Here is a 54,690-nt window from a genome sequence, read left to right as displayed (position 1 = left end):
CGGCGGCCCTTGATGGCTTGGCAGCTGCTGGCTTTGGTGTTGGTGTTGCTGGCGGTGGCCTGGGCCCCGTCTGCGCCCTGGTTGATGGCGGCGATGCTGGCAGTGGGCTTGCTCGGCACGGCGATGACCCAGGGCCTGATCGCCTACGCCGCCAGCGCGGCACCACCTGATGCCCAGGGCCGGGTGGTGGGCGGCGCGCAAAGCGGGGTCTTTATTGGCCTGCTGCTGGCGCGTGTGCTGGCGGGAGCCGTGGGCGATGCCTGGGGTTGGCGCAGCGTCTATATGGCCTCGGCAGCGCTGATGCTGGCGATGGCCTTGCCGCTGTGGTGGCGGTTGCCGGTGCTGGCGCACCGGCCCTCCAGCCTGGGCTATGGCCAGCTGGTGGCGTCGATGGGTAGCCTGCTGCGGCGCGACCGGGTCTTGCAGGTGCGCGGCGTGCTGGCCTTGCTGATGTTTGCCGCGTTCAGCATTTTCTGGAGCAGCCTGGTGCTGCCGCTGCGCGCAGCGCCCTTTGGTTTTTCGCACAGCGCCATCGGTCTGTTTGGCCTGGTGGGCGCCGCTGGAGCCTTGGCCGCCACCGTGGCGGGGCGCTGGGTGGACAGGGGCCAGGCACAGCGCGCATCGCTGTGGGCCTTGCTGGCGCTGCTGCTGGCCTGGCTGCCCTTGGGCGGTTTGGGCGGGCTGCCCGATCCGCGCTGGGCGATAGCCGCTCTGGTGCTGGGCATTGTGCTGCTGGACCTGGGCGGTCAGGCCTTGCATGTCAGCAACCAGGGTCTGATCTTTGCGCGCAGCAGCGATGCGCATAGCAGAGTGGTGGCGGTCTACATGCTGTTCTATGCAGTAGGCAGCGGGCTGGGGGCCATCAGCGCCACCAGCGTCTATGCCTATGCAGGTTGGCTGGGCGTTTGCGCGCTGGGTGCGGTAGTCAGCGGTGCAGCGTTGCTGTTTTGGTGGGCCACCCGCGATTGGATGTGCGCGGGCGTCTAATGGGGTTCAGCGCTGGCCGTGCAGCAAGGTCTGCAGCGCCCGCTGCGTGGCTTCGCAGTCGCCAAAATGGGTGCTGACCCATTCGCGGTGGTAGTAGGTGGGAAGGTAGCGCTCGCCAGCGTCGCACAGCAGGCTGAGCAGCGAGCCGGTTTCGCCCCGCTGGCGCATGCCATCGGCCAGGCGCAGCATGGCCACCATGTTGGTGCCGGTAGAAGGCCCCACCTTGCGGCCGAGCACATCGCCCAGCAGCTGCATCGAGGTGACCGATTCGCGGTTGCTGACGACCTCCATATGGTCCACCACGCCCCGGACAAAGCTGGGCTCGACGCGCGGGCGGCCAATGCCCTCGATGCGTGAGCCAGGCGCCGTCAGGCTGGCGTCGCCGCTGCGCCAGTAGGCATGGAACACGCTGCCTTCCGGGTCCGCCACGCAGACCTGGCTGTTGTAGCGCATATAGCGCACAAAGCGGCCAATGGTGGCGCTGGTGCCCCCGGTGCCTGCGCCCACCACGATCCAACGCGGGACGGGGTGGCGCTCCATGCGCATCTGCTGGAACATGCTCTGCGCGATGTTGTTGTTGCCACGCCAGTCGGTGGCGCGTTCGGCATAGGTGAACTGGTCCATGTAGTGGCCGCCGGTGCTCTGGGCCAGCGCACGGGCGGCATCATAGACTTCGCCGGCATGGCCGACAAAGTGGCAGCGTCCGCCCAAAAATTCAATCTGCGCAATCTTCTCGGGCGAGGTGGACTGCGGCATCACTGCGACAAAAGGCAGGCCCAGCAGGCGCGCAAAATAGGCCTCGCTCACGGCCGTGGAGCCGCTGGAGGCCTCGACAATCGTTGTGCCCTCTTGCACCCAGCCATTGCACAGCGCGTAGAGAAACAGCGAGCGCGCCAGCCGGTGCTTGAGGCTGCCGGTGGGGTGGGTAGATTCATCCTTGAGGTAGAGGTCAATCCCCGCCTGCGCGTAGCAGGGCAGGTTCAGGGGAATCAGGTGGGTGTCGGCACTGCGCTGGTAATCAGCGTCGATCTTGGCAATGGCCTGGTCACGCCAGCCGTGGTGGTTGAGGGCCTGGGGAGCGCTGGTGGTGGGGGTGTCGTGGAGCTGCATGGCTATGGATTATGACGCTATGACAAAAAATGGCTATCCAGGCAGAGCTGCCTGCACTGCCATGGCAAGCGCAATGGCTGCTTCCGTCGTTCAGACGCTTGCAGGCTGTGCGCGCCCCAGAGCGGCCAGCACCGCAGGCGCAATGCGCCGGTGCATAGGCGCCACCGGCAGCATGTACAGATGGCCAAGCAGGTTGCGGACATGCACCACCGTCGTGATGGTGATGGCGACCTGGTCCTGCCGGCCGGCCACAGGCGCCCGGTGCACGCTGAGCACCACGTTCAAATGCTTGTCGCTGTCGCCGATCAGCGCTTCATCGGCACTGTTCTCCAGCACCGTAAATACGCCCACGCGCTCGCCCGGCTGGTAGGCACTGGCGGGGCGCTGCGGGTCGATCTCGGAGAGGGTGCCCAGGTCCTTGAGCCCCACCAGCTGGCCCACCCGGTTGCGGGCCTGCATGCACCACTCAATCCAGCGCGGCGTGCGTGCGACGGCGGCCAGAAAATAGGCCAGCGCGGGCGCGCCGGTTTCTGCGGTGTGGATGCACCAGGCATCCTGAAAATGCGCGCCGGCCAGGCGTTGCGCGATGCGGCTGCCCGCAGGCGGCCGGGTCTCTTGCGGTTGGGTTGGCATGGTGTGGACAAGCGCTCATTAGTGGCCAGTGGCCAGGCGCGCGCTGGCGGCCTGCAGCCATTGGTCCAGCGCATCGGGCGCATCGCAGGCGATGGCCTGGCGGGCAGGCATGCTGCGCAGCCAGGTGATCTGGCGCTTGGCCAGCTGGCGCGTGGCAGCAATGCCCTTGTCGCGCATCTCTGCCCACAAGGCGGGCGGTACATCGCTTTCGGTTTGCACGGCAATGCCTTGCTGGGCACAGCTGTCGAGCATCTCCCACATCTGGCGGTAGCCCACGCAGCGCATCGATGGCAGGTTCAGATCCAGATCACCGCGCGCACGCAGCTGCAGCACCTCGGCCAAAAAGCCCTGGGCCAGCATCTGGTCGTAGCGCAGCGCGATGCGCGCATGCAGCCAGGCGCGGTCGCTGGGCTCCAGGCTGAAGAGCTGAAAACCGGGTGCCAGCTGCAGCAATGGCGAGGGCCGCTTTTGCTGCGCATGGAAATACGACAGCGGCTGGCCACTGGCCCGCCAGACCTCCAGCGCGCGCTGCACCCGCTGGCTGTCACCCGGCGCCAGGCGCTGCGCGGTGACCGGATCGACCTGCGCCAGCAGCCCATGCATATGCGGCCAGCCATGGATGGCCGCCTCGGCATCGAGCTGGGCGCGCACCGCCGGGTCGGCGGCGGGCATGTCGTCAATGCCATCCATCAGCGCCTTGAAATACAGCATGGTGCCGCCCACCAGCAAGCTGATGCCGCCCCGCGCATGGATTTGCGCCACCAGCGCCAGCGCGTCTTGCACAAACTCGGCGGCGCTGTAGGCATCCAAGGGGTCGCGGATATCGAGCAGGTGGTGCGCAATGCCGGCCTGCTCTTGCAGGCTGGGCTTGGCCGAGCCAATGTCCATACCCCGGTAGATCAGGGCCGAATCTACGCTGATGATCTCAACGGGCCGCACCGCGCCCAGTTGCTGCGCCAGCGCAATGGCAGCGCCGGTCTTGCCGGAGGCGGTGGGGCCTGCCAGGCCCAGGCACAAGGGAGGGGTTGCAGCGGATGGCACGGTAAACAGGCGGTGAGCTTGCCAGCGATGGCCGCCAGACAGACATGGCGACCGGCGCAGGCAGCTATCAATAAAGGAGTGATGGCTGCCCGCCAGTGTAGGCCCAAAGCGAAACCAAGGCGCCTGACCGGAGTTTGTGGATGGGTCTTGGCGTCAATGCGCCAGGTTGGCAACGTAAATGGGCTGGCGCGCATGGCGCCGCGCCTCTTCTTCGCTGGCCGGCTCGTCGGGGCCCACGCACACCACCAGCAGCATGCCGGGCAGGTCCACATCGGCATACAGCGCGCGGCGCAGCTCGCTGCGTTGTTCTTCATTCAGCCGAGGGGCCTGCACCAGCAGCAGATGGATGCGCAGCTCGGGCATGCTCGAATCTGGCTTGCTTAGCAGCCAGGCCTGGCTGATGGGTTTGAACAGCGCCAGCTCGCCGCGCAGATCGGCCAGCTCGAACTCGCTCAGGTCGTTCACGCGGGTGCCCTGGAACACGGGCGCCTGCTGCAGGCTGTCGAAAAAACTTTGCTGCTGCTGTTCAGCCTCGCGGACGCGGTCACGCCAGAGGCGCAAGGCGGCGGCGTCGTAGCCGCTTTGCCTGGCCTGCGCCTCCAGCATGCCCACCATCGCTCGCGTGGCATAGGGGCGGTAACTGGGCGCGGTCTGCCATAGCGCCTCCAGGCATTTCTGCTGCAAGGCGGCATCGCTGGTTGGCAGGCAGGCCGCCAGTCCGGCCAGTGCGCCGGGGTGTTGTGCATCGCGGGCCAGCACCTGTTCGTAGAGAAGGCGCACGGGGGCCTGGCGGTCTAGCATGTGCTCGATCCGTGCGCGTTCAATCAGCTCCGCATTGCTGGGGTAGGCCGCATTGGCGCGCAGGCGCTGGGCATGCTGCTGCCAGCGCGCCATGCGTGCATGGTGCTGCTTCCAGGTGCTGGCGTTGTCCTTGCACCAGCGGGCATCAAACTGCTGCATCCATTCCGCAGCCTTGGGGCCCAGTAGGCTGACGGCACCTTTGGTGGACCAGCTGGGCAGGCCGGGGCGCTCAGCACTGAGGGCCTCCACGCGGTCACGCAAGGCTGGGTGGGTGTCGTCCACATCGCTGATCCGGGCGAGCGCCTGGCGCAGAGCCTCTTGGGCAAATGCCGGTTCGGGCTTGAGGCGCAGCATGGCCTGCATCGCGCTGAAGGGGCCCTGGGGCAGCGGATGCTGGGCCGCACTGCGCCAATGCTGGCCCCAGAAGGCATTGCTCAGCCAGGCGGCCTTGATCTCGATCTCGATCAGCGTGGCTGTCGCAACGTCGGCGCCCAGCAGCTGGGCGGCGATGCGGTCGGCCTCGTACTCGTCCTGCCGGGCCATTGCAAAGGTCTTGGCAGCAAAACGCGGAAAGTACCAGTTCAGGAACGAACGTGTGGCTGCGGCCATAGGGCTGTCATCCTCGCGCATGCTGTAGTAGAGCTTGAGCCAGGCGCGGCGTGAGCGGTAAACCCAGGCGCTCAGGCGGTTGTGGTTCTCGCGCAGATGGCCGTATTCATGGGCCAGCACGGCCATCACCCTGGCCTTGTCCAGCGCCATCAGCAGTGGCAGGCCAACCATCAGGTAGTTGACCGAGCCGCCCAGCATGCCAAAGCGCGGCCGCTGCCAGATAGCGGCATTGAAATCATCTTGCAGGTAGACCGCATCGACGGCTGGGCCCTTGACCTTGCGGCGAATGCGATCCAGCGCTTTGAACAGCTCCGGGGCCTCGGCCTCGGTGATGGCAATGCCCTCGGGCTCCGCGGCTGGGCCACTCCAGAGGGCTTTGAAGCTGGTCCACATCAGGCCCAGAGCAAACACCAGGGCCAGCACATAGCCGCCGCGAAAGTGGCCGCGCACAGCCTGGGTCACGACAAAAGCGAGGATGGCCAGACTCAGGACCAGACAGCCCACCACCCACAGGTAGCCCAGCAGCGCAAACCGGATGACGCTGCGCCGGTAGGCAGCGCTGTCATTGGCGCTTTCGATTTCGCTCTCGCGCACCAGGTGGATAAAGTCCGCTTGCTCCATGGCCCGCCCCTCATGCCTTGTTGTTGTGTGTGTCGTTGTAATGTTCTGGCGCGCAGCAAAAAGCCCCCAGCGCGCTGAACGCTGGGGGCATTGTGCAGTTTGTACTGGCTGGGCGGTATGCCCGGGCGTTTTTACAACACGCCTTGGGCCAGCATGGCGTCGGCCACCTTCACAAAGCCGGCGATGTTGGCGCCGTCGATGTAGCTCATGGTGCCGTCGTCGCGCTGGCCGTACTTGACGCAAGCGGAGTGGATGCCTTCCATGATTTCGAACAGGCGCTGGTCGACTTCGGCAGCAGGCCAGCTCAGGCGCAGCGCGTTCTGGCTCATCTCCAGGCCGGAGGTGGCGACGCCGCCGGCGTTCGATGCCTTGCCGGGTGCGTAGAGCACGCCAGCCTTTTCAAAGGCCTTGGCCGCTTCGATGGTGCAAGGCATGTTGGCGCCTTCGGCCACGCAGAGCACGCCGTTCTTGATCAGGGTCTGGGCATCGGCCAGTTCCAGCTCGTTCTGGGTGGCGCAGGGCAGGGCCACATCGGCCTTGATGAACCAGGGGGTCTTGCCTTCGTAGTACTCCACGCCCGGCACTTGCTTGGCGTAGTCGCTTACGCGGCCGTACTGCTTGTTCTTGATGTCCATCAGCTTGACCAGCTTGTCGCCGTCAAAACCGGCGGCATCGTAGATGGTGCCCGAGGAGTCGGACGCCGACACCACCTTGGCGCCCAGCGCCATGGCCTTGTCGATGGCGAATTGGGCCACATTGCCCGAACCCGAAACCGAGACCGTCAGGCCTTCGAAGCTCTTGCCACGGGTCTTGAGCATTTCCTGCGCAAAGTAGACGGTGCCAAAGCCGGTGGCTTCAGGGCGGATCAGCGAACCACCAAAGGCCAGGCCCTTGCCGGTGAACACGCAGTCGGCGCGGTTGGCCAGCTTCTTGTACATGCCGGCCATGAAGGCCACTTCACGGCCGCCCACGCCGATATCGCCGGCTGGCACGTCGGTGTCCGAACCCACATGGCGGAACAGTTCGGAGATGAAGGCCTGGCAGAAGCGCATCACCTCTGCATCGCTCTTGCCCTTGGGGTCGAAGTCCGAGCCGCCCTTGCCGCCGCCCATCGGCAACGTGGTCAGCGCGTTCTTGAAGGTCTGCTCAAACGCCAGGAACTTGAGCACCGACAGGTTGACCGAGGGGTGAAAGCGCAGACCGCCCTTGTAGGGGCCGATGGCCATGCTGTGCTGGATGCGGTAGCCACGGTTGACCTGCACCACGCCCTTGTCGTCCACCCAGCTGACGCGGAAGCTCACCACGCGCTCGGGTTCCACCAGGCGTTCGAGCAGGCTCTGTTGGGCGTAGCGGGGGTTCTTCTCGATGAAGGGCCACAGGCTTTCCATGACTTCGGTCACGGCCTGCAAGAACTCGGGCTGGCCGGGGTTGCGCTGTTCGACGTAAGCGAGAAACTGGGCCAGAGATTGGTGTTGCATGGACAAACTTTCAAGGTCTAAAGCCGGCTTGCACTGGTTTTGTGCGAAGGCCGAGGTGTGCACAGCGATGGTGCGCCATCGCGCCGAAAACCGACATTATGCCGAATGTGCATGCGTTAATGCATAAAACCCACATGGGATGACCCTGATAAGTCAGTGGATTGCACTGCTTTGGTGCTTTTTGGGGGTGGCGTCGGCTGCTCAGACCTCCTTTCATGCCCTGAAATGGGGCTGCTAGGGACGCAAACGTCGGCTGTCACCCAGAGCACTGCAGTGCAACAAATCTGTGTGCCGATTGTGGTCTTTGCCTTTTCAACAATTGCCTAGGCAATGAATGATTGGATAATCATTGCCTTGTAAACAATTTCAGAGAGGCCCTGCGGCATGACCGATTCGCACCAGGAAAACACCGCGTCTGCTGGCGAGGACCAAGAAGCGCTGGCGGGCGGCTTTCCCGAGATTGAAGCCATTCGGCCCGTGGATTTCCCCTGCTGGTTGATGCGCATCATCTCCACCGTGGTACGTGCCGAAGTGGACCGCCGCATGGAGCCGCTGGGCCTGACGCAGGCGCAGTGGATTCCTGTGCTGCACCTGGCCAGTGGCAAGGCCCATACCTCCGCCGACCTGGCGCGCCGCACCCTGCAGACGCCGGGCGCGATGACGCGCCTGGTCGACCGCCTGGTGGACAAGGGCATCATCGAGCGCGAGCGCTCCACCGACGACCGCCGCGTGGTCAGCCTGCGTTTGACCGATGAGGGCCTGGCCGCTGCGATGCAGGTGCCCGACATCGTCAAGGGCGTCAACAGCGCCGCGCTCAGCCCCTTGTCCCCCGATGAATTGACCCAGTTCCACGGTTACCTGCGCCGCATCTATGAGGCCATGCCCAACACCTTGTCGGTGGACATGTGCCTGCCCCAGGATGGCTGCGCCAGTGAAGCCACCGATAACTCTGACAACTCCGATAACTCCGACAACACCGCACTCCAGCCCGGCAAGGAGAGGGCACTATGACCAGCAGTTTTTCTTTTGTGGGCGCCGATCGTCGGCTGGCCCTGTCAGCCATTGCGCTGGCGGCCACCACGTTCATCGCCGGATGCGCCGATATGCGCGGCATCGATACCCATGCCCAGCTGCGCTCGCCGCAGTCTGTCGGCTTGCTCACCGAGCCTTCAGCGGCAGACCAGGCCGCGACCGTGGCCCCGGTTGATGCGCAGTGGTGGAAGGGCTTGGGCGATGCCCAGCTCAACGCCCTGATCGACACCGCGCTGGCGGACAACCCCAACCTGCAATCGGCGCAGGCGCGCATTCGCAAGGCCTGGTCGCTGGCGCAGGTCAGTGAGTCGGCCCTGGGCCCGCAGGTCAATGGCCAGGCCAATGCCTCGCGCAACCATGCGCCGGCCAACGGCTTGGTTCCGCCGCCGCTGGCCGGCAACAACTACAGCACGGCCGAGGCGCGCATCAACGGCAGCTGGTCGCTGGACCTGTTTGGCAAGCACCGCGCAGCGCTGGATGCCGCCGTGGGCTCGGCCCGCGCGGCCCAGGCAGACATGGACGCGGCCCGCGTGCTGCTGACCAGCAATATGGTGCTGGCCTATGTGCAGCTGTCCCGCCTGCAGGCGCAGGAAGAAGTGGCCGTGCGCGCCATCGACCAGCGCGCCCACACCCTGCAATTGGTGCGTGACCGCTATGACGCCGGCCTGGACACCACCTTGGAAGTGCGCCAGAGCGAGAGCGGTGTGCCCCAGGCCAAGGTGCAGCTGCTGCAAGTGCGTGAGCAAAAGCAGCTGGCGCAGAACGCGCTGGCCGCCTTGATGGGCCAGCCCGCACGCGCCCAGGAGCTGGTGGCATCGCCCATCGCCCAGCTGAGCCTGCCGCGCTTTCCAGTGCAGCTGTCGTCCAACCTGCTGGGTCGCCGGGCCGATATTGTGGCCGCGCGCTGGCGCGTGGAAGCGGCCGAGCAAGGCATTCGCCAGGCCAAGGCCGAGTTCTATCCCGATATCGACCTGACCGCCTTCCTGGGTCTGTCGAGCATTGGCTTCAACAACTTTGCCAAGGGCAGTGCGCGCGAATGGGGCGTGGGCCCGGCACTGAGCCTGCCGATCTTTGATTCGGGCCGTCTGCGTGCCAACCTGAGCGGCAAATCGGCCGACTATGAGCTGGCCGTGCAGGGCTACAACCAGGCGGTGATCACGGCAGTGCACGATGTGGCCGACCAGGTCGCCAGTGCCCGCTCTGCCCATGCGCAGCTGCCCGAGCAGCGCCGCGCCGCCGATGCCGCACAAAGCGCACTCGACATTGCCAACCAGCGCTATGCCGCAGGGCTTGGCACCTATCTGAATGTGCTGTCGGCCGAGACCAATGTGCTGATCCAGCGCCAGCAGATGGTGGATGTCGAGGCGCGCATTCTGTCGAGCAATGCCGCTCTGGCCCAGGCTTTGGGTGGCGGCTACCAGGAGCAGACCCACAGCAGTGACAGCAGCGACAGCCTCGCCAACCCGGACAGCAACTCCCCCACCCAGACCAACGCCCTGATGGACAGCGCCAAGAGCTGACCTGCCCACCCCGCGTGCAACACACATAAGCAAGACCTTGAAGGCCAGGCCTCTCGTCATATAACTCGCTACGCAACACCATGTCGAACAACAACACTCCCGTTTCTCCCTCCGCTGCGCCTGCTGCCCCTGAGGCACCCGCTGCCCAGCCCCGCAAAAAATGGCTGCTGCGCCTGACCGGCCTCGTCGTCGTGCTGGGCGCCGCCTATGGCATCTACGACTGGATGGTCAACAGCCATTTCGAGGAAACCGACAACGCCTATGTGCAGGGCAATCTGGTGCAGATCGCACCGCAGACCGCCGGCACCGTGCAGTCCATCCTGGCCGATGACACCGACTATGTGAAGGAAGGCCAGGCGCTGGTGCGCCTGGACCCGGCCGATGCCAAGGTGGCCTTTGAGCAGGCCAAGGCCAACCTGGCCCAGGCCGTGCGCCAGGTGCGCACCCTGTATGTGAACAATGGCTCCTACACCGCGCAGATCGCGCAGCGCCAGGCCGAAGTGGCCAAGGCCAAGAATGACCTGGTCCGTGCGCAGAGCGACCTCAAGCGCCGCCAGGCGCTGACCGGCAATGGCGCGGTGTCGAAGGAAGAGCTGAGCCATGCGCAAAGCCAGGTCGATGCCGCCCAGGCCGCCGTCAATGCCTCGCAAGCCGCCGTCAACACGGCCCGCGAGCAGCTGGCCAGCAACCAGTCGCTGACCGAAGGCATCAGCGTGAACGACCACCCCAATGTGCAGGCCGCTGCGGCCAAGGTGCGCGAGGCCTACCTGGCCATGCAGCGCAATGAGCTGGTCTCGCCCGTCTCCGGCGTGGTGGGCAAGCGCTCGGTGCAGGTGGGCCAGCGCGTGGCCCCCGGCACGCCGCTGATGACCGTGGTGCCGATGAACCAGCTCTGGGTCGAGGCCAACTTCAAGGAAAACCAGCTGCGCAATCTGCGCCTGGGCCAGCCCGTCAAGATGACGGCCGACCTCTACGGCAAGAAGATCGAATACACCGGTACCGTCGAAGGCCTGGGTGTGGGCACGGGTGCTGCCTTCTCGCTGCTGCCAGCGCAAAACGCCACCGGCAACTGGATCAAGGTGGTGCAGCGCGTGCCGGTGCGCATTGCCCTCGATCCCCAGCAGGTGCAAGCGCATCCGCTGCGCGTAGGCCTGTCGATGCTGGTGGATGTGGACATCCAGAACCAGGACGGCAAGCTGCTGGCCGATGTGCCGCGCAAGGAGCCGCTGGTGCAGACCAATGTGTATGACGTGCAGGACGAAGGCGCCGATGCGGTGATTGCGCAAGTGATCGCCAGCAATGCCGGCAAGAAGCTGTAAGCGCCCCATGTTTTGACCAGGGCCTGCCCACCGGGCGGCCCAAGAATGCGTTATGGCAACTTCCAATCCCACGTTACCCCACCCGCCGCTCGAAGGATCGGCGCGCCTCATCGGCACCCTGGCGCTCTCGGCTGCGGTGTTCATGAATGTGCTGGACACGTCGATCGCGAACGTGTCGCTGCCGGCCATTGCCGGTGATCTGGGCGTCAGCGCCAACCAGGGCACCTGGGTGATCACCAGCTTTGCGGTGGCCAATGCGATCTCGGTGCCGCTGACCGGCTGGCTGTCGATGCGCTTTGGCCAGGTGCGGCTGTTCATGCTCAGCGTGACCTTGTTCGTGATCTCGTCGTGGCTCTGCGGCCTGGCGCCGAACATGACCACCCTGATCGCGTTCCGCATCCTGCAGGGTTTTGTCGCCGGGCCGATGATTCCGCTGTCGCAGTCGCTGCTGCTGGCCAGTTACCCGCGCGCGATGGCGGGCACGGCGATGGCCTTCTGGTCGATGACCACCCTGATCGCGCCGGTGATGGGCCCCCTGCTGGGTGGCTGGATCACCGACAACATGTCCTGGCCGTGGATCTTCTACATCAATGTGCCCGTCGGCATGCTGTCCGTGGGCGCCACCTGGGCGATCTTCCGCAACCGGGATTCGGCCCGCAAGGCCTTGCCGATCGATGCGATTGGCCTGGGGCTGCTGGTGGTCTGGGTCTCGGCGATGCAGATCATGCTGGACATCGGCAAGGAGCATGACTGGTTCCAGTCGCCGATGGTGGTCGCCTGTGCAGTGATTGCGGTCGTTGGCCTGTTGTACTTCCTGATCTGGGAGCTGGGCGACAAGCACCCGGTGGTGGACCTGCGCCTGTTCAAGAACCGCAATTTCTGGGCGGGCACCCTGGCCATCTCGGTGGGCTATGGCCTGTTCTTTGGCAATGTGGTGCTGCTGCCGTTGTGGCTGCAGCAGTTCATGGGCTATACCGCCACCGATGCCGGCCTGGTGCTGGCGCCGGTGGGTTTGCTGGCGCTGGTGCTGTCGCCGGTGGTGGGCAAGACCATCCACAAGGTCGATCCCCGGCGCTATGCGACGGCCTCGTTCATCGTGTTCGGTCTGGTGATGTGGATGCGCTCGCGCTTCAACACCCAGGTGGACCTGACGACGATCATGATCCCGACCATCGTGCAGGGCGCGGCCATGGCGGGCTTTTTCATCCCGCTGATGACCATCACCTTGAGCGACATCCCGCCCGAGAAAATGCCCAGCGCGTCTGGCCTGTCCAACTTTGTACGGATCACCGCCGGTGCGGTGGGTACGTCGGTCGCCACCACCTTGTGGGAGCGCCGCGCCACCTTGCACCATGCGCAACTGGTCGAGCACATCAGCCTGGGCGACGGCCCCACTGCGCAGGTGGTGCAAGGCCTGCAGGCCTCCGGGCTGACCTTGCAGCAGGCGTTGGCCAGGGTCGACCAGCTGGTCAACCAGCAGGCCTTCATGCTGGCGGCCAATGATATTTTCTGGGCCTCGTCCATGCTGTTCCTGCTGCTGATCCCGCTGGTCTGGCTGGCCAAGGGCCCCAAGAAGGGCCAGGGCGGTGGTGGATCCGAAGCCGCATCGGCTGCGCACTGATCCAGCACTGCATACCGCTGCATCAATCGAAAAAAGGAAGCCTAGGCTTCCTTTTTTGTCGTTTGCAGCGCTGCGCTGTGGTTCAGCGGCCGCGCAGGAACAACGCGTCCAGCTCCTTCATGCTCAGCTGGCGCCAGGTAGGCCGGCCATGGTTGCACTGGTCGGAGCGCTCGGTGTGTTCCATATCGCGCAGCAATGCGTTCATCTCGTCGATGGTGAGTTGCCGGTTGGCATGCACGGCGCCGTGGCAGGCCATCGTCCCCAGGATCTCGTTGCGGGCGCGTTGCACGACCGTGCTGGCATCGTGCTGCGCCAGCTCGGCCAGCACGCTGCGCGCCAGCTCCACCGGGTTGCCCTGCGCCAAGGTGGTGGGCGTGGCGCGCACGGCCAAGGTCTTGGGCGAGAAGGGCACCACCTCCAGGCCCAGCTGGGCCAGGGTTTCGCTGTGGTCTTCGGCGGTCGCTACCTCTTCGGGCGTGGCCGAGAAGGTCGCGGGGATCAGCAGCGGCTGGCTGGCAATGGCGCTATTGGCATCGCCACCATCGAGCTGGCATTTGAGGCGTTCGTAGACGATGCGCTCATGGGCCGCATGCATGTCGACAATGACCATGCCCTGGGCGTTTTCCGCCAGGATGTAGACGCCATGGATTTGCGCCACGGCGCGGCCCAGCGGCCAGGGGTTGTCGGCCGACTCCGGTGGCAGGGTGGGCACCAGCGGCGCGCCGGCGGCCATCGCGCCAGCAGCGGGTTGCGGGTTCCAGCGCGGGCTGGCTTCCTGCACCTGCCAGGGCGTGGCATCGATGCTGGTGGGGGCGTTGGTCGATGGGCTGGTGGGCGTGCCTGCCAACGCCGCTTCGGGTGATGCCGTGCCGCCAGCCTGGCCCCAGAGTGCAGCGGTTTGCTGCAACGCCTGCAGGCCGTTGACACGGGGTGGGGCCTCAAAGCGCATGGCAGTCTGCGCCTGGGGTGCGGGCGCATAGGCCTGGCCGGGCAAGGCGGTCGGCTGGCCTGCCGCAGCGGCTGTGGGTGCGGCGGCTGCCGCATCCAGCAGTTGCTGGGCGCGTGGGGCAGCCAGTGCGTTCTCCACGCCATGCAGCACCGCCTGGTGCACCTCGCGGCTATCGCGAAAGCGCACCTCGATCTTGGTCGGGTGCACGTTCACATCGACCCGCATCGGGTCGAGGCTGATGTAGAGCGCATAGACGGGCTGGCGGTGGCCGTGCAGCACATCTTCATAGGCGGCTCGCGCGGCATGGGTGAGCACCTTGTCGCGCACAAAGCGGCCGTTGACATAGCAGAACTGCTGGTCGGCACGCGAGCGCGCCGCATCGGGCAGGCCCGCGCGGCCGCGCACCTGCACATGGCCGGCCTGGTAGTTCACGACAATCGACTGCTCAAGAAAATCGGGGCCCAGCACATCGGCCAGGCGCTTGTCCATGGCCCGCTGCTCCAGCTGCTGCCAAGCGGCGTCGTCGGGCTGGTCTGCATCGCTGCGGGGCGGCAAAGTGGCGCGCCACTGCTCCACCAGCTTGCCCTCGTGCCAGATCGCAAAGCCTACGCCGGGGCGGGTGAGCGCATGGCGGCGCACCGCCTCCACGCAATGGGCCAGCTCGGTGGCATCAGTCTTCAGGAACTTGCGCCGCGCAGGCGTGCTGAAGAACAGCTCCTTGACCTCCATCGTCGTGCCGGGGTTGCGGGCGGCGGGGCGCAGCTCGCCACTGCGGGCATCGAGCAGGTAGGCGGTCTCTTGCTGGGCGGGGCGCGAAAGCACGCTCATCTCCGACACCGAGGCAATGGCAGCCAGGGCCTCGCCCCGGAACCCCATGGTCGCTACCGACTCCAGGTCATGCAGGTTGCGGATCTTGCTGGTAGCGTGGCGGCGCAGTGCAATCGGCAGCTCCTCGCGCGGAATGCCACAGCCATCGTCTTCGACGGTGATCAGCCGCACGCCGCCGGCAAGCAGGCGCACGGTGATGCTGGTGGCCCCTGCATCGAGTGCATTGTCGACCAGCTCACGCACGACGGAGGCGGGGCGTTCCACCACCTCGCCGGCTGCGATCTGGCTAACCAGCTCATCGGGCAGATCCTGGATGGGACGGCGCGCGGGCGCTGCCCGGTCTGCACTGTGGCCTGCAGGCGTCAATGCGTCGTTGGCGGCGTCTGCCGGGTCAAGGGAGGCGGGTGCGGTATCTGCTGTCATGCAGGGATTTTAGGCAAAGCCGCCTGGCATTCGGGGTAAAGTGTGCAATCGCCACTTGGTGTCCTGGGGCTGCAGTTCCCTAGCCAACCTAAGTGGTGATCAAGATGGTTTGCCGCAGGGCCTCAGGGCTGCTGCGGTTTTTGTGTAGAGAGGTTGTGTTTTGGAATTTTTCAGCTGGTTCATCGATGCAGGCATGCATCTGATCGACTTCATCCTGCATGTCGACAAGTACCTGGAAGCTTTTGTAACGACCTATGGCATGTGGGTCTACGCGCTGTTGTTTCTGATCGTCTTTGTCGAGACCGGCGTCGTGGTGATGCCTTTCCTGCCTGGCGATTCGCTGCTGTTCATCGTCGGCGCCATGTGCGGCGCGGGGCTGATGAGCTTTCCGCTGGCCACCGGCTTGCTGTTTGCGGCAGCCTTCCTGGGCGACCAGTGCAATTACCAGATCGGCCACCATCTAGGGCCCAAGGTTTTCAAGTGGGAGAACTCGCGCTGGTTCAACCGCAAGGCCTTTGACAAGGCCCATGCGTTCTACGAGCGTTACGGCGGCATCACCATCATCCTGGCGCGCTTCATGCCGTTTGTGCGCACCTTTGCGCCCTTTGTGGCGGGAGTGGCCAACATGAACCGTGCCAAGTTCATCGCCTACAACCTGATTGGCGCCGCCATCTGGGTGTTCGGCATTTGCGCGGCGGGCTACTTCTTTGGCAACCTGCCCTGGGTCAAGGCCAACCTGGAGAAGATCATCTGGGGCCTGATCCTGGTGCCCGGCCTGCTGGCCATCTTTGGCGCCTGGCGCGCTGGCAAGAACGAGAAGGCGGCTGGCACCGTCTGAGCAGTGCGAGCATGATGACGAAGGGACCGCCGAGGCGGTCCCTTTTTTGTGGCTGCTTGGCGGGCTAAGGCTTATACCGTGCGGTTGCGCGCCAGCGGCGGGTTCTTCGCAAAGTAGGCCTGGATGCCGCGCATGATGGCATCGGCCAGCTGGTTTTGGTAGGCAGTGGTGCGCAGCTTGGCTTCTTCCTCAGGGTTGCTGATGAAGGCAGTTTCAATCAGCACGCTGGGGATGTCGGGCGCTTTCAGCACGGCAAAACCGGCTTGCTCCACGCGGGGCTTGTGCAGGCGGGCGAACTGGCCCAACTGCCCCAGCACATGGGTGCCGAGCTTGAGGCTGTCATTGATCTGGGCGGTGGTGCTCATGTCCAGCAGCGCGCGCTGCACATGGGCATCGCTGCTGCCGACGCCGGCGACATTCAGGCCACCGACCATGTCGGCCTGGTTTTCCTTGTTGGCCAGCCAGCGCGCGGCCGAGCTGGTGGCGCCGCGCTCGCTCAGCGCAAACACGCTGGCGCCATTGGCCGATGGCCGGGTGAAGGCATCGGCATGGATGCTGATGAACAGATCGGCCTGTACGCGGCGGGCTTTCTCAACCCGGGTGTTGAGCGGCACGAAGAAGTCGGCATCACGCGTCATGAACGCGCGCATCGGGTTGCCGCCGACGCTGCTGTTGTTGATGCGCTCGCGCAGCATATGGCCGATCTTGAGCACGATGTCTTTCTCACGCGTGCCGCTGGGGCCGGTGGCGCCGGGGTCTTCACCGCCATGGCCGGGATCGAGCGCCACGATGATGAGGCGGTCGGTACGGGATGCCGGGCGGCCGCGTGCAGGCGGCGGGCTCGGAGGTGGTGGCGCGGGGGGCGGGGGTGGCGGAGCTGCAGCCACTACGGTGGGCGGCGGTGCAACCGGTGCGGGTGGGGGGGTGACGGGGCGATTGCCGCTCTTGGCAATCAGCTCGGCCAGCGGGTCGGCCGCTTGGGCGACGGCCGCTGGCGATGGCGGCGCTGCAGCCACCACGGTGCCCAGCGCGGCGGGCGCGGGCGGGTCGCCAGCAATCGCAGCGGCTACCGACGGCGGCAGACTGCTGCCCGCTGCAGGCGGGGGCACAGGTGCCGGTGCTGCGGCCACGGCGCTGTGGCTGTTCTCCATCATGCGCTCGCTGATCAGGCTCTCGAGCGGATCGCTGGGGCGGGCGGGGTACAAGTCGAGCACCAAGCGGTGCTGGTAGGGGGCGACCGGCTTCAGGGTAAAGACCTGGGGCTTGGCCTCCTGCTTGAGGTCGATGACCAGCCGCACCACATTGGGCGAGTTCTGGCCCACGCGGATGCCGGCGATATTGGGATCGTCCGAGCGGACCTTGGCCACCAGCTCACGCAGCGCGGGGTTGAGGTCGATGCCCTCGATATCGACCGCCAGGCGCGGCGGCTCGGGCACAAAGCGCTGTTCGGTCTTGAGCGGCGTGTCGGACTCGATCGTGACGCGGGTGTAGTCCTTCGAGGGCCAGAGGCGCACGGCAACGATGCTGGCACCAAAGGCCAGATGGCTGCTGCCCAGCAGCAGCACCAGGCTGCCGCCGCGCAGCACATCGCGGCGCGACAGACCGGGGTGGCTGGCGGGTAGGCCGTCAGCAGGGATGAAAGGGGCAGAGGCGGGGAGATATTTCGGGGTGTCGCTCACGCTGAAAACCCTTGGACGATGGAGGCACCTGCCGGGGTGAAGGCCTGCAGATGCACCTGGCGTTCTGATTCGTTGATTGCTTCAATACTGATAGCGACATCGGCAATGGGTGTTACCGCTGCAGCCTTCTGCGGCCATTCTGCCACTTTCAGGCCGGGGCTGGCAAAAATATCGCGGAAGCCAGCGTCTTCCCATTCGCGCGGATCGTCGAAACGGTAGAAGTCAAAGTGCCACACCGGGTAGTCGCGCCCCTCATGCGGTTCGACCACCGCGTAGGTGGGGCTCTTGATGCGGCCCTGCACACCCAGGGCGCGCAGCAGGTGGCGCACCAGGGTGGTTTTTCCCGCGCCCAGATCGCCATGCAAAGTTAGGTAAACATTGGACAGCGCTGGCTGCGCGGCCAGGCGCGCGGCAAAAGCTTCCGTATCGCGCTCGTCTTTCCAGATGCAGTGGAGCGAGGGATAGGAGGGGCTGGCAGTAGCGTTCAAAATGTCGTTCCCGGGCCGCGCGGGCCCTCAGGTTTTTTACAATGGCAGCACATGGACGCCGCTGATCCCACTTTCATCCAACAGATCAACGACTGGGCGCTGGAGCTGGGATTTTCCCAAATCGGCGTGGCAGGCGTGGATTTGTCGACGGCGGAAGCTGGATTGATGCAGTGGCTGGAAAAAGGTTTCCATGGCGAGATGCATTACATGCAGGCCCATGGCCTCAAGCGTGCCCGGCCGGCGGAGCTGGTGCCCGGCACGCTCAGCGTGATTACAGCACGCATGGATTATCTGCCGCAAAACACCCCGCCAGACTGGCTGCGGCAGGAGTGGGAGCGCCATGCGCGGCCCGGCGAGGGCCTGGTCAGCGTCTATGCCCGGGGGCGCGATTACCACAAGGTGCTGCGCAACCGGCTGCAAAAACTGGCCGAGCGCATTGATGCTGCGCTCAGTGAACACAACCTGGCGCACCGCGCGTTCACCGATTCAGCCCCCGTGCTGGAGGCCGAGCTGGCCAGCCGCAGCGGGCAGGGCTGGCGCGGCAAGCACACGCTAGTGCTGAGCCGCGATGCCGGCTCGATGTTTTTTCTGGGCGAGATCTTTGTCAATATCGCCTTGCCTGCCACCGCGCCGGTGACGGCGCATTGCGGCCAGTGCACGGCCTGCATCGATGCCTGCCCGACGGCGGCCATCATTGCGCCGCAGTCCATCGATGCGCGGCGTTGTATCTCTTACCTGACGATTGAGCTCGATGGCGCCATTCCCGAGGAGTTCCGTGCGCCCATGGGCAACCGCATCTATGGCTGCGATGACTGCCAGCTGGCCTGCCCCTGGAACAAGTTTGCCCAGCGCACAGTGCTGCCCGATTTTGATGCGCGCGGCGCGCTGATGGACCAGCAGCTGCCCCATCTGTTTGCATGGGACGAGGCCACGTTCCTGCGCATCACCGAAGGCAGCCCCATACGCCGCATCGGCCATGAGCGCTGGCTGCGCAATATCGCCGTGGCCCTGGGCAATGCCTGGCGCCAGACCGGTGACGCGCGCTACGCGCAGGCGCTCCACAGCCGTGCCGACCACGACAGCGCCGTGGTGCGCGAGCATGTGGCCTGGGGGCTGGGCCAGCGCAGCGCCTGAGGGTGGGCGGGGCCCCTGATCAGCCGCTGAAAAAGCCCGAGGCCTTGAGCTGCGCCACCAGCAAGTCGGTAAAGCGCGCATAGCCTGCGGCATTGGCATGCACCTGGTCGGCACGCATGGCGTCATTGGCCAGCACCTCGCTCCAGGCCTTGGCGAGCAGAGGCACTTGCTCCTCCTTGGCCAACGCCTCATAAATGGGATGGTCCTGGATGCGGCCGGTCAACGCGGCGCTCATGCTGAACTCGGGCACCGCCACCAGCAACACCGGAATGTGCTGCGCCTTGCACTGCTGCAGCATGCTGGCGATCTGCGCCTGGGCCGCTTGCGCGCTTTGCCGGCGCAGCCAGTCGTTGCCGCCGGCGCAAATGATCACCAAGGCGGGATGGTGGGTCTCCAACAGCTGCGGCAGGCGCTGCGCAATCTGGCTGCTGGTTTCGCCGGAGATGCCGGCATTGATGACGTTCCAGCCGGTGCGCTCGGCCAGCAACTGCGGGTAGGACTGCGCGGCGCTGGCGCCCACGCCCTGGGTCAGCGAATCGCCCAGTGCCAGCACGGTGGCACCGGCGGGCAGTGCCATCGCAAGTGGGGCTTTTTTGCTGCAGGCGGCAAGCCCGGCAGTCGCCAGGCCGAGGAAGGGGAAAAAGGCCAGGCGCTGAAGGCTATGGCGGCGGGCGGTGTCACAGGTTTTCTGCATAGCCGCCGAGCTTAACCGATGGCTTTTACAGAACCTGTTGTTAAACCGGCCACCAGCCCAGCAAGCTGAGCGCAAACGGCAGGCTGGCCACGCCGCAGATGGTGGACAAGGTGACCAGCCCGGCCACATAGGCGCCGTTGTAGCCCATGCGGGCGGCCAGCACATAGCAGGTCGATGCGGTAGGCAAGGCAGAGAAGATCAACAAAATGGCGGCCTGCTGGGCCGACAGCGCCAGCCAGTGGGCCATGCACAGCGCAATCAGGGGCGTGACAAAGTGGCGGATGGCCAGGACCGAACCGCTGAGCAGCTTGCCGCGCGCCAGCAGCCCTAACTGCATGCCGGCGCCCGCCGACATCAGGCCCAGCACGATGGAGGCCTGGCCGATGCGGGCCACGGTGGGCTCGACGATGGCGGGCAGGCGCAGGCCGACCAGGTTGCAGACCAGCGCGGTGAGGGTGGCAACGATCAGCGGGTTGCGCAGCAGCTCACGCATAAAGCCATGCTGCGAGCCCTTGGCCATGGGGTAGACGGCGGCAATATTGAACATGGGCACGCAGACGCCGATCAGCACCGAGATCAGCTGCAGGCCTTGGGGGCCAGCCAGGCGGTCGGCCAGTGCCAGGCCGATGAAAGAGTTGAAGCGAAACGCGATCTGCGCGCTGGCGGCGGCGTCGCGGCTGTCCACCCTTTTGCCCAGCCAGGGCCAGCGTGGCAGGGTGTAGGTCATCGCGATGGCAACCAAGCCGGTGGCCACGCCGGCCAGCATCAGGTTGGAGGTGCCCTGCCAGTCGATCGGGCTGCGGATGATCGAATAGAACAGCAAGGTGGGAAAGAGGAAGTAGTACACCAGGCTTTCCACCGGCTGCCAGATGGCCCGGTTCAGCGCCGTGTAGCGGCAGACCAGATAGCCAATCAGGATCAGTGAGAAATCGGGGAAAAGCAGTTGGGCGTAGTTCACGGGCGCAAGCATAGCGGAAGGGCCCGCGCTAAGGCCCAATCGCTGTCGCGGCGGTAAGCATGTTGCTGGGTGCAAGCCCTGCCAAAGCAGTTGCCAATTGCGCTATCTGCCGCCCCGATGCGGGAAAACACGGGCCATCGGCCGCGCGCTTTGAGGCAGAACAGGCGGGCAACACCGCTAGCATGGTGGCTACGTCCGAGCTGGCCCTGGCCGGCAACCCCAGATCCCGAGGAGACCTCCACGATGATGAACCGCCGACTGTGCCTGGCCCTGGCACTGGCGCTGGGCAGCAGTGCTGCCCTGGCCGCTGACCCCTATCCCAACAAGCCCATCCGCCTGATCGTGCCCTTCGCCGCAGGCGGCACCACCGACATCGTGGCGCGGGTCATCTCCGAGCCGCTGTCCAAGGCGCTGGGCCAGCCGGTGGTGGTGGACAACAAGAGCGGTGGCGGTGGCACCGTGGGCGCGGCCGAAGCGGCACGCGCCCAGCCCGATGGCTACACCCTGAGCATCGCGACGGTATCGACGACAGCCACCAACCCGGCCGTCAACCCCAAGATGCCCTACAACGTGCAGCGCGATTTCACGCCCATCATCAATGTGGCGGCCACGCCCAATGTGATTGCCGTGCACCCCAGCTTTCCGGCCACCAACTACCAGGAGTTCATTGCCGAGCTCAAGAAGAACCCCGGCAAGTACTCCTATGCCACGCCCGGCACTGGCAGCATTGCCCACCTGCTGATGGAAATGCTCAAGTCCGAAACCGGCGTGAACGTGGTCCACATTCCCTACCGGGGCGGCGGCCCGGCCTTGAACGACACGGTCGCCGGCCAGGTCAACATGATTTTTGACAACCTGCCCTCGGCCTACCCCTTCATCCGCGACAAGCGCCTGCGCGCCATCGTGGTGGCCGCGCCCCAGCGCGTGGCCGGTCTGGAATCCATCCCTACCTTTACCGAAGTGGGCGTGCCCGTGGTCAACCGCAGTGCCTACTACGGCATCGTTGGCCCCAAGAACCTGCCCAAGGAGATCGTTGACAAGGTCAACGCGGCCACCAAAAAGGCGCTGGAAGACCCGAACGTGCAAAAGCGCATTGCGGAGACCGGCTCGAACATCCTGGGCACCACGCCTGAAGTGTTTGCCCAGCAGATGAAGGACGAATACGCGGCCTACAAGGCGGTGGTGGACAAGCAGGGTATCCAGCTGGATTGATCGCCCACTACCGCTTGCGGTGCCTCAAAGCGCGTGCGCTTCCCTAGGGAAATCACGCGCCTTTTGTGCGGTTGCAGCACGGTTGCGGCCGTATTAATCCGGTATAAACGCGCTGTGCTGAAAAAGCATTACGTGGCCGTGCGCCATGCGGGTCATCCACCGGCACGCGAACCACGGCCGCACTATTTCAAATGAGGAGATTCATCATGCAACGTCGCTCTCTCGTGGGCCTGACCTTGATCGCTGCTGCCGCAGCCACCTTGAGCACTGGCGCTCTGGCCGATACAAAATACCCTAACAAGCCCATTCGCCTGATCGTTCCTTTTGCAGCTGGCGGCACCACCGATATCATTGCGCGCGTGATCGCCGATCCCCTGGGCAAGGAGCTGGGCCAGCCCGTGGTGGTGGACAACAAGGGTGGTGCTGGCGGCACCATCGGCGCGGTGGAAACGGTGCGCGCTGCGGCCGACGGCTACACCCTGGGCATTGCGACCGTCTCCACGGTGGCAACCAACCCCGCCATCAACCCCAAGATCTCCTACGACCCGATCAAGGACTTCACGCCCATCATCAATGTAGCGGCCACGCCCAACATCATTGCGGTGAACCCGAAGTTCCCGGCCAAGGACTACAAGGAGTTCGAGGCCGAGCTCAAGAAGAACCCCAACAAGTACGCCTACTCGTCCTCTGGCACCGGCGGCATCCAGCACATGCTGATGGAGCTGTACAAGAGCCTCACCGGCATCCAGATGACCCACATCGCCTACCGTGGCGCGGGCCCGGCGCTGAACGATACGGTGGCCGGCCAGGTCAACATGATCCTGGACAACCTGCCCTCGACCCTGCCTTTCGTGAAGGACAACCGCCTGGTGCCTATCGTCGTGGCTGCGCCTGAGCGTCTGGCCGTGCTGCCCAATGTGCCTACCTTCAAGGAAGTGGGCCTGGAGCCCGTGAACCGCATGGCTTTCTACGGCATCCTGGCGCCCAAGGGCGTCTCCAAGGATGTGGTGGACCGCATCAATGCCGCCACCAAGAAGGTGCTGGCCGACCCTGCGGTGAAGAAGCGCATCGAAGACACCGGCTCGCTGGTGGTGGGCAACACGCCCGAGCAGTTCGCCGAGCAGATCAAGGCCGAGTTCGACGTCTACAAGGACGTGGTGAAGAAGCAGGACCTGAAGCTGGACTGATCGCCGCTGCCAAAATCCCCAAGCCGCCCGCGCAAGCCGGCGGCTTTTTTCATGCCATGATGCCGGGCATGGCAAGCTCTCCCCGCTCCGAATCCGCCCGATCTGCAGCCCCCAGCGTCACCGCTGCGGCGCACCCAGTGATTGACCGTTTTATCGATGCGGTGTGGCTGGAAGACGGCCTGGCGCGCAACACCTTGGCGGCCTACCGGCGCGACCTGGCGCTGTACGGCCAGTGGCTGGCCCAGGCGCACCCGGGCCAGGCGCTGGAGCGCAGCGATGAGGCCCAGCTGCAGGCCTTTTTTGCCAGCCGCATGGGCGACAAGTCCAGCACGGCCAACCGGCGCCTGACGGTGCTGCGGCGCTTCTTCCACTGGGCGCTGCGCGAGTCGCTGATCAGCGCCGATCCCACCTTGCGCATGCTGGCCGCACGCCAGCCGCTGCGGGTGCCCAAGACGATGACCTCGGCCATGGTCGATGCGCTGCTGGAAGCGCCCGACGCCGGCAACCCGCTGGGCCTGCGTGACCGCGCGATGCTGGAGCTGATGTATGCCAGCGGCCTGCGGGTGTCAGAGCTGGTGGAGCTGCAAAGCGTGCAGCTCAGCCTGGCTGATGGCATCGTGCGCGTGGTGGGCAAAGGCAGCAAGGAGCGGCTGGTGCCCTTTGGCCAGGTGGCCCAGCAGTGGCTGGAGCAGTACCTGGCCGAGAGCCGTCCCGCCATTCTGGCCGGCCGGCAAAGCGCGGACCTGTTTGTGACCCAGCGCGGCAGCGGCATGACGCGGGTCGCCTTCTGGATGATCGTGAAGAAATATGCGCAGCGCGCCGGCATCACTGCGCCGCTGTCCCCCCATACCTTGCGCCATGCCTTTGCCACGCACTTGCTCAACCATGGCGCCGATTTGCGGGTGGTGCAGCTGCTGCTGGGCCATGCCGATATCTCCACCACTACCATCTACACCCATGTGGCGCGGGAGCGCCTCAAGGTGCTGCACAGCCAGCACCATCCGCGTGGGTGATGGGGCAGTGATCTCAGGCTGGTGGTTGCTGACGCTAGGCTTCTGAGGTCCAGCGGGCAGGTGTTGGCTCCCAATCGGGAGATGGTTCCCGATCGAGCAGCGCACATACCAGGGCACCCAGCGCAATATCCATGCAGTCGCCCGCCGCTTGGGCGCCACCATCTTGCTGGTGGGCCTGCAATGCAAACGGGCGAAAGGCTGTCCAATCCGCCGCCAGGTGGGCCACCAGCAAACGCGCCAGATCGTAGGAAAGCTCGTTGGACGGACCGGTTTGCGAGAACGATTGGCCATTCCAGAAGGACTGGATGCGCTCGGCATTCCAGAACGATTGGTGGCGTGCATGCATCTTGGGAAGGTCAGGGCGCATGCCTGCGCTTGGGCTCAGGCGCTGCTCGGTATTGACGGCCAAGCCTTCGTTCAGCCAGGTAGGGAGCGGCAGGTGCTGCACATAAGCATGGGTGAGCTCATGCACGATGACGGGTTCCAGCGACTGGAGGCTGTCTGCCATGGTCACAAAATGCCCGCATCCCGCCTGGATGTACATGCCGCTGCTTTCCGCATATTCGCCCTCGTCCGGGTAATAGTGCGCGACATAGCGGTAATAGCTCTCCTTGTCCTCGAACACGATGACCAGGTCATGGCCCCAAGGGGGTATCTCGGCCACCCCCTCCAGCACCTGCAGGATGCGCTGGGCGCTTTTGTGGATGTAGTCCAGCATGGCCTTGGCGACCACCGCATCAAGGTTGGACAGCAAGAGCGCCGCGCCATGCTCGCGCACCCGAAAGTCTGGCCCCAGCGCCAGGCACAGATGGTCAAACCAGGCGCGCTCTGCCAGGCCCCAGGCTTTGGCTTGCTCCTCGGGGTCTGGCAGTTGCGAGACCCATTCGGACACCGCTGACCAGTCCAATACGGGCAGGCCGTTGGCGTCCTGCATCACCGAGGCCAGCACCAGTGGCTTGCTTTGAGACACGGCAATCTGGGCCGCAGCGACAGCCGGTGGGGCTGCGGTATCGGCAGAAGAGGCGGGGACGAAAAAAGAAGTCAGCCAACGAAGCATGGAGGGCAGGGTGTCATGGAACTCTGCCGACTATAGTTGGCTTGGCCTGGATACGGCGATGGGCGGCTCGCAACGTTGCGAATACGCCTAGCGACGCTTCAAATCCCCAGCGGGTTCTTGCGGCCCTTCTCGACCGGGTTGGCCAGCAGTTTTTGCGCGGGGTAGGCGCGCAGAAATTCCTTGGCCTTGTAGGCCGATGAACGCAGCCAGGCGTCATAGGCGCCTTCGTTCAGGATGGCGGGCATGGTCTTGTCGTTGCCGGGCTGCTGGTAGCGGTTCATCAGCGCATGGGCATTGGCGTTGACGGTGATGATGGCGTAGCTCAGCAGTTCGGTGCCGTCGTCATCGGTCCAGCGGGACCAGATGCCGGCGACGCCCATCGGCAGGCCATCGACGCGGGCGATGCGGGTGGGCTTGGCCTTGCCGGTGCGGTAGTCGTCGGTCACAAACGCCATCATCGGCACGATGCAGCGCTGGTTGTTGAGCCAGGCATCGCGAAAGGCGGTGCTGGTGGAGGCGTTGTCGGATTTGACATTCACCAGCTTGGTGGCGCGCAGCTGGCCATCGGAGGCGGACTTGACCCAGTGCGGCACCAGGCCCCATTGCGCGGGCACCAGCAGACGCGGTGTGGCCACTGGCGCAGCGGCGGGCGCGGGTTCGGCATCGGCGGGGGCGCCGCCCGCTGCGGCTTCTGCAGCGGCCTGCTCGGCCAGCGCAGCCTTGCGCGCCGAATTTTCGGCATCGGTGGAGCCCGTCAGGCTGGTGGTGATGAAGAAGCCGGGCCGGCGCGGCGTCATCTTGCGCTCGCCCATCTCTGCAGGCGGCTCTACCTGGAAGGCGCTGAGGTACAGCTCGGGGGCTTTGAGGGCTTCGTATTGGGTGCTCATGGGCGCAATGGTACGTGAAGGCTGCAGCAGCATTCGCTGGCGCCGGTTTCTGGCAGAAGATAAAAAGCCCACCCTGGGGCAGGGTGGGCTCGGTGGCAAGCCTTGCGGCCGCGGTGCGTATTTTAGATCAGAGCGATTGGCCCAGCTTGCGCAGAAAGCGCTCGCAGGCTTCGAGCTGGCTGATCTCGACAAACTCATTGGGCTTATGGGCCTGCTCGATATTGCCGGGGCCGCAGACCACGGTGGGGATGCCCAGATTCTGGAACAGGCCGGCTTCGGTGCCATAGGCCACCTTGCGCGTGGCCTGGTCGGCGGTCAGTGCACGCACCAGCGCGGTGATGGCGGCTTGCTCGCTGGCTTCCAGTGCGGGGGCGGCGGGGCCGGTTTCGATGTCGATGCGGGCATCGGCAAACTCGCGGCGCATGCGTGGCAGCAGCTCGCCGGTCACATAGCTTTGTACCTTGGCCTGGATGCTGTCGGCCGTCATGCCGGGCAGGTTGCGGAACTCGTAGTTGAACTCGCAGAGCTCGGGGATGGTGTTGACCGCGATACCGCCCGAGATCTGGTTGGTGGTCATGGTCGTGAACGGCACATCGTAGAACTCGTCGTACGGGCCATTGGCCTTGAACTGGTCGGCCACATCGCGGATATGGCAGATCAGGCGTGCGGCGTATTCAATGGCATTGCAGCCCTTGGGGGTCAGCGAGGAATGCGCTGCCTTGCCATGCACCTTGCAGCGGTACAGGTTGATGCCCTTGTGTGCGACCACCACCTGCATGCTGGTGGGCTCGCCCACCACGCAGCCATCGGCCTGCTGGCCGCGTGCCTTCAAGGCGCGCAGCATCACCGGGGCGCCGGCGCAGCCCACTTCCTCGTCATACGACAAGGCCAGGTGGATCGGCTTCTTGCGCGGCATCGCGATGAACTCGGGCACCAGCGCGATCGATGCGGCGATATAGCCCTTCATGTCGGCACTGCCACGGCCGTACAGACGGCCTTCTTTTTCAGTCAGCGTGAACGGATCGCTGTCCCAGTTCTGGCCGTCAACCGGCACCACATCGGTGTGGCCGGACAGCACGATGCCGCCTTGGGTGCTGCCGTCATCGGCTGGCAGGGTGGCGAACAGGTTGGCCTTGTCGCCCTGGGGGGAGTGGATCAGCTCGACCTTCAGACCCTGGTGGGCCAGTGCATCACGCACGGTTTCGATAAGGGCGAGGTTGGAGTTGCGGCTGGTGGTGTCGAATGCGACCAGCTTTTCCAGCCAGGAGCGGGTGTTCATAGCGCTTCACTTGGTGTTACATGCAAGGGACCGAGTGTAGGGCGCTTGCGCCTTTGCGGCAGCGCGCACCGCCTAAGCTGGGGTTGGGTGTTGGGGTTTTAGATGGGTTGGCCCAGTGGCTGGGACAGAAAGAAAAACGGGAGCCCGTAGCTCCCGTTATGGCCCGACCTGGTCGGAAGGGTCTATCAGCCCAGCACTTCGAGCAGGCGGTCCAGCCCGCCGGTGTTGATCGCCACCTTGGCCTCGGCACGCACGCGCGGCTTGGCGTGGAACGCCACCGACAGGCCCACGGCACGCATCATCGGCAGGTCGTTGCTGCCATCGCCCACGGCAATCACCTGCTCGGGCGCGATGCCCATCAGCGAGGCCAGGCCCAGCACGGTGCTGCGCTTTTCTTCGCCGTCGCAGATGTCGCCCCAGCTCTGGTCGATGAGGCCGCCGGTCAGCTGGCCGTCCTTCACCTCGAACTGGTTGGCGCGCACAAAGTCGATGCCCAGCAGGCTTTTGACATGGTCGGCAAAGTAGGTGAAGCCGCCCGAGACCAGCAGCACCTTGAGGCCGGCGGCATGCGCCGCATCCACCAGGGTCTTGGCGCCGGGGGTCAGGGTCAGGCGCTCTTGCAGCACGCGCTCGATCGAGGCCATGGGCACGCCCTGCAGCAAGGCCATGCGCTGGCGCAGGCTGTCCTTGTAGTCGGTGATCTCGCCGCGCATGGCCGCTTCGGTGATCGCCGCGACCTCGGCCTTCTTGCCGGTGACGTCGGCGATCTCGTCGATGCACTCGATGGTGATCAGGGTCGAGTCCATGTCGAACGCGATCAGCTTGTAGTCGGACAGCTTTTGCGGCGTGGCCAGGTTCTGGAGGGTCAGGCCGGGGGCGAATTCGGTGGAGGCACTCATGGGAGCTTTACAGGGGTGAGGGTAGGGGAATGATAAACGGGCGGGTTCAGACGGGCCGCTCAGGCCGTGGCCACGGCGGCCGCCACCGGCTTGCCCAGGCTGCGCACCACATCGCGCACCATCTGCACGCGGTCCTTGACCTCGGGCAGGGCGCGCTCGATGCGCAGCTTGTCGTTGCCGGCCAGCTTGATGGCCTTGTTCTTCTGGATCAGGCTGATGATGGTCATCGGCTCGATCGGCGGGTTGGGGTAGAAGGTGATGTTGATCACGCCGGGCGCGGCATCGACCTTCTGCACACCAAAGGGCTCGCAAAGCACGCGCAGGCGGTGCACATCGACCAAGGTCTGGGCCTGCGGCGGCAGCTTGCCAAAGCGGTCCACGATCTCTTCGAGCAGGTTGTCGATCTGGTCGCTGGTCTTGGCGGTCGCCAGCTTTTTGTAGAACGACAGGCGCAGGTGCACATCGCCGCAGTAGTCATTGGGCAGCAGCGCGGGGGCGTGCAGGTTGATGTCGGTGGCGGCAGACAGGGGGCTGAGCAGGTCGGGCTCCTTGCCTTCCTTCAGGCTGCGCACGGCCTCGGACAGCATCTCGTTGTAGAGCTGGTAGCCGATCTCCATCATGTTGCCGCTCTGGTTGTCGCCCAGCACTTCGCCGGCGCCCCGGATTTCCAGGTCATGCATGGCCAGGTAAAAGCCGCTGCCCAGCTCCTCCATCTGCTGGATGGCTTCGAGGCGCTGCGCGGCCTGCTTGGTCAGGCCGTCCAGATCCGGCACCATCAGATAGGCATAGGCCTGGTGGTAGCTGCGGCCCACGCGGCCGCGCAGCTGGTGCAGCTGTGCCAGGCCAAACTTGTCGGCGCGGCTGATGATGATGGTGTTGGCGCTGGGCACGTCGATGCCGGTCTCGATGATGGTCGAGCACAGCAGGATGTTGTAGCGCTGGGCCACAAAGTCGCGCATCACGCGTTCGAGCTCACGCTCGGGCATCTGGCCGTGGGCGACGGCAATGCGGGCCTCGGGCAGGATCTCTTCGAGCTTCTGGCGGCGGTTCTCGATGGTCTCGACCTCATTGTGCAGAAAGTAGCACTGGCCGCCCCGCTTGAGCTCGCGCAGCACGGCTTCGCGGATCACGCCGGTGCCTTCGCTGCGCACAAAGGTCTTGATCGCCAGGCGGCGCTGTGGCGCGGTGGCAATCACCGACAGATCGCGCAGGCCATCGAGCGCCATGCCCATGGTGCGCGGGATGGGGGTGGCCGTCAAGGTCAGCACATCGACCTCGGCGCGCATGGCCTTCATCGCCTCTTTGTGGCGCACGCCAAAGCGGTGCTCTTCATCGATGATCAGCAGGCCCAGGTTCTTGAACTGGGTTTTTTCAGACAGCAGCTTGTGGGTGCCGACGACGATGTCGACGGTGCCGTCGTCCAGGCCCTTGATGGTCGTGCTGACCTCCTTGCCCGAGCGAAAGCGCGACACCAGCGCCACCTTGATCGGCCACTTGGAGAAGCGGTCGGCCAGGGTCTGGTAGTGCTGCTCGGCCAGCAAGGTGGTGGGGGCGAGCAGGGCCACCTGCTTGCCGCCGGTGACCGCCACAAAGGCGGCGCGCAAGGCGACTTCGGTCTTGCCAAAGCCGACATCGCCGCAGACCAGGCGGTCCATCGGCTGGGGCGAGATCATGTCCTGGATCACCGCATGGATGGCGGCGCGCTGGTCGGCGGTTTCCTCAAAGCCGAAGTCATTGGCGAACTGCTCATAGTCCTGCGGGCTGTAGCGGAAGGCATGGCCTTCGCGGGCCGCGCGGCGGGCGTAGATGTTGAGCAGCTCGGCCGCCGTATCGCGCACTTGCTCGGCGGCCTTGCGGCGGGCCTTTTCCCACTGGCCGCTGCCCAGCTTGTGCAGGGGGGCCTCTTCGGCAGATACACCGGTGTAGCGGCTGATCTGCGCGAGCTGGCTGACTGGCACATAGAGCACAGCCTTGTCGGCATATTCCAGGTGCAGGAACTCCTGCAGCGCCGGTGTGCCATCGGGGTTCTTCTGGCCCACATCCATGTTGATCAGGCCGTGGTAGCGGCCAATGCCGTGCTGGGCATGGACGACCGGGTCGCCCACCTTCAGCTCGGACAGGTCCTTGATCAGCGCCTCGACATCGCTGGCCTGCTCCTGGCGGCGCTTGCGGCGGGCACCGCCGGTGGCGGCGAACAGCTCGGTCTCGGTGACAAAGTCAATGCCTTGCTCGGCCCAGCGAAAGCCCTTGGCCAGCGCCGCCGTGGCAATGCCGACCGGCTCGTCTGTGGTCTGCTGGAACTCGGCCAGCGAATCAAAGGCCGGTGGGTTGAGGCCGCTGGCGCGGAAGAAGTCGAGCAGGCTCTCGCGCCGGCCATCGCTTTCGGCGAGCAGCAAGGTGCGGGCCTGGCGCTGGGCAATGTGCTGCTGCAGCTTGGCCAGCGGGTCTTCGGCGCCGCGCACCACGGCCAGGTCGCCGAGCTTCTGGAAGATGGCGCTGTGCTCCACGTCCTCCAGCTGCGGGCGCAGCGACAGCTGGGCCATCTGCTTGGCGGTGGCGTAGAACTGGTCGGGGCTCAGGAACAGGCTGTCGGGCGGCAGCACCGGGCGTTCCGGGTCGCCCTGCACCAGGCGGTAGCGGTCGCGCGTGTCTTGCCAAAAGCGCTGGAAGGCCGGCTCAATATCGCCATGCAGCACCACGGTGGCCTGGCTGCCCAGGTAGTCGAACACGGTGGCGGTCTCGTCAAAGAACAGCGGCAGGTAGTACTCGATACCGGCGGTGGCCACGCCGTTGCCCATGTCCTTGTAGATGCGGCTCTTGGTGGGGTCGCCTTCGAGCATCTCGCGCCATTTATTGCGAAAGCGGGCGCGGGCCTCGTCGTCCATCGGGAACTCACGCCCGGGCAGCAGGCGCACATCCTTGACGGGGTAGAGGCTGCGCTGGGTGTCGGGGTCAAAGGTGCGGATGGAATCGATCTCGTCATCGAACAGATCAACCCGGTAGGGCACGAGCGAGCCCATCGGGTAGAGATCGATCAGGCCGCCGCGCACCGAGTATTCGCCATGGCTCACCACCTGGGAGACATGGTTGTAGCCCGCCAGCGTGAGCTGGGCCTTGAGGCGTGCCTCGTCCAACTTTTGCCCGGCCTTGAATGCAAAGGTGTAGCCCGCCAGGAAAGCCGGGGGCGCCAGGCGGTACAGCGCCGTGGTGGCGGGGATCAGCACCACATCGGCCTCGCCCTGGCTGATGCGCCACAGCGCCGCCAGCCGCTCGCTGATCAGGTCCTGGTGCGGCGAGAAGGTGTCGTAGGGCAGGGTTTCCCAGTCGGGGAACAGGGCCACGCGCAGTTCGGGCGCGAAAAAAGCCAGCTCGTCCTGCAGGCGGTGGGCATCGCCCGCATCGGCGGTGATGATGGCGGTGACGCGCTGCCCGGCCGCCTCGCGCGTGGCCAGGGTGGCGAGCAGCAAGGCATCGGCGCTGCCGGGGGGCATGGGCAGCTGAAAACGTTTTCCGGCGGTGAGTTTGGGGAGTTCCATAGGGGTCTACAACCAGTCCATAGACGGACTACAGCCCGGGGCGGCATGCCGCGCCTGGGCCTATCAAAGCCAAACGCGCCCAACGGGCGCACCTGACCACACCAAGTTCTAAAAATAACCAGGGGTCCGCTGCAGAACCCGCGCCCAAAACCAGGGCCCAGATAGGGTGGAAGCGCAAGGCTTGTTTTGCAGCGGAACCTTCAATCACGGGTCTGGCTGACAGCCCCGTGCAACCTCTGCATTCTAAAATACCCCCATGAACCAGACCGTCCGCAACGAATTGATCCCTGCTGTACCCAGGGCTGCCCCCGAAGTGGCTGCGCCGCTGACGGTAGCCGCAACGGTGCCGCCAGCAGACCCGGGCGCGCAGACCCAGGCGCTGGGGGAGATGCGGCAGGATGTGGTGGCCAGGTTCTGGGCCTTTTTGCCGTGCGCCGGGGTAGGCGCCCGGGCGGTGGATGCGAATCGCCCGGCCCATGTGCCCAAGCAATACCAGGACGTTGCGGGTTGGCCGCTGGTGTTGCACACCTTGGCCGCCTTCATCGCGGCCAAGCCGCTGTCGGGCGTGCTGGTGGGGGTGAGCCCTGGCGATGACTTCTTGCAGCGCTACCAGCGGCCAGGCTTTGCGATCAGCCCCTGTGGTGGACCCAGCCGGGCCGATACGGTGGCCGGCGGCCTGCGCAGCTTGCTGGGTGACTCGGGCCTGGGTGCCCAGCCGCATGACTGGGTGCTGGTGCATGATGCCGCGCGCTGCCTGATCAAGCCCAGCCAGATCGAGCAGCTGATGCAGGAATGTGCGGCCGATGAGGTGGGTGGCCTGTTGGCACTGCCATTGCCCGATACACTCAAGGCCGCTGCCACCGATGCCCACGGCCAAAGCCGGGTCAGCAGCACCTTGCCACGGGTGGACAAGTGGCTGGCGCAGACGCCGCAGATGTTCCGCATCGGCGCGCTGCTCGAAGCGCTGGAGCGCTGCAACGATGTGACCGACGAAGCCAGTGCCATCGAGGCGCTGGGCCTGCAGCCCCGCCTGGTGCCGGGCAGCAGTTTCAACTTCAAGGTCACCTTTCCCGATGACTTTGCGCTGGCCGAAGCCTTGCTGCTGCAGCGCATGGCCAGCGGGGACAGCCAGGTGGCCGCACTGTTTGAGTGATTCCCCGGTGATGCGTTGCCAAACCCTCGCGTGAAGGTTTGGCAGTGGCTTGCACTGCGGGGTGATGTAGATGGACTAGATAAGGGATGCAAATGCTGCAAATGCGCATTGGTGAGGGTTGGGATATTCATGCGCTGGTGCCCGGGCGCGACTTGGTTTTGGGCGGCATCAAGGTGCCGCACACCACGGGCCTGCTGGGCCATTCGGATGCCGATGTGCTGCTGCATGCGATCACCGATGCCTTGGTGGGCGCCGCTGGTATGGGCGATATCGGATCGCATTTTCCCGATACCGATGCCGCTTTCCGGGGGGCCGATTCGGCCGTGCTGCTGGCCGAGGCCATGCGCCGCGTCGCGGCCAAGGGCTGGCAGGTCAACAATGTCGACAGCACCGTGATCGCCCAGGCACCCAAGCTGGCGCCGCATATACCGGCGATGCGCGCCAATATTGCCAAGACCTTGGGCATTGATGAATCCCAGGTCAATGTGAAAGCCAAGACGGCCGAGAAGATGGGCCCGGTGGGCCAGGGCGCGGCCATGGAGGCGCGTGCGGTGGTGCTGCTGGTGCGGGCTGGCGAGCAGGCCTAAGTCAAGCGTTGGCAAGAAAGGATGACGGCCTGCCAGAGGCGGTCATCGTCGCCGCTGTGAAGGCGTATTCTCAGGTCACTTCGTACTGCGCCAAGACTTGCGCCCCGGTGAGCTTGGGCGTGTCGTTGGCCAGGTCGTAGTAGGCCGGTTTTTCGTCGATGAATATCTGCGATGCCAGCTGCATGCCATCCTCATCCTGAAACAGGCCCGCCGACAGAAAATGCTCGTTCGTGGCCAGCAGGCGGTAGAACAGATGCGTGCCACAGTGGCTGCAAAAGGCGCGTTCCGCCCAGGGAGACGAGGCATAGCGGGTGACGGGGCCTGTCAGCTCCACCTCGGTGCCGCCATGCAGGGTAAAGGCGGGGCCCTCGCTCCAACGCCTGCACATGCTGCAATGGCATACATGGACATCCTGGACGGTCGGGGCAGTCACATGGACCGCACCGCAAAGGCACTGGGCTTGCATGTCAACTCCTAGCACAACGAGGTGCCTGCATTCTATGCACAGACAGGGCATTGTGCCAGCGGCCGGTGCGCCGCTGGCCAGCGAGCCGCCTTACTGCAAATCCGCCAGGTTGGTCGGGGCGCCAGGCAAATGCCGCTTGATCTGCGGGCGCAGCAGGCGGCGCTTGGGTTCTTTGCCAATGGCCTGGTCGGGCGCGCGGCGCAGGTAGATGCTGGTGACGAGGCCCGTGCTGCCGTCCGAGGCATTGACCATGCTCAAGCGCCCGCCCATGCGTTGCACGGTTTTCTCGACGATCGACAGGCCCAGGCCTGCGCCGGCCGCAGCGGTACGGGCGGTGTCGCCACGGTAAAACGGCTTGGTCAGACTGCTCAGCTGGTCCTTGGAGACGCCCGGACCATGGTCGCGCATGCGGATGGTGACCGTGCTTTCGCTGAACTTGACGGTGATGTCGACGCGGGTGTGCGAGGCGCCCGGTGTCTTGCCATAGCGGCGTGCGTTCTCCAGCACGTTGGACAGCACCCGTGAGAGTTCGATCTCATCGGCGTTGACCATCAGCTCTTCGGGCACCTTCATGTGCACCTGCAGCTCCTGGTGGTCTTGCACCGCATAGACGCATGAGGACACGACGCCGTAGACATTGACGGGGGCGAGCTTGGCGGCATGGTCGGGACGGGCGTAGTCGAGGAACTTGTCGATGGTGGCATCGAGCTGCACGATGTCGGCCACCATGTGCTCGCGCGCGACCTGGTCGAACACGCTCATCTCGGTCTCCAGCCGCAGCCGGGCCAGTGGCGTGCGCAAGTCGTGTGAGATGCCGGCAAGCATGACGGCACGGTCTTGCTCCAGCTTGGACAGGCGCTCGCTCATGCGGTTGAAGCCGATGTTCACCTCGCGGATTTCGCTGGTGACCGCGTCTTCGTCGAGCTGGGCGGCAAAATCGCCTTCGCGCAGCCGGTTGGTGGCGCTAGACAGCTGCTTGAGCGGCCGGTTGATGAGACCCGCAATCACCGCCGCACCGGCCAACGACAGCGCCGCAGCGGTCAGCACCCACACCAGCCACGTTTTGCCGCCGGCCGGGTTGAAGCGCGAGGGCTCGATCAGGAACCAGTTCTGGTCGCCATCGATGGTAAAGCCCACCCACAGGCCTTCTTCGCCATTGACGCTGCTGGCCACAATGGTGCTGGGGCCCAGGCGTTTGGTGACTTCCTGCGTCAGGCGCGCGCCCAGCGGGGTGGAGTTGTCGATGGACTCGTACACATCCTTGGGCTCGCGCGGCACGATGCGCACGCCTTCCTGGTCGGCCATGGTCTTGACCAGCGAGACGCGGGCGATGGCATCGGAATGCATCAACGCGGCGCGGCTCAGGTTGACCAGCGAGGCGATCTGCTGGGCTGTCTGGATGGCGCGGGGTTCCGTCTCCAGCGAGCGCAGGGTCTGCACCCAGGCGAGGATGCTGCCCGTCAGCAGAATGGCGAGCAAAAAGAAGGTGCGCCAAAACAGGTTGAGGCCGACACGGGTGCGCTTGTTGCTGTGCGCGGCCGCTGCGGCGCTGCCTTCCAGGGGGGCCAGACCGGACTGGTCGGCTTCGTTGACGGGGGTGGGAGCCATGGACCGTGTGCGTATAGAAAAGTCGGATCAATAGAGGCTGGTAATGCCTCTATATTCTCGCTGTAAAGCGGGCGTGACACCATGCCGTGCCGCGCAATGGGGGTATAAAAAAACCGCCCCGCAGCCAGGCTGGGGCGGTTTTAGGTGTGAAGCTGTTCAAGAATCAGTTGGCACCATCGGGTACGAACACATAGCCCACGCCCCAGACGGTCTGGATGTAGCGCGGCGCGGCAGGATCGACCTCGACCAGCTTGCGCAGACGCGATACCTGCACGTCCAGACTGCGGTCAAAGGGCTCGAACTCACGGCCACGGGCCAGCAGAGCCAGCTTTTCACGCGACAGCGGCTGGCGCGGGTGGCGCACCAGGGTCTTGAGCATCGCGAATTCGCCGGTGGTCAGGGGCAGCTCTTCGCCATCCTTGGTCAGCACGCGGGTGCTCATGTCGAAGGTGAAGGGGCCGAAGTTGACCACTTCGTTCTCGCCCGAGGGGGCGCCGGGCGCTTCCTGCGGTGGGCGGCGGCGCAGCACCGCATGGATACGGGCCAGCAATTCACGCGGGTTGAAGGGCTTGCCGATGTAGTCATCGGCGCCGACTTCCAGACCCACGATGCGGTCGACATCCTCACCCTTGGCGGTCAGCATGATGATCGGGGTGCGGTCATTGCTGGCGCGCAGGCGGCGGCAGATGGACAGGCCGTCTTCACCGGGCATCATCAAATCAAGCACGATCAGATCCACCGTTTCGCGCAGCAGGATGCGCTGCAGGCCCTTGCCATCCTCGGCAATCATGACTTCAAAGCCTTCATGCGACAGATAGCGGCGCAGCAGATCACGGATACGTGCGTCATCATCAACGACCAAGATTTTGTCGACGCGATTGGTTGCGGTAACCATGGGTGGAGTCCTCCGGTTGATATGTAACTTTTACATTTTGACCGGTTTTTGCGAAAAATGCGCAACTCCGACCCGTTTTTTGACCCATGGTTACAAAGTTTGCGTTACATATGCAGTCTAGGAGGTCGTTTCTCACGCAATAAATCGAATTTTTCCTGCATTTTTTGCGGAAATAACCGTTTTTTAAGAAGGCGGAAGGCTAGCTTTCAAAAATGTTTCATATTTATGCGTTTAATGCATGGATGGTTTGAGGCGGGAAAAAAGGCGCTTGCGCGCCTTGTAGATGTAAGGAGCTCAAGGCCCCGACCGTTACAGCCCGCCTTATTGCGCGACCCAGCCTCCATCCATGTTCCAGGCCACGCCGCGCACGTTGTTGGCTGCGGGCGAGCAGAAGAACACCGCCAGCTCACCCAGCTCCTCGGGCGTGGTGAACTGCATCGATGGCTCTTTCTCACCGAGCAGCAGTTTCTTGGCTTCTTCATTGCTGACATTCATTTGCGCGGCCTTGGCATCGACCTGCTTTTGCACCAGCGGCGTGAGCACCCAGCCTGGGCAGATGGCATTGCAGGTGATGCCGCTGGCGGCGTTCTCCAGCGCGGTCACCTTGGTGAGGCCCACAATGCCGTGCTTGGCTGAGACATAGGCCGATTTGCCGGCCGAGCCAACGAGGCCATGGACCGAGGCGATATTGATGATGCGGCCCCAGCCCGCCTTCTGCATGGCCGGCAATGCCAGTCGGCTGGTGTGGAAGGCACTGGTGAGGTTGATGGCGATGATGGCGTCCCAGCGCTCCACCGGAAAATCCTGCACATTGGCCACATGCTGGATGCCGGCGTTGTTGACGAGAATGTCTACCTGGCCAAAGGTCTGCGCCGCATAGGCAAACATGGCCTCGATGTCGGCGGCCTTGCTCATGTCAGCACCGTGATAGCCCACGCGGGCACCCGAGCCACTGCTGGTGATGAGGTCTTGCACTTCCTTGAGCGGACCTTCGGAATCGCCAAAGCCGTTCAAGATGATGTTGGCACCCTGGCGCGCCAGCGCCTTGGCTATCCCCAGTCCGATACCGCTCGTCGATCCGGTGACGAGCGCTGTTTTTGCTTTCAACATCCAATATCTCCAGTTACTCGGTTAGTATTCATGCAAACGCATGTATCCATCCTAAGGCAAACCCCAGCCACGGTTTGCCTGGTAGCGCTGCGTTCATCTATATAAGAGGGGCCATGTACCAAGATCCACGCTTGCAGTATGTCACCTGTGCGGTGGCGGGGAATACGGACACGGGTCGCCAGGGTGCCACGCACCGGATGGCGTATTGGGAGTGGAACGACACCGGGGATCTGAACCACCCGCATGTGATCGTGTGCGCCCATGGCCTGACCCGGCAAGGGCGTGATTTTGATGTGCTGGCACGGCAACTGGCGTTGCAGGCGCGGGTGATCTGCCCCGACGTGGTGGGCCGCGGCTACAGCGATTGGCTGGAGGACCCCGCCGGCTACCAGGTGCCCTTGTATGTGGCCGACATGCTGGCGATGCTGCAGCAGGTACACCGCGCGGCACCCATTGGCAAGCTCGATTGGGTGGGTACCAGCATGGGCGGTCTTATCGGCATCGGCCTGGCGGGCGAGCCGAGCATCCGGCCGCTGATGCCCGCACCTGTTCGCCGTTTGGTACTGAATGATGTGGGGCCGACCATCGAGCCCTCGGCACTGGCGCGCATTGGCAGCTATGTGGGCCAGCACATGCTGTATGGCTCCGAGCAGGAAGCGGTGGCGGCCATGGGCCAGCTCTCCAAAGGTTTTGGCCCGCACAGTGATGAGGAATGGCTGGCGCTGTCGCGCCCGATGCTGCGGCCCGAAGCGGGCGGCAGTGTGCGCTTGCACTATGACCCGGCCATTGCGCAGCCCATGCAGGCGATGACGCCTGAGATGGCTGCCGCTGGCGAGCAATTGCTGTGGCGCCTGTACGAGCAGATCGACGCTGTCACCTTGGTGCTGCGCGGCGCAGATTCAGACTTGCTTTCTGCCCAAACGGCCCAATCTATGGCAGAACGCGGCCCCAGGGCGCGGGTGGTGGAGTTTGCCGGTGTCGGCCATGCCCCCACCTTGGTATCTTTTGATCAAACGGCTGCAGTGCTGGCTTTTTTATGCGGTGCGTAGCGCACGCCCCGGAGGGGGTGTGATGGTGGTGACAACATGAAAAGTCTTACGGCAGTCGCTCAGCCCGCGCCAGGCGCGGAACATCTTCCCCCAGAGCCAGTCTCCCCGCTGGTGGCTGCCACTGCCAATGCTCTGCCGATGCAAGACAACGTGCTGGCCCGGGCCCGCGCTTTTTCCGTACCGCTGATCGCCGAAGAGACCCTGGACACTGGTGAGAACGCACTGCAGCACGCCGATGCCGTCGCAGCCATCCTCAAGCATATTGGTGGCTCCGAAGCCATGCAGGCGGCCGCTTACCTGGTGCACACCAGCGAGCAGCTGAACAAGCCGCGCGAAGTCATCGGCAAGGCCTTTGGCGAGAGCTATGCGGTGCTGGCGGTGGAAACCGTGGCGCTGATGAAGGTGCAGGCCCAGGCGCGCCAGGCCGATGCCGGCCACCTGGTCGACGACCCGGCTACCCAGACCGAGAACATCCGCAAGATGCTGCTGGCGTTCTCGCGCGACTTGCGTGTGGTGATGCTGCGCCTGACATCACGCCTGCAGACCTTGCGCTGGTATGCGGCCACCAAGGGCCCCGTATCGCCCGCCGTGGCGCGCGAGAGCCTGCAGGTTTTTGCACCGCTGGCCAACCGCCTGGGTATCTGGCAGATCAAGTGGGAGCTGGAAGACCTGGCCTTCCGCTTTCTGGAGCCCGATACCTATAAGAAGATCGCCAAGCTGCTGGACGAGACCCGGGTGGAGCGCGAGCTCTACATGGTGGGCCTGCGCGAGCGCCTTGAATCCGACCTGCGTGCGCACAGCATCAGCGCGACCGTGGCAGGACGCCCCAAACATATCTACAGCATCATCAAGAAGATGCGCGGCAAGTCGCTGGGCTTTGACCAGCTCTTCGACATCCGCGCGCTGCGCGTGGTGGTGCCCTCGGTCAAGGACTGCTATGCGGCCCTGTCCTTTGTGCATGAGGCCTTCAGCCCGGTGGAGTCGGAGTTTGACGACTACATTGCCAAGCCCAAGCCCAACGGCTACCAGTCACTGCATACGGTGGTGCGGGACGAGCACGGCAAGGCCATCGAGATTCAGATCCGCACCCAGGCCATGCACGACCATGCCGAAAACGGTGTGGCCGCCCACTGGGCCTATAAAGAGGCGGGCACGAAGGGCTATGCCGGCGTATCTGCGACCAGCGACTACGACGCCAAGATCGCGGTGCTGCGCCAGCTGCTGGCCTGGCGCAAGGACATGGTCGGCCAGACCCAGGACAGCGGGCTGTTTGACGACCATATCTATGTGCTGACGCCCAATGCGGCGGTGATCGAGCTGCCCCAGGGCGCCACTCCGGTGGACTTTGCCTACTCGGTCCACACCGATCTGGGCCACCGTTGCCGGGGTGCCAAGGTCGATGGCCAGATGGTGCCGCTCAACACGCCGCTGCAAAACGGGCAGACGGTGGAGGTGGTCTCTGTCAAGGAAGGGCGGCCATCGCGCGACTGGCTCAATGCCGAGCTGGGCTACCTGGTCAGCTCCCGCGCCAAAGCCAAGGTACGTGCCTGGTTCAATGCCCAGGTGATGCATGAAACGGTAAGCCGTGGCCGCGAGCTGGTCGAGAAGCTGCTGCAGCGCGAAGGCAAGACGGCGCTCAAGCACGACGACCTGGCGGACCAGCTCGGCTTCAAAACCGCAGAGGCATTGTTTGAAGTAGTGGGCAAGGACGAGCTGTCGTTGCGCACCATTGAGAACATTCTGCGTCCCCCCGAGCCGGTGCAGGCCGATGATGACCTGGTGCTGAGCCGCCCACGCAAGGCGACCGAAGGCTCGGGCAAGGGCGGGGTGCTGGTCGTAGGTGTCGATTCGCTGATGACCCAACTGGCCAAATGCTGCAAGCCCGCGCCGCCCGATCGCATCGGCGGTTTCGTCACGCGCGGCAAAGGGGTCAGCGTGCACCGCCACGATTGCAGCAACTTCCGGGAAATGTGCGCGCGCAACCCGGAGCGCAGTATTGATGTGGAGTGGGGGTTGCCCACCAGCGGTCAGCGATCGGCCGAAGCCGTCTACCCTGTTGATGTGGCGGTGGAGGCGCACGACCGCCAAGGTCTGCTGCGCGATATCTCTGAGCTTTTCGCGCGGGACAAGACGAATGTGATCGGTGTGCAGACCCAGTCCGTCAAGGGCACGGCCTGGATGACGTTCACGGTAGAGGTCTCGGATTCGGGCAAGCTGGCCAAGGTGCTGGCCTCTGTGGCGACGGTATCGGGCGTGCGCTCGGTGCGCCGGAAATAGGGCTGAAAAGCACTATTTTCAAAAAAAGCCTCAACTTTCCATTCAGGCCGTTTTTTCTGGCTATAATTTGAGTCTTCAACGACAGGCGCGTAGCTCAGCTGGTTAGAGCACCACCTTGACATGGTGGGGGTCGTTGGTTCGAGTCCAATCGCGCCTACCAAATTTTCCCTCTGAAGAGAACCAGACTTCAGGATAACAGGGAACTTCTGGGGAACTTTTCGAAGTTTCTTTTTGATCAAACCGCCTTTTTTAGGGCGGTTTTTTCATTTCCGAGCACCTGCTCCAGCTTGGCCAGCTCTCGGCCCCGATCTGCACCATCAATCCACTTCGAATAGACCGTGAACAGCATCTTGGCGTTCTTGTGTCCCATCTGCCTTGCAATGTAGGCCGGGTTCACGCCTGCACCCAGTGCATTGGTCGCATAGGTGTGCCGCGTCTGATACGGCCGGCGCCACCGGATGCCCGCGCCGCGCAGCGCCGGCCGCCAATAGGTGTCGCGCTGGCTGCGCTCGTCGTTCCAAGGTTTGTCAGTGCCTGGATTCTCGAAGATCTTCCGCCCCAGTTCTGCATCCAGCTCGTTTGAACCGCCCAGCATCGTCCACGGCTTCATTGTCTCCAGCGCCGACAATGCCCGGCTCACCAAGTCCACATCGCGGGAGTTGTAGGTTTTCAGCGGCTTGGACTCTCCAGCGGTCCGGGCGCGTTCCACCCGGATGGTTTTGCTTCGCCAATCCACATCACCCCAGCGCAGCTCAATAATTTCCTCTGGCCGCATCCCCGTCATAAATGCAAACTCAAAATAGGCCCAGGCCCGAATGTCGGAGTTCTTGCGGATTTTCTCAAGAATCTGCTCCATTTCATCGGGCGAGAGAGGGTCTGGGGCGGGTGCCTGATGCTTGCTGTTCTCGATTCCCTCCATCGGATCATTAAGTTTCATTTCTCGACCGGCCAGCGAGAATACTCCGCGCAAGCAAATCAAATAATTGTTCAGCAGTTTTGCAGATTTCCATGGGGTATTCCCCACGCGAGCAGCAACAACTGCATGTGTTAATTGATCCATGGGAGTATCTTCGCCATACATCGATTTCCAGACCAACAGCGCATTGCGATATTGGGACAGAGTGTTTTTTGCCAGCCGTCCTTTGGTTTCGAGCCACAAGTCACACCATTGGCCAAAAGTCCTTGTGGTGACCGCCGCGATCTTCTTGGCCCTTGGCGAGTCGGGGAAGTGCTCGGCCAGATCGAATGCACCAACGGCTATTTGCTGGCGGATTTCTTGGGCCACTCGATGGGCATGCTTGGTATTCGCGGAGGTGGGTCGGGCGACGATACCCCCGATGGTGAGTGTTTCTCTGTAACGCACGCCATTCCAAACGAAAAAGAGCCGGATACTCTTTTCTCGAATCTCTACACCATTCCCGATTTTTGGAGCACCCATGCTTCAATTCCTTTTGTGTCAATCCATACGCGGTCATCTGGCCCGCGCCGCCATTCCTTATCTTGAAGCCACACGCCGCGCTCGATGCGCTTTCTGATGGCTGCCGCTGATAGCCCTGTCATTGCTGAGGCCAGCTCGACAGTAACAAACCGAGCAGCATTCACTATTGGGCGTTCTGCTTTGGTGGTTGCCATATTCACTGATTCCTCCGAATTCTCTTTGCACCTGCAGCACCTGCAGGTTTCTCGCTCACCGGCATGGCCTGCAGGTTTTCGCCTGACCTGCAGCCTTCGACAACACCAGATCGCTTGTCATGCTCCAGCAGCGCCTTGCTGAGCATCTTGTGTGCCTGGCGCACGTATGCGGGCACCTGGTTGATCTTGTCGGCCTGCTGCTGCAGGATCTCGCCCGCTCGCTCGGGGGTTGCCGCACCATGCTGCACGGATAGCGCTGCGCCTTGCATGAAGCCGCGTTGCATGTGCTCATCCAGCATGTACGCGCAGCGCAGCCAGGCCAGCAGCCGGCGCAAGTGGTTTACCTGGGCCTCGGTCATCGGTAGGGCGGGGATGTTGTTGTCCCCGGTCAAGATCATCGTCTTGGTCATCGTTTGTCCTTGGTGTTCCCATCCTTCTGTGGTTGGGTCTGGATGGTGGGCGGCTGCGCGGCGCGGGCCCGGCGCTCCGCAATCTCTTTGAGGATGTCAAAGGGCGAGCCGGTGCGCGGCGGTGGTGGTGGGGGTGGTGGGCTGTAGTGCCTACTCATCGAGCACCCCAAGGTCACCATCGACGATTCTTTTTGCGCTCATCAACAGGTGATTGACGCCATGCAGAACCTGGTCGCTGCGTTCGTCATCATTGACCGCATGAAACAGGTTGATGATCTTGCTCAGGTCGGCAGAGGTGTCCGCAAGTGGCCCATCACCAGGCTCCGCAGCCTTAATAGCTTCGTCAGTGCTTTCGCAGTACGTGCCCAACAAGTCGCGTAGTGCGAACACCTCTTCGGAGTTGGCGTGCTCCGCGTGTTGGGTGATCACACTGTTGGCGCACTCCATGTATGTGTACGCCAGCCAGTGCAGCTCATTGCGCTGGGCCTGGGTGAACTGCTTGGACTTGCTCGCCGGTGCTTGCGCAGGATTTCGAGTAGGGCGCGGCACATCGGTGAAGATGACTTGATGAATAGCACTTCCTGTTATGGCTGCTAAACGCTCAGATGCACAGTGGATGTTTATGGTTCGTTCGACTGACTCAGTATCGTCAGGCACAAGGCGAGCAGCGTTAATGCATGCTGCAACGTCATAAGCTGTGTTCTCTGCGTTCGTGTTCGAGTACTTACCTTTTGCGGCATCAAGCGCGATCATTGCACCAATGCTCAGCAGACGATCTGAGTCGCCGCTGAAACCGTGTGGTTCATCTGTCGCGCTGGCCAGCGCCAAGAAGTCACCCACCTCCGCAAACAGTGTTGCGGCAGCAGAAGCAAGTGGAGTTGGCGCAGAAGCTGGCGCTGCTGGCACCGCCTTGCGGCCGCGAGCTTTTGCTGTCGGCTTTTCAAGAACGGCATTCATGCTGCTGCTCCTTTGCCCGCGTCCGCGAAATTAGGCCCATAGGTCCAGCGCTCAAAGTCGCCAACAATGTCGCCACCCAGCGCATCGCCTGCAGCTGCGCCAATGTATTGGGTGATGGCCTGGGCGCCCCCCAGCAGCACCTGGCTGTCATAGCTGATCTTTGAGTCAGCCTGCATCAGCATGAGCATCTCGTTCACCGTGCCGGCCTGCTGGGCGACGAACTCAAGCACTCGGCGCTGTTGAGCATGGGTCTTGCCTGGCGGCGGTGCTTGCTCAACACGCCGGATGGGTGGTGTCGGCCGGTCGCGGAAGGTCTTGATGCCTGCAAAGGTCGTCAAGGCGCGGAGATCTTCCAGGGTGCCTGGCAGGCCTGCAATCGCCTGGTGCAGGTGGGAGGCGAACCCGTCGATGTGCTCCAGCAGTGCTGCAGAGGCGATAGCCACGGGAACAGTTGGGCCAGAAGCCGCTTCAAGACATGCGAAAGTGTTTTGCACGCACTGACGCAGCATCACCAAGCTTTCCAAGGTGCCGATTTGAGGGCTGTCCGATTCTTCAGGGTTCAGCAGGTTGAACAGCACCGTGTCGCACTCAATTGCTTCGCCCAGGGCATGCGGCATGTCCTGCAGTTCAGCCTGGGCCAGCTCCGTGCAGAGGTAGTGGAGGATCTGAAGCGCTTCCGTCTGCAGTCGCTCTGCCTCAGTGGGGCGCGGCGGCACTGGCTCGCTATGCTTGGCCTGCTGGCGCGCAGGGCTCCGCTTGGCACCCTTCGCGGGGTGCGCGATAATCGCTTCCATGGTTCGTTCCTTGTGAGGAGGGTTTCGAGCTAAGAGGGCTGCACAGTTGACGCTGTGCGGGTTTCGGGCAAAGGCTGGCAGTTGACGCTGCTGGCCTTTCGCTTTTTCTTGGGTGGTTCAGCAGCCTTTTTCTCGGCGCGGCGCTTACGAGCTTGTGCTAGACGCTCCTCGCGTTCCGACTGTTTCCACATGTCCATTGTTCGGAAGGCCACTTCTCGATGAAGATGTTGCAAGGAAGCATGTGTTCCACTGGTCCCAGTGAAAGCTAGCTCCGAAGCATCCCAAGGATCTTGGCGTGCGTAGTTCGCTATGTTGCTCAGGTTGATAGCCTGCTCAAGCACAGCTCGGATCATCATGGCTTCCACCGCCTGGCGGAATAGGTTCGTTCCCTGCAGCACCATTGCTCTGTCTAGCATCGCCCGCAGGCTTGGCATTTCCCAGCCATCAAACGTGGCTGGCAGCATATCCATAGGGTATGGACGGGCTATTGGACGAACAATCACAGCAGCACTCCTTGCGGCTTAGGTGTTGGCGAGCTGGTGGCGGCTTTCGCCAGAAGTTCCCGCTCTGGTGCTTTCGGGAGCTTCTCGACCTCAAGGTAGAACTTGACGGCCTCCACACCTTTGTCGTTATAGACAAACGTACGCACCTGCTTGGAAGAGTTGGGGGACTTGTCGAGCACAAACATGCCGTACTCTTCGATTTTGAGTCCGTGGGAATTGGCAATCCGACCGACCATGTTGGCGCTGATACCGAGCTTTTCCCCAACCTTTTCTGCCGGATAGGTCTCCTGCTCCAAGTGGGGTAGGGCCAAGATTTCGATGCCTGCCACTGGGTTAATGACCTTAGCGAAGACAACTTGGCGCGATTGCTCGCTGAGGCTCGGAAACTGGGCAACGATGCGCTCTGCCGTTTTGGCCGCCATATCCAGCGCCCGGGCACGGCGGAATTCAGGCAGGCCGCTCTGGCTAGCTGACTTCTTAGGCTGCGGTAGCGTGGCGACTTGTCCCGCGAGAGCCACGCGCTCACATTCGATGAAATACAGACGAGCTTCCTTGCCCTTGGGTGTGCGCTCAACCATGGATAGTTCTTTCGCCATGTTCAATGCGAGCGTGTATTCCTTGCTTGGACGACCTCCAGAGGGGGTTTTACTCAAAAATGAGTAAAAGTCCTTTCCCTCTTGAAAGTCGTATTCAGCAATGCGCCGGTCGATCCAGTCATTGAAACGGGTATCGGGCCCGAGATAGGCATGGAGTTCACGGGCATTAGCTGTCAGCACGACTGTGCCGCCGATTTCGCGTGAGACTACTTGGATAAGTTCATTCATTTCAGGTTTCCTTTCTGCGCCGCTGGCGCGCTGGGTATCAGAGATGCACGCAGCCTGGCCAAGATCTCGCCGTTCAAGCTGCGGTCATTTGCTTTGGCTGCCGCCTGCAGCGGAGCCTTCAAATCTGCAGGGATGCGGACAGGGGTTGGTGTGAGTTGGTGACGATCTTTGGTCATGGCGTGTGGATGAAATTTAGATTCTTTCTTTGTGGATGTCAATAAGATTCTTTGAAAAGAGACGAAATGACATCCACAATTGAGGGATGGCTACAGACAGACATCAAGCACCCAGTTACCCACTTCGGATGCCGGAGGAGTTGAAGGCGCGCATTCAGGCATCCGCAAGTGAGAGCGGTAGAAGCTTGCATGCTGAGTTACTTGCGAGGCTTGAGGAAAGCTATGCGGGTGGTGACAGCGAAGAATTGCATCTGCGAATTTCTCGGCTGGAGGGGGAACTGGCTGGTACTAAATTCGCAACTGACGCATTGCTCGAAAGCGCCTCTCGTAGATTGGGAAAGATGGCTACGGCCTATGCGACTGTTCGTTCGCTACTTGAACGAATGGATGCACTGTTTGAGGAAGTGGCCGATGTTGCCCAGAGACAAGTCGATGGAGATGAGCGCGACTTGGCGTTGGCCGCTGCTCGGTTGGAAAATGCCAAAGCTGAAAAGGGCACTTTGGATGAAGCCATCGAACAGCAAATCTTTGATTTTGATGAAGAGTCACTGATAGAGGGCTTTAAGGCAGCTGCCAGGAAGAAAAAGCGCGAGGTAGCTAAGAAGCGCGATGCCTCTAACCCGAAAGTATCGGGTTAGTTGCTAGACTCGTCATTCGCTCCAGGCATGCTCTGGGCTCCAGCGTTCTACGCGCAAATGGACGGTTGGCACTGGCCCGAGTATTACGAACCACTCTTGCGGATTAGCGCCTTGCAGGCGTCCCGATTGCTCAAGGGCGCGCTGCATCTTCGGGCTCATGCGCAGGGCCTTTTGAACGGCATGCCAGGCTATCAAGCGTGGATCGTTCTCCGGCACACCAATTCGTACCAGGCCGCCCAGCTTCGACTGCTCCTCCATCGTGAGGGTTCTTAATCCGACGCTGGTTTGGACTGCCTTCAAAGCAGTGGGCTCGCAGTGCTGATTGCGCGAGAACCAGACAGCCGGCTTCTCACGCACTGGCACATTGGCACTGGCTGGGAGGATCTCACCGCAGGCCAGGATAAGTCCCGCGTTCGTTGCGGTGGTGTAATGCCAAACAGATTTCATTTGATGTCCTCTGCAGACCATCCGCCGGTGATTAGGTTGCGCAGAATATCCGGGCTCTCGTTACGGTCCAGCCCGTCTTTGTCCTCCAGGTGCTGGTACACCTGCAGCGCTTCTTCCTTGGAGCGTGGTGGGATCTTGGCCAGCATTGCAAAGCAGTAATCGTCGTGTGCGCGGCCGGCAGGATCGGCGTCACTGGTGTAGATAGAAAAGACGTTTCGCAGCCAGTAGAGCGAGTCCCAATAGTCCTGCTCATAGAGGCAGTCTGCAAGCGTATGCGGTACTAGCTCTGAGCGCTTGGCGAAGCGTGCAGCTGCTTCTTCTAGGTCGTACACACCCCAGTCCTTTTCGCGCTTGAGTCCCCGCAGAGCCTGTTTGCAGAGCTTCTCCGCTGGGGTCAACTCGAACAGCGCCTTCTCACTCCCAAAGCGGGCAAGCGCCTCATCCTGGCGAGCCTTTTTCTTGACAGACGATTGGGCCAAGTCTTCGAGGTTTGCAAAGTTAAAGCCACCGAATACAGCTGCCAAGGGGTTACCGCCGCTTGCCCGCATCAGGTAGTCGCTGTAGCGCCGCTCAAGGTCCTTGGCGGGGGTCTTGATCGTCTTGAAAGCTTCCAGTGCATTTGCGATCAGCGCTGGGTTTGCAGTCTGGATGCAGTCGCGTAGCCACAGCACCGCATCTAGCTCACGGTCGCCTGTTTCGTTCTTTGGTGCCGGCGTCTCCACGGTGGCCAGCGCAGTGCTGGCGCTGGTCGCAATGGGCGGAAGAGAGAAGAGGACGCGGAATTCTTGGTTATCGGTCATGTTGTCCTTTACAGGCGATGGCGGGCAGCGCGTTCAACTTCGGCGCGGCGATCAAGACGGGTGCGGCGGTCATTGCGCACATTGCGCCAGACCAAGCTGAGGGCCCAGGCGGCAGCTTTGGTCCAGCTGGCGCCAGCCCAGCGGCGCATAGCGAAGAGGCGGTAGGCAAGGGTGATCTGCTCAACCATGTTGGCGCTCTTCTTGTTCGGCTTTTGCCTGACTGAGCATTGCATCCCAGATGCTGCGGACATGGCTCTCGTCATCAATGCTTGGGCGGCCGAGACAATCGGCTTCCATGCCCGCAATGAACATTTCCACTGTCGGCACGAGTGGGACAAGCTGTTGGCCAACTGGCATTGCCAAGCTTCCTGCAAACTGCTCCAGGTTGACAGCTTCGGCCTCGTGGCCGTGCTGGCGCAGCTTCGCAGCGGCGCGGGTGAGTGGGTTGTGTACTTCCATTGTTGGGCTCCAGACGTAAAAAAGCCCGCTGGTTGTGCGGGCTAGGAATGGATTAGCTGCCAATCTCTGATTAGTTGATCAATTGCGATTGACAGCCATCAGTAGATGTGCGCCTTGTCTTGCATTTCGATGGCAGGCTGTTTTAGTTGCGCTGGAATCTATATATTCAATTTCTCACGATTGACTCCATCGTATGTAGTTGCGTTTTCGCATCGATGGCCCTTGAATGATTGTAAAAATTCCACAGCAATTTCTATCAATGTTGACCTTCAATGTTTTTTATCTATAATTTAGTCTCCTATGAGACACCTCCTTGTGATTGCAATAGTTATCGCGATATTTCGTGCAGAGGCGCATTCACATTCCTCTGAGCAAGCCATTAGGGCAGGTTCAATCATGTCAAAGCCAAACGGTCTTAAGCAAGCGCAATACTTGCGACACTTCTCACGAATCCGCAATGGTCTGCGACGTCGAAGAAAATCTCAAGACAAATAATAATCAACAGCCTTTCCTCTGTCTAACGTATTCTTTTATTTTTAACTGAAGGTCAAAAAGTGAAAAGCTTTATTAATGCGACGTTTCTGTCCTCTGTCTTTATTATTGGTTCTTTGACAGGTTGTGCAGTGGAAAACCGGAGTACAGGTAGTAGCGGTATCGGCCGCACCTATATGTCAGATATCAAGACGCTAGCAAATGGCAATTTCTATGTTGAAGCTGAAGCTGCACCGCTTGCAGGTCGTCAAGGAGGAGCGTTGAGGGTTACCACTGAGCGAGCGACAGACTTCTGCTCTCAACAATATAAGAAAATGATTGTTGTACATGAAGAGGCTGATTCTCATTTGTTGGTAAATGGAGTCTCACGTCTCACGTTTGTTTGCCAATAGTGTTGTAAGAGAAGAATTGATATAGTTTAATAATTCACTAAGCATTGCAATAAGCCTCCTTGCCCTCCGGGCATAGGAGGCTTTTTATATCCTCTCACAACGCTTTTGGTTATGGCAGATACATACGATGGCAGCTGGCGCTAGTCTGGAAAACTAAGCCCTCTGTCACAAGGCTTGGGTCTCCTGCGGAAACCGGCTGGCCAGTATTTCGGGCGTCGTTTTGTGTAGATGCTTTGAAAGCTCTTCACTGAGCATCGACGCACACGGACTTCTCTTGTACTTTCTAGGCGTAGGATCAAATTTCTGACCAGGAAAAAATGCTGCTTCCACAGCTCTGAACGACACTATCCCGATACCTGGAACTTTCAGTAGACCCTCGGGATAGCGCTGTTTGATCAGCTCAACAGTGTCTATTCCCTCTTGAAATAGAGCATTCGCTGCACGTCTCGGTAGAAGCCTGCGAATAACCGCCTTTTCAGTCATCTGTGTCTACTCCTCTTCTGTTTAAGCTTTGAAGGGAGTATTTCATAGAGTTTTTTTTATGAAAAGGCTATCAGTTTTATTTTTTGTGAATTTTTTGCTATTTCATGCGGGGATGCATCGACAACATGTGGAACCGAAAAAATGGAAAAGATGCTGAGATTCCAATCAGCGTGACCGTTGCTGTTCTCGGGCGTCTTCCCCTCACCAATTGAGCCTTGCAGGGCTACGGCTGGGCACCGCGCAGAGCAGCGGCCGTGCCCGCTGGTGCAATTGGCCGGACGAATGCCCCACAGGCAGGGCAAGCAACATCGGCGGCTGACTTTTTAAAGACCTGGAGGGGGCTCGCTCGATCACTGGCACCCATCGCTTGGTGCAACTTCTGCTGCGCTCCCTTTGGAACTGGACCCGCCCGCTGCGTCCTGTAGGGCTTACCGGCTTCGTATCGCTTGCCGGGGTCGTTTCGCGTTCGTTGCTGCGACGACTGAAGTATCGGTTAGCCGATATTTAATGTCAAGTGGTTTGCCGATATTTATATCGGGGCGCCGATTTCGGACGCAAAAAAGCCACCTCGAGGGTGGCTGGTAGACCGACCAACTCTGCTACTTGAAGGTGCGCTTGCTCAACACTTCCCCAGTGTCCCCGTTGACGATCCAAACTTGTTGAACCTTCACCAAGAGGCTCGTCCCCTCAACCATTTTCTCGATTGGATTGTTGATTTCGGGTTTCTGGTACTCGCTGTATGCGGCAAGGTAAGGGTGAGCCAGCACGCCTAGGTAAAAGGTGCGGATCTTCCCATGGAGTGCTCTGGCATCTTGAGGGGGTAGCTTGATCTTGAAGGGCTGCGAGCTTGCGTTGCTCCCATACTTGAAGTTGGTAAACGACACCACACAGACCTGTTGATGGCTGGATTTAACGCTTCTCTTCACCCCAAATGCATTGCTGCCCTCGTACGTTCTTTCAGATGAGGACATCACATTAGGCGTAAGCATCTCTACGCCGTCACCAATCTTGAAATTCGATGAAAGGTAGGGGGGTGTGAATGAAAGCACACCCTTGTCGGCGTCATAGCTTGAAGTGCCATCTTTTGGCTCCCAGAATGCCAGAGTGTCACCAAGCTTCAACTCGTCAAAATACTTCTGCTTCGAGAGTTCCTGCAGTCGCTTCGCATAGTCTTTGGAGGTCTCGTACTGATCCTTCGACAGCTTTCGTATTTGCAGCGCCTGCATGATGTCGGAACATACATGCCCCTTAAAGGAACTATCGATCGACGAGGCCTTGCTATCGAAAGGTTCGACTGGCACTCTTTTGATGGGCTCAGGAATTGGAGTGTGTACCACTTCAGGCGAGTCGGCTATGACCGCTCTAGGCGGGGATTTGTCACCACATCCCACAAGTAGGAGCAAGGGGATGGAGGCTATTAATGCTGTTCTCTTCATTGCCGTTTCCTAGCTCTAGATGCGTTCACTCTGCTTGTGCACCACTTCTCCAATCAGATGGACCCCATCGTGACACACCTTGCGGGGATAGCGTCGTTGATCCGGATTGTCAGAAGAGAGCCACCAGCGACCCTCATCCCTGACTAGGCGCTTTACGACCATCTCACCCTCGTAGTTCACCGCAAACACGCAGCCGTCCTTCGGCTCAGTCTGAGCCGTGTTCACAACGACAGTGTCTCCATCAAACAGACCTGGCTCCATGCTCCCATTGGCGATATACACCGCGAGAAGAAGATCAGGGTTGTATCCATTCCGGTCATACCAGTCCTTCCTGAACACCAGCGGGTTTCCTTCTTCATTCAGGTGCTCCACACCGAAACCAGATGCGCCTGCAGATAACTTGAACTTCACGCGTTTGACTGCAGGATAGTCCGGGTTGTTTTCAAGGTCGATGGGCTGCTTACTCACTCCAGACAGCATTTCGCCGACGCCTTTTTCAAGCCATTGGGGTGATACGCGCATCGTTACAGCCATTGTCGACACGTAGCTAGATCCGTGGCCACTGCGCTCCAGTTCGGCGATGGTGGACTGGCCAACGCCAACCCTCTTCGCTAGTTGCGCCTGTGTTAGTCCGGCATGTAGCCGGGCCGCCTTGAGTCGTTGTCCAAATTCTGTAGCCATAGTTGAGAGCATACGGAAATCCGATATCGGAAAAACGCTTGTGAAATAATCGGTAAACCGATATGATCGAGCCTATGCAATGGAAAAACTACATCGCCGCGATCGCGGATAGGGGGATGACCCAAAAGCAGCTTGCTGATGAAGCTGGTTGTGGGCAACCGGCAATTTCTGACTTGGCATCAGGAAAAACACGCGACCCTCGAAGTTCGGTAGGGCTTGCCCTCATCCGCATCGGCCAGCGCCTTGGTTTAGATCCAGCAGATTTTTCAGAGAGCTGCCGCTCAGCTGCCTAACTGGCCGGCCTTCTCCAGCGCCACTGAGCTACTACCAAATCTAATCAGCAGCTCGCCATGACACCAGTTGAGTTCCAGCTTGGATGTTTGCAGCAGCCGCTTGGTCTTCCCATTTGCATCCACGTTGGTGCTCAACGTAGTGCGTTGGGATTCGTGGATTGGGGCACCAAGCAGGGGTTGGCGGCGGGCGGTGGCGGAGGTGTTTTGCGTTTTCATGCAGCCAGTATCTGAAATCAAAGCCAGGCGCGCCAGCCTGAAATGAACTCACTTTCAAGGGACAGAAAAATGACTTGCCACCTCTCTCAAACCGATTGGCGCGATGTTGTCTACAACACGGTCCGCAGCACCTCAGGCGGCGTTGTGGATGCAGCCCGCTTCCTTACCGAGCGCCGTGGTCGCTCGATCCATCCCGAGACTCTGCGCGCCCGCCTGCGCGGCATCGATGGCGAATTTGTCAATTTGGAAATGCTGGAGCTTCTGACCGAGTGGATGCAGGAGAAGACCGGATCCAAACCTTTGGACTGGCTCAAGGCCCTGAGTCACCGCTTTGGCATGGTCTCCATGGAGCTGCCGCCAGCTCCAGAGGGTGGCTGGGCCTGCGAGGTCAGCGCCATCAGGCAAAAGCTGCTGCAGCTGAACGTCGAGGGCGGATCGCTCACAGCGCTGGGGATGAAGGTCACTGATGACCTGTCGATCAGCCCCCGCGAAGCCGAGGAAATGTCGGCCCAGATCATGGCCGAGGTCGAGCTGCTGCTGCGCTTGCGCCGCAATATCTGCCGCGCTGCAGGCCTCGAAAGCTAAAAGTTACGCCAACGGCCAGGAATGGGTTAGCTACCCCGACCGCACAGCAGATCCACCACCTGCCGGCCTGTTGGCACCTATTCCAAGTGGTGCATGAAAGGTGAACATGACTGAACAACAAACTCCCGCCCATTGGCCCAGCGTAATGGCGCTGATCGCGCCTTCCGCAGACGACGGCTTGCCAGTCTGAAAGGGCCTACGTGAGTTTTGACGCAATCCGTTGGGCGCTTGCCCAGCCAGTCCAAAAGTCAGCAGCGAAATTCTTGTTGGTGGCATTGGCTGACTGCGTAAACGAAAAGTCGCAAGAGTGGCTGTGCTGGCCATCAGGCGCGCATTTATCTAAGACCACCTCCCAAGATCGAAAGACAGTGATGGCAGGAATGAAGCACCTTCTTGACGCTGGATACATCGAGGACACCGGCGAGAAGGTCGGCCAAACAAAACAGATTGCTGTTTACCTGCTCAAGACACCCGAAATTGGGACCGTTAAAGGCGATGAGGAAGAGCCCTCAATTTCCCGCGAAACAGTCCCAGATTTCCCAGGAATCGACGAGACAAAGAGCACCGAAAACGGGACTGTTAAAGAGTCCCAAAAACGGAACAGTACCGAAAACGGAACAGTACCGGATTTCCCATCGAACAGTACCGTTTTTCCCGCCAAACAGTACCAAATTTCCCGCGAAACAGTCCCAAAAACGGGACACGGAACCAGTAAGGAACCAGTAATGGAACCAGTAAAGGAACCAGTAATAAAGAAACGCGCAAGCAGGTCGCAGAGCTTTGACGCTGGACACATTGACCTGCCGGACTGGTTGCCCATTGAGACCTGGCAGATGTGGGTTCGCAATCGCAAAGAGGCCAAGAAGCCCATCACGCAAGACGCAGCCAAGCTGCAGCTGCGGAACCTGGGGAAATACCGCGAAGCAGGTCAGGACCCTGTGGAGGTGATCGAGAACGCAATTGCCAACGGCTGGCAGGGCCTATATCCCGTCCGCCAAGGCCCGAACAAGCAAACGGTTCAGATGCCTGCCAAACAGGGTGAATTTGGCGCGAGCTACTACGAAGGTGCGGAGAGCTGGGGATGACCGATACACGAAAAGAAAACTGCCCCATCCACGGGGACTACAGCGCACGCGTGAACGCTGAGACAGGCCGCTGGACTCGCTGCTGGGGGTGCGTCGAGGCGGAGATTCAGGCGCAAGAGGCGCAAGACCGCCAGCGCGAAAAAGCTGCAGAGGCTGGCCAGGTGCTAGCGCAACTGATCGACAGCAGCGGCATGGAAGGCCGGATGCTGCGCGCATCGTTCGAAAGCTACGAGGCAAGGACACCCGCTCAGGCTGCTGTGCTTGCCGCGTGCAAGGCCTTTGCCGAATCCGTGGAGCTGGATGGCGGCCGCAATCTGTGGCTTATCGGGCCACCTGGCACCGGAAAGACGCACCTTGGCAGCGCAATCGTGAGTCACCTCATCCGTGAACGCGGCATCCCTGCTGCGAT

55 protein-coding genes, 1 tRNA gene and 1 pseudogene (1 of these 57 only partly in view) are annotated in these 54,690 nt (G+C 62.3%); 22 read left to right on the top strand and 35 right to left on the bottom strand.

Features of this window, described 5'->3' with window-relative positions; genetic code table 11:
* Positions 1–987 carry the 3' portion of an MFS transporter gene (locus LPW39_RS10725; RefSeq protein ID WP_230774455.1) on the top strand. Its footprint begins 252 nt before the window's first position, so only the last 987 of its 1,239 coding nucleotides appear in the window; its start codon lies beyond the left edge, outside the window; it ends in the stop codon at positions 985–987.
* Between the two features lie 6 nt (positions 988–993).
* Here LPW39_RS10725 and LPW39_RS10720 read toward each other — a convergent pair whose 3' ends face one another.
* The 5 genes from LPW39_RS10720 to gdhA all read right to left on the bottom strand — a co-directional run bounded on the left by LPW39_RS10720 (position 994) and on the right by gdhA (position 7,280).
* Entirely contained in the window at positions 994–2,097 is a 1,104-nt protein-coding gene (locus LPW39_RS10720) for a PLP-dependent cysteine synthase family protein (protein ID WP_230774453.1), read from the bottom strand.
* A 90-nt stretch (positions 2,098–2,187) separates the two neighbouring features.
* Entirely contained in the window at positions 2,188–2,730 is a 543-nt protein-coding gene (locus tag LPW39_RS10715; protein ID WP_230774451.1) for a DUF2867 domain-containing protein, read from the bottom strand.
* A gap of 18 nt (positions 2,731–2,748) precedes the next feature.
* Positions 2,749–3,771: a tRNA (adenosine(37)-N6)-dimethylallyltransferase MiaA gene (gene miaA / locus LPW39_RS10710; RefSeq protein WP_230774449.1), complete on the bottom strand. Its 1,023-nt coding sequence runs from the start codon at positions 3,769–3,771 to the stop codon at positions 2,749–2,751.
* A gap of 153 nt (positions 3,772–3,924) precedes the next feature.
* Positions 3,925–5,802, bottom strand: coding sequence for a M48 family metallopeptidase (locus LPW39_RS10705; RefSeq protein WP_230774447.1), 1,878 nt, complete (start codon positions 5,800–5,802; stop codon positions 3,925–3,927).
* Between the two features lie 131 nt (positions 5,803–5,933).
* Positions 5,934–7,280: an NADP-specific glutamate dehydrogenase gene (gene gdhA / locus LPW39_RS10700; RefSeq protein WP_230774445.1), complete on the bottom strand. Its 1,347-nt coding sequence runs from the start codon at positions 7,278–7,280 to the stop codon at positions 5,934–5,936.
* Between the two features lie 384 nt (positions 7,281–7,664).
* Here gdhA and LPW39_RS10695 point away from each other — a divergent pair, with 384 nt between their 5' ends.
* The 4 genes from LPW39_RS10695 to LPW39_RS10680 all read left to right on the top strand — a co-directional run bounded on the left by LPW39_RS10695 (position 7,665) and on the right by LPW39_RS10680 (position 12,772).
* Complete coding sequence (locus LPW39_RS10695; protein ID WP_230774443.1) at positions 7,665–8,291, top strand: MarR family winged helix-turn-helix transcriptional regulator; 627 nt, start codon at positions 7,665–7,667, stop codon at positions 8,289–8,291.
* Positions 8,288–9,832, top strand: coding sequence for an efflux transporter outer membrane subunit (locus LPW39_RS10690; RefSeq protein ID WP_230774441.1), 1,545 nt, complete (start codon positions 8,288–8,290; stop codon positions 9,830–9,832). Before LPW39_RS10695 ends, LPW39_RS10690 begins: the two co-directional genes overlap by 4 nt.
* Before the next feature lie 80 nt (positions 9,833–9,912).
* Positions 9,913–11,151, top strand: coding sequence for an HlyD family efflux transporter periplasmic adaptor subunit (locus LPW39_RS10685; RefSeq protein ID WP_230774439.1), 1,239 nt, complete (start codon positions 9,913–9,915; stop codon positions 11,149–11,151).
* A gap of 52 nt (positions 11,152–11,203) precedes the next feature.
* Complete coding sequence (locus LPW39_RS10680; protein WP_230774437.1) at positions 11,204–12,772, top strand: DHA2 family efflux MFS transporter permease subunit; 1,569 nt, start codon at positions 11,204–11,206, stop codon at positions 12,770–12,772.
* Between the two features lie 82 nt (positions 12,773–12,854).
* Here the strand turns inward: LPW39_RS10680 and mutL are convergent, their stop codons facing one another.
* Positions 12,855–14,972, bottom strand: coding sequence for a DNA mismatch repair endonuclease MutL (gene mutL / locus LPW39_RS10675; protein ID WP_230774435.1), 2,118 nt, complete (start codon positions 14,970–14,972; stop codon positions 12,855–12,857).
* Positions 14,973–15,165: 193 nt separating this feature from the next.
* Between mutL and LPW39_RS10670 the strand changes: the two genes are divergently transcribed.
* Entirely contained in the window at positions 15,166–15,810 is a 645-nt protein-coding gene (locus tag LPW39_RS10670; protein WP_133858631.1) for a VTT domain-containing protein, read from the top strand.
* 71 nt (positions 15,811–15,881) lie between these two features.
* On the opposite strand, the gene LPW39_RS10665 is transcribed toward LPW39_RS10670, so the two are convergent.
* Together LPW39_RS10665 and tsaE are read right to left on the bottom strand one after the other, a co-directional pair.
* Positions 15,882–17,447, bottom strand: coding sequence for an N-acetylmuramoyl-L-alanine amidase (locus LPW39_RS10665; protein ID WP_407928835.1), 1,566 nt, complete (start codon positions 17,445–17,447; stop codon positions 15,882–15,884).
* Positions 17,448–17,485: 38 nt separating this feature from the next.
* The gene (gene tsaE / locus LPW39_RS10660) at positions 17,486–17,977 is read right to left on the bottom strand and encodes a tRNA (adenosine(37)-N6)-threonylcarbamoyltransferase complex ATPase subunit type 1 TsaE (protein ID WP_230774432.1); all 492 of its coding nucleotides are present in this window, start codon (positions 17,975–17,977) and stop codon (positions 17,486–17,488) included.
* Positions 17,978–18,028: 51 nt separating this feature from the next.
* On the opposite strand from tsaE, the gene queG reads away from it, so the two are divergent.
* Positions 18,029–19,111 carry a tRNA epoxyqueuosine(34) reductase QueG gene (queG, locus tag LPW39_RS10655; protein WP_269075810.1) on the top strand — a complete coding sequence of 361 codons (1,083 nt, stop codon included), beginning with the start codon at positions 18,029–18,031 and terminating at the stop codon, positions 19,109–19,111.
* Positions 19,112–19,130: 19 nt separating this feature from the next.
* Here the strand turns inward: queG and LPW39_RS10650 are convergent, their stop codons facing one another.
* Entirely contained in the window at positions 19,131–19,805 is a 675-nt protein-coding gene (locus LPW39_RS10650) for a GDSL-type esterase/lipase family protein (RefSeq protein WP_230774426.1), read from the bottom strand.
* Positions 19,806–19,845: 40 nt separating this feature from the next.
* A complete protein-coding gene (locus tag LPW39_RS10645; RefSeq protein ID WP_230774424.1) occupies positions 19,846–20,775 on the bottom strand; it encodes an AEC family transporter in 930 nt (309 codons plus the stop codon).
* Between the two features lie 234 nt (positions 20,776–21,009).
* Between LPW39_RS10645 and LPW39_RS10640 the strand changes: the two genes are divergently transcribed.
* The 3 genes from LPW39_RS10640 to xerD all read left to right on the top strand — a co-directional run bounded on the left by LPW39_RS10640 (position 21,010) and on the right by xerD (position 24,175).
* Positions 21,010–21,975, top strand: coding sequence for a tripartite tricarboxylate transporter substrate binding protein BugE (locus tag LPW39_RS10640; RefSeq protein WP_230775452.1), 966 nt, complete (start codon positions 21,010–21,012; stop codon positions 21,973–21,975).
* 206 nt (positions 21,976–22,181) lie between these two features.
* Positions 22,182–23,162, top strand: a complete 981-nt coding sequence (locus tag LPW39_RS10635) for a tripartite tricarboxylate transporter substrate binding protein BugE (RefSeq protein ID WP_027011016.1) — start codon at positions 22,182–22,184, stop codon at positions 23,160–23,162.
* 68 nt (positions 23,163–23,230) lie between these two features.
* The gene (gene xerD / locus LPW39_RS10630) at positions 23,231–24,175 is read left to right on the top strand and encodes a site-specific tyrosine recombinase XerD (RefSeq protein ID WP_330166608.1); all 945 of its coding nucleotides are present in this window, start codon (positions 23,231–23,233) and stop codon (positions 24,173–24,175) included.
* A 34-nt stretch (positions 24,176–24,209) separates the two neighbouring features.
* Here xerD and LPW39_RS10625 read toward each other — a convergent pair whose 3' ends face one another.
* The 5 genes from LPW39_RS10625 to mfd all read right to left on the bottom strand — a co-directional run bounded on the left by LPW39_RS10625 (position 24,210) and on the right by mfd (position 31,833).
* On the bottom strand, positions 24,210–25,232 hold the full coding sequence (locus LPW39_RS10625; protein WP_230774420.1) for a hypothetical protein: 1,023 nt from the start codon (positions 25,230–25,232) through the stop codon (positions 24,210–24,212).
* 98 nt (positions 25,233–25,330) lie between these two features.
* Positions 25,331–26,119 (bottom strand): SOS response-associated peptidase, encoded by a 789-nt coding sequence (locus tag LPW39_RS10620; RefSeq protein ID WP_230774419.1) that lies wholly within the window; start codon positions 26,117–26,119, stop codon positions 25,331–25,333.
* 127 nt (positions 26,120–26,246) lie between these two features.
* The gene (gene argE, locus LPW39_RS10615; protein WP_230774417.1) at positions 26,247–27,398 is read right to left on the bottom strand and encodes an acetylornithine deacetylase; all 1,152 of its coding nucleotides are present in this window, start codon (positions 27,396–27,398) and stop codon (positions 26,247–26,249) included.
* Between the two features lie 185 nt (positions 27,399–27,583).
* A complete protein-coding gene (serB, locus tag LPW39_RS10610; protein ID WP_230774415.1) occupies positions 27,584–28,297 on the bottom strand; it encodes a phosphoserine phosphatase SerB in 714 nt (237 codons plus the stop codon).
* Between the two features lie 59 nt (positions 28,298–28,356).
* Positions 28,357–31,833 (bottom strand): transcription-repair coupling factor, encoded by a 3,477-nt coding sequence (gene mfd / locus LPW39_RS10605; protein WP_230774413.1) that lies wholly within the window; start codon positions 31,831–31,833, stop codon positions 28,357–28,359.
* A gap of 388 nt (positions 31,834–32,221) precedes the next feature.
* Here mfd and LPW39_RS10600 point away from each other — a divergent pair, with 388 nt between their 5' ends.
* Together LPW39_RS10600 and ispF are read left to right on the top strand one after the other, a co-directional pair.
* The gene (locus tag LPW39_RS10600; RefSeq protein WP_230775450.1) at positions 32,222–32,986 is read left to right on the top strand and encodes an IspD/TarI family cytidylyltransferase; all 765 of its coding nucleotides are present in this window, start codon (positions 32,222–32,224) and stop codon (positions 32,984–32,986) included.
* Positions 32,987–33,072: 86 nt separating this feature from the next.
* Positions 33,073–33,573 carry a 2-C-methyl-D-erythritol 2,4-cyclodiphosphate synthase gene (gene ispF, locus LPW39_RS10595; RefSeq protein WP_230774411.1) on the top strand — a complete coding sequence of 167 codons (501 nt, stop codon included), beginning with the start codon at positions 33,073–33,075 and terminating at the stop codon, positions 33,571–33,573.
* A 70-nt stretch (positions 33,574–33,643) separates the two neighbouring features.
* Here the strand turns inward: ispF and LPW39_RS10590 are convergent, their stop codons facing one another.
* The 4 genes from LPW39_RS10590 to LPW39_RS10575 form a co-directional block, all read right to left on the bottom strand.
* The gene (locus LPW39_RS10590) at positions 33,644–34,039 is read right to left on the bottom strand and encodes a GFA family protein (protein WP_269075809.1); all 396 of its coding nucleotides are present in this window, start codon (positions 34,037–34,039) and stop codon (positions 33,644–33,646) included.
* Between the two features lie 90 nt (positions 34,040–34,129).
* Entirely contained in the window at positions 34,130–35,647 is a 1,518-nt protein-coding gene (locus tag LPW39_RS10585; protein ID WP_230774399.1) for a sensor histidine kinase, read from the bottom strand.
* A gap of 163 nt (positions 35,648–35,810) precedes the next feature.
* Positions 35,811–36,542 (bottom strand): osmolarity response regulator transcription factor OmpR, encoded by a 732-nt coding sequence (gene ompR, locus LPW39_RS10580; protein ID WP_021027409.1) that lies wholly within the window; start codon positions 36,540–36,542, stop codon positions 35,811–35,813.
* A 321-nt stretch (positions 36,543–36,863) separates the two neighbouring features.
* Entirely contained in the window at positions 36,864–37,652 is a 789-nt protein-coding gene (locus tag LPW39_RS10575) for a 3-hydroxybutyrate dehydrogenase (protein ID WP_230774391.1), read from the bottom strand.
* Between the two features lie 113 nt (positions 37,653–37,765).
* Between LPW39_RS10575 and LPW39_RS10570 the strand changes: the two genes are divergently transcribed.
* The 3 genes from LPW39_RS10570 (at position 37,766) to LPW39_RS10560 (ending at position 41,138) form a co-directional block, all read left to right on the top strand.
* Positions 37,766–38,701 carry an alpha/beta fold hydrolase gene (locus LPW39_RS10570; protein WP_230774389.1) on the top strand — a complete coding sequence of 312 codons (936 nt, stop codon included), beginning with the start codon at positions 37,766–37,768 and terminating at the stop codon, positions 38,699–38,701.
* 36 nt (positions 38,702–38,737) lie between these two features.
* Positions 38,738–40,978 (top strand): RelA/SpoT family protein, encoded by a 2,241-nt coding sequence (locus LPW39_RS10565; RefSeq protein ID WP_407928828.1) that lies wholly within the window; start codon positions 38,738–38,740, stop codon positions 40,976–40,978.
* Between the two features lie 83 nt (positions 40,979–41,061).
* Positions 41,062–41,138: transfer RNA gene (locus tag LPW39_RS10560), tRNA-Val, on the top strand.
* Positions 41,139–41,213: 75 nt separating this feature from the next.
* Here LPW39_RS10560 and LPW39_RS10555 read toward each other — a convergent pair.
* The 8 genes from LPW39_RS10555 to LPW39_RS23590 form a co-directional block, all read right to left on the bottom strand.
* Positions 41,214–42,416: a tyrosine-type recombinase/integrase gene (locus tag LPW39_RS10555; protein WP_230774385.1), complete on the bottom strand. Its 1,203-nt coding sequence runs from the start codon at positions 42,414–42,416 to the stop codon at positions 41,214–41,216.
* Positions 42,386–42,610 (bottom strand): excisionase, encoded by a 225-nt coding sequence (locus tag LPW39_RS10550; protein WP_230774383.1) that lies wholly within the window; start codon positions 42,608–42,610, stop codon positions 42,386–42,388. The genes LPW39_RS10555 and LPW39_RS10550 overlap by 31 nt, the downstream gene beginning before the upstream one ends.
* Before the next feature lie 2 nt (positions 42,611–42,612).
* A complete protein-coding gene (locus LPW39_RS10545) occupies positions 42,613–43,020 on the bottom strand; it encodes a hypothetical protein (protein ID WP_230774381.1) in 408 nt (135 codons plus the stop codon).
* Positions 43,021–43,170: 150 nt separating this feature from the next.
* Positions 43,171–43,977 (bottom strand): hypothetical protein, encoded by an 807-nt coding sequence (locus tag LPW39_RS10540; RefSeq protein WP_230774379.1) that lies wholly within the window; start codon positions 43,975–43,977, stop codon positions 43,171–43,173.
* A complete protein-coding gene (locus LPW39_RS10535; protein ID WP_230774377.1) occupies positions 43,974–44,771 on the bottom strand; it encodes a hypothetical protein in 798 nt (265 codons plus the stop codon). Before LPW39_RS10535 ends, LPW39_RS10540 begins: the two co-directional genes overlap by 4 nt.
* Before the next feature lie 29 nt (positions 44,772–44,800).
* Complete coding sequence (locus LPW39_RS10530) at positions 44,801–45,274, bottom strand: hypothetical protein (protein ID WP_230774375.1); 474 nt, start codon at positions 45,272–45,274, stop codon at positions 44,801–44,803.
* A complete protein-coding gene (locus LPW39_RS10525; protein ID WP_230774373.1) occupies positions 45,271–46,098 on the bottom strand; it encodes an antA/AntB antirepressor family protein in 828 nt (275 codons plus the stop codon). The genes LPW39_RS10530 and LPW39_RS10525 overlap by 4 nt, the downstream gene beginning before the upstream one ends.
* Entirely contained in the window at positions 46,095–46,274 is a 180-nt protein-coding gene (locus tag LPW39_RS23590; protein ID WP_407928827.1) for an Arc family DNA-binding protein, read from the bottom strand. Before LPW39_RS23590 ends, LPW39_RS10525 begins: the two co-directional genes overlap by 4 nt.
* 86 nt (positions 46,275–46,360) lie before the next feature.
* On the opposite strand from LPW39_RS23590, the gene LPW39_RS10520 reads away from it, so the two are divergent.
* Positions 46,361–46,912 (top strand): Arc family DNA-binding protein, encoded by a 552-nt coding sequence (locus LPW39_RS10520; RefSeq protein WP_230774371.1) that lies wholly within the window; start codon positions 46,361–46,363, stop codon positions 46,910–46,912.
* Positions 46,913–46,924: 12 nt separating this feature from the next.
* Here the strand turns inward: LPW39_RS10520 and LPW39_RS10515 are convergent, their stop codons facing one another.
* Genes LPW39_RS10515 through LPW39_RS10500 form a run of 4 tightly spaced genes read right to left on the bottom strand, consistent with a single transcriptional unit; the run spans position 46,925 to position 48,618 of the window.
* Positions 46,925–47,359, bottom strand: a complete 435-nt coding sequence (locus LPW39_RS10515) for a hypothetical protein (protein WP_230774358.1) — start codon at positions 47,357–47,359, stop codon at positions 46,925–46,927.
* Positions 47,356–48,159: a hypothetical protein gene (locus LPW39_RS10510; RefSeq protein ID WP_230774356.1), complete on the bottom strand. Its 804-nt coding sequence runs from the start codon at positions 48,157–48,159 to the stop codon at positions 47,356–47,358. The genes LPW39_RS10515 and LPW39_RS10510 overlap by 4 nt, the downstream gene beginning before the upstream one ends.
* 8 nt (positions 48,160–48,167) lie before the next feature.
* Positions 48,168–48,347: a hypothetical protein gene (locus LPW39_RS10505; protein WP_230774354.1), complete on the bottom strand. Its 180-nt coding sequence runs from the start codon at positions 48,345–48,347 to the stop codon at positions 48,168–48,170.
* Positions 48,340–48,618, bottom strand: coding sequence for a hypothetical protein (locus LPW39_RS10500; protein ID WP_230774353.1), 279 nt, complete (start codon positions 48,616–48,618; stop codon positions 48,340–48,342). Before LPW39_RS10500 ends, LPW39_RS10505 begins: the two co-directional genes overlap by 8 nt.
* A 554-nt stretch (positions 48,619–49,172) precedes the next feature.
* Between LPW39_RS10500 and LPW39_RS10495 the strand changes: the two genes are divergently transcribed.
* A complete protein-coding gene (locus LPW39_RS10495; RefSeq protein WP_230774351.1) occupies positions 49,173–49,502 on the top strand; it encodes a hypothetical protein in 330 nt (109 codons plus the stop codon).
* 165 nt (positions 49,503–49,667) lie between these two features.
* Here LPW39_RS10495 and LPW39_RS10490 read toward each other — a convergent pair whose 3' ends face one another.
* Both LPW39_RS10490 and LPW39_RS10485 read right to left on the bottom strand, forming a co-directional pair.
* Complete coding sequence (locus LPW39_RS10490) at positions 49,668–49,985, bottom strand: hypothetical protein (protein ID WP_230774350.1); 318 nt, start codon at positions 49,983–49,985, stop codon at positions 49,668–49,670.
* A 599-nt stretch (positions 49,986–50,584) separates the two neighbouring features.
* Positions 50,585–51,211, bottom strand: a complete 627-nt coding sequence (locus LPW39_RS10485; protein ID WP_407928826.1) for a hypothetical protein — start codon at positions 51,209–51,211, stop codon at positions 50,585–50,587.
* Between LPW39_RS10485 and LPW39_RS23585 the strand changes: the two genes are divergently transcribed.
* The gene (locus LPW39_RS23585; protein ID WP_407928825.1) at positions 51,210–51,434 is read left to right on the top strand and encodes an enolase N-terminal-like fold-containing protein; all 225 of its coding nucleotides are present in this window, start codon (positions 51,210–51,212) and stop codon (positions 51,432–51,434) included. The two genes, LPW39_RS10485 and LPW39_RS23585, sit on opposite strands and share 2 nt — an antisense overlap.
* A 2-nt stretch (positions 51,435–51,436) precedes the next feature.
* On the opposite strand, the gene LPW39_RS10480 is transcribed toward LPW39_RS23585, so the two are convergent.
* The gene (locus tag LPW39_RS10480) at positions 51,437–52,102 is read right to left on the bottom strand and encodes a S24 family peptidase (protein WP_230774347.1); all 666 of its coding nucleotides are present in this window, start codon (positions 52,100–52,102) and stop codon (positions 51,437–51,439) included.
* Between the two features lie 74 nt (positions 52,103–52,176).
* Between LPW39_RS10480 and LPW39_RS10475 the strand changes: the two genes are divergently transcribed.
* Entirely contained in the window at positions 52,177–52,395 is a 219-nt protein-coding gene (locus LPW39_RS10475; protein WP_230774345.1) for a helix-turn-helix domain-containing protein, read from the top strand.
* Here LPW39_RS10475 and LPW39_RS10470 read toward each other — a convergent pair.
* Complete coding sequence (locus LPW39_RS10470; protein WP_230774343.1) at positions 52,384–52,611, bottom strand: hypothetical protein; 228 nt, start codon at positions 52,609–52,611, stop codon at positions 52,384–52,386. The genes LPW39_RS10475 and LPW39_RS10470 overlap by 12 nt on opposite strands.
* A gap of 69 nt (positions 52,612–52,680) precedes the next feature.
* On the opposite strand from LPW39_RS10470, the gene LPW39_RS10465 reads away from it, so the two are divergent.
* The 3 genes and pseudogenes from LPW39_RS10465 to LPW39_RS10455 all read left to right on the top strand — a co-directional run.
* Positions 52,681–53,196 (top strand): hypothetical protein, encoded by a 516-nt coding sequence (locus LPW39_RS10465; protein ID WP_230774341.1) that lies wholly within the window; start codon positions 52,681–52,683, stop codon positions 53,194–53,196.
* Between the two features lie 200 nt (positions 53,197–53,396).
* Positions 53,397–54,281 (top strand): hypothetical protein, encoded by an 885-nt coding sequence (locus tag LPW39_RS10460; protein ID WP_230774340.1) that lies wholly within the window; start codon positions 53,397–53,399, stop codon positions 54,279–54,281.
* A pseudogene (locus LPW39_RS10455) lies at positions 54,278–54,690 on the top strand (hypothetical protein); the annotation flags it as partial. The gene LPW39_RS10460 and the pseudogene LPW39_RS10455, both read left to right, overlap by 4 nt.

It is taken from the genome of Comamonas koreensis, assembly GCF_021026195.1.
In the GTDB taxonomy this organism is placed as follows: domain Bacteria; phylum Pseudomonadota; class Gammaproteobacteria; order Burkholderiales; family Burkholderiaceae_C; genus Comamonas; species Comamonas koreensis.
This window is presented reverse-complemented; position numbering and strand designations above follow the sequence as displayed.

Bases quoted from the DNA above. Each gene is read 5' to 3' on its own strand.
- LPW39_RS10520 (WP_230774371.1), top strand. From the start codon at position 46,361: ATGGCTACAGACAGACATCAAGCACCCAGTTACCCACTTCGGATGCCG.
- LPW39_RS10550 (WP_230774383.1), bottom strand. From the start codon at position 42,610: ATGGCAACCACCAAAGCAGAACGCCCAATAGTGAATGCTGCTCGGTTT.
- LPW39_RS10480 (WP_230774347.1), bottom strand. From the start codon at position 52,102: ATGGCTACAGAATTTGGACAACGACTCAAGGCGGCCCGGCTACATGCC.
- LPW39_RS10620 (WP_230774419.1), bottom strand. From the start codon at position 26,119: ATGAGCACCCAATACGAAGCCCTCAAAGCCCCCGAGCTGTACCTCAGC.
- LPW39_RS10515 (WP_230774358.1), bottom strand. From the start codon at position 47,359: ATGAAATCTGTTTGGCATTACACCACCGCAACGAACGCGGGACTTATC.
- LPW39_RS10640 (WP_230775452.1), top strand. From the start codon at position 21,010: ATGAACCGCCGACTGTGCCTGGCCCTGGCACTGGCGCTGGGCAGCAGT.
- LPW39_RS23590 (WP_407928827.1), bottom strand. From the start codon at position 46,274: ATGACCAAAGATCGTCACCAACTCACACCAACCCCTGTCCGCATCCCT.
- xerD (WP_330166608.1), top strand. From the start codon at position 23,231: ATGGCAAGCTCTCCCCGCTCCGAATCCGCCCGATCTGCAGCCCCCAGC.
- LPW39_RS10555 (WP_230774385.1), bottom strand. From the start codon at position 42,416: ATGGGTGCTCCAAAAATCGGGAATGGTGTAGAGATTCGAGAAAAGAGT.
- LPW39_RS10485 (WP_407928826.1), bottom strand. From the start codon at position 51,211: ATGCAGGCGCTGCAAATACGAAAGCTGTCGAAGGATCAGTACGAGACC.
- LPW39_RS10705 (WP_230774447.1), bottom strand. From the start codon at position 5,802: ATGGAGCAAGCGGACTTTATCCACCTGGTGCGCGAGAGCGAAATCGAA.
- mutL (WP_230774435.1), bottom strand. From the start codon at position 14,972: ATGACAGCAGATACCGCACCCGCCTCCCTTGACCCGGCAGACGCCGCC.
- LPW39_RS10545 (WP_230774381.1), bottom strand. From the start codon at position 43,020: ATGACCAAGACGATGATCTTGACCGGGGACAACAACATCCCCGCCCTA.
- queG (WP_269075810.1), top strand. From the start codon at position 18,029: ATGGACGCCGCTGATCCCACTTTCATCCAACAGATCAACGACTGGGCG.
- LPW39_RS10540 (WP_230774379.1), bottom strand. From the start codon at position 43,977: ATGAATGCCGTTCTTGAAAAGCCGACAGCAAAAGCTCGCGGCCGCAAG.
- LPW39_RS10570 (WP_230774389.1), top strand. From the start codon at position 37,766: ATGTACCAAGATCCACGCTTGCAGTATGTCACCTGTGCGGTGGCGGGG.
- LPW39_RS10650 (WP_230774426.1), bottom strand. From the start codon at position 19,805: ATGCAGAAAACCTGTGACACCGCCCGCCGCCATAGCCTTCAGCGCCTG.
- LPW39_RS10645 (WP_230774424.1), bottom strand. From the start codon at position 20,775: ATGCTTGCGCCCGTGAACTACGCCCAACTGCTTTTCCCCGATTTCTCA.
- LPW39_RS10470 (WP_230774343.1), bottom strand. From the start codon at position 52,611: ATGAAAACGCAAAACACCTCCGCCACCGCCCGCCGCCAACCCCTGCTT.
- LPW39_RS10490 (WP_230774350.1), bottom strand. From the start codon at position 49,985: ATGACTGAAAAGGCGGTTATTCGCAGGCTTCTACCGAGACGTGCAGCG.
- argE (WP_230774417.1), bottom strand. From the start codon at position 27,398: ATGAACACCCGCTCCTGGCTGGAAAAGCTGGTCGCATTCGACACCACC.
- LPW39_RS10505 (WP_230774354.1), bottom strand. From the start codon at position 48,347: ATGGTTGAGCAGATCACCCTTGCCTACCGCCTCTTCGCTATGCGCCGC.
- LPW39_RS10670 (WP_133858631.1), top strand. From the start codon at position 15,166: ATGCATCTGATCGACTTCATCCTGCATGTCGACAAGTACCTGGAAGCT.
- LPW39_RS10720 (WP_230774453.1), bottom strand. From the start codon at position 2,097: ATGCAGCTCCACGACACCCCCACCACCAGCGCTCCCCAGGCCCTCAAC.
- serB (WP_230774415.1), bottom strand. From the start codon at position 28,297: ATGAGTGCCTCCACCGAATTCGCCCCCGGCCTGACCCTCCAGAACCTG.
- LPW39_RS10685 (WP_230774439.1), top strand. From the start codon at position 9,913: ATGTCGAACAACAACACTCCCGTTTCTCCCTCCGCTGCGCCTGCTGCC.
- LPW39_RS10680 (WP_230774437.1), top strand. From the start codon at position 11,204: ATGGCAACTTCCAATCCCACGTTACCCCACCCGCCGCTCGAAGGATCG.
- LPW39_RS10565 (WP_407928828.1), top strand. From the start codon at position 38,738: ATGAAAAGTCTTACGGCAGTCGCTCAGCCCGCGCCAGGCGCGGAACAT.
- mfd (WP_230774413.1), bottom strand. From the start codon at position 31,833: ATGGAACTCCCCAAACTCACCGCCGGAAAACGTTTTCAGCTGCCCATG.
- gdhA (WP_230774445.1), bottom strand. From the start codon at position 7,280: ATGCAACACCAATCTCTGGCCCAGTTTCTCGCTTACGTCGAACAGCGC.
- LPW39_RS10590 (WP_269075809.1), bottom strand. From the start codon at position 34,039: ATGCAAGCCCAGTGCCTTTGCGGTGCGGTCCATGTGACTGCCCCGACC.
- LPW39_RS10510 (WP_230774356.1), bottom strand. From the start codon at position 48,159: ATGACCGATAACCAAGAATTCCGCGTCCTCTTCTCTCTTCCGCCCATT.
- ispF (WP_230774411.1), top strand. From the start codon at position 33,073: ATGCAAATGCTGCAAATGCGCATTGGTGAGGGTTGGGATATTCATGCG.
- ompR (WP_021027409.1), bottom strand. From the start codon at position 36,542: ATGGTTACCGCAACCAATCGCGTCGACAAAATCTTGGTCGTTGATGAT.
- LPW39_RS10475 (WP_230774345.1), top strand. From the start codon at position 52,177: ATGCAATGGAAAAACTACATCGCCGCGATCGCGGATAGGGGGATGACC.
- LPW39_RS10600 (WP_230775450.1), top strand. From the start codon at position 32,222: ATGCGGCAGGATGTGGTGGCCAGGTTCTGGGCCTTTTTGCCGTGCGCC.
- LPW39_RS10575 (WP_230774391.1), bottom strand. From the start codon at position 37,652: ATGTTGAAAGCAAAAACAGCGCTCGTCACCGGATCGACGAGCGGTATC.
- LPW39_RS23585 (WP_407928825.1), top strand. From the start codon at position 51,210: ATGATGTCGGAACATACATGCCCCTTAAAGGAACTATCGATCGACGAG.
- LPW39_RS10690 (WP_230774441.1), top strand. From the start codon at position 8,288: ATGACCAGCAGTTTTTCTTTTGTGGGCGCCGATCGTCGGCTGGCCCTG.
- LPW39_RS10465 (WP_230774341.1), top strand. From the start codon at position 52,681: ATGACTTGCCACCTCTCTCAAACCGATTGGCGCGATGTTGTCTACAAC.
- LPW39_RS10625 (WP_230774420.1), bottom strand. From the start codon at position 25,232: ATGCTTCGTTGGCTGACTTCTTTTTTCGTCCCCGCCTCTTCTGCCGAT.
- LPW39_RS10535 (WP_230774377.1), bottom strand. From the start codon at position 44,771: ATGGAAGCGATTATCGCGCACCCCGCGAAGGGTGCCAAGCGGAGCCCT.
- LPW39_RS10715 (WP_230774451.1), bottom strand. From the start codon at position 2,730: ATGCCAACCCAACCGCAAGAGACCCGGCCGCCTGCGGGCAGCCGCATC.
- LPW39_RS10695 (WP_230774443.1), top strand. From the start codon at position 7,665: ATGACCGATTCGCACCAGGAAAACACCGCGTCTGCTGGCGAGGACCAA.
- LPW39_RS10500 (WP_230774353.1), bottom strand. From the start codon at position 48,618: ATGGAAGTACACAACCCACTCACCCGCGCCGCTGCGAAGCTGCGCCAG.
- LPW39_RS10585 (WP_230774399.1), bottom strand. From the start codon at position 35,647: ATGGCTCCCACCCCCGTCAACGAAGCCGACCAGTCCGGTCTGGCCCCC.
- LPW39_RS10525 (WP_230774373.1), bottom strand. From the start codon at position 46,098: ATGAATGAACTTATCCAAGTAGTCTCACGCGAAATCGGCGGCACAGTC.
- LPW39_RS10635 (WP_027011016.1), top strand. From the start codon at position 22,182: ATGCAACGTCGCTCTCTCGTGGGCCTGACCTTGATCGCTGCTGCCGCA.